The sequence below is a fragment of the Pantanalinema rosaneae CENA516 genome (assembly GCF_050753385.1).
GTDB classification, from domain to species: Bacteria; Cyanobacteriota; Cyanobacteriia; order Leptolyngbyales; family Leptolyngbyaceae; genus Pantanalinema; species Pantanalinema rosaneae.
Genome location: NZ_JBLZFZ010000011.1, coordinates 57,672 through 115,342 on the forward strand (window position 1 = coordinate 57,672; position 57,671 = coordinate 115,342).

The 57,671-nt window shown below is 47.0% G+C and carries 50 protein-coding genes and 1 pseudogene (1 of these 51 only partly in view); 33 read left to right on the plus strand and 18 right to left on the minus strand.

All coding sequences use genetic code 11. The features are described 5' to 3' along the window. The 3 genes from ACN4EK_RS08520 to ACN4EK_RS08530 all read right to left on the minus strand — a co-directional run. Nucleotides 1-2,947, minus strand: the 5' portion of a protein-coding gene (locus tag ACN4EK_RS08520; RefSeq protein ID WP_431657415.1) for a strawberry notch-like NTP hydrolase domain-containing protein. The gene continues 542 nt to the left of window position 1, outside the view; only the first 2,947 of its 3,489 coding nucleotides appear in the window; it begins with the start codon at nucleotides 2,945-2,947; its stop codon lies beyond the left edge, outside the window. Nucleotides 2,948-3,279: 332 nt separating this feature from the next. After that, nucleotides 3,280-3,903 (minus strand): DUF6876 family protein, encoded by a 624-nt coding sequence (locus ACN4EK_RS08525; RefSeq protein ID WP_431657416.1) that lies wholly within the window; start codon nucleotides 3,901-3,903, stop codon nucleotides 3,280-3,282. Nucleotides 3,904-3,986: 83 nt separating this feature from the next. Next, the gene (locus ACN4EK_RS08530) at nucleotides 3,987-4,310 is read right to left on the minus strand and encodes a hypothetical protein (RefSeq protein WP_431657417.1); all 324 of its coding nucleotides are present in this window, start codon (nucleotides 4,308-4,310) and stop codon (nucleotides 3,987-3,989) included. Between the two features lie 495 nt (nucleotides 4,311-4,805). Here ACN4EK_RS08530 and ACN4EK_RS08535 point away from each other — a divergent pair, with 495 nt between their 5' ends. Together ACN4EK_RS08535 and ACN4EK_RS08540 are read left to right on the plus strand one after the other, a co-directional pair. Next, the gene (locus ACN4EK_RS08535) at nucleotides 4,806-5,057 is read left to right on the plus strand and encodes a hypothetical protein (RefSeq protein ID WP_075600979.1); all 252 of its coding nucleotides are present in this window, start codon (nucleotides 4,806-4,808) and stop codon (nucleotides 5,055-5,057) included. Nucleotides 5,058-5,107: 50 nt separating this feature from the next. Next, nucleotides 5,108-7,312, plus strand: coding sequence for an AAA family ATPase (locus ACN4EK_RS08540; protein ID WP_431657418.1), 2,205 nt, complete (start codon nucleotides 5,108-5,110; stop codon nucleotides 7,310-7,312). A gap of 58 nt (nucleotides 7,313-7,370) precedes the next feature. Here the strand turns inward: ACN4EK_RS08540 and ACN4EK_RS08545 are convergent, their stop codons facing one another. The 3 genes from ACN4EK_RS08545 to ACN4EK_RS08555 all read right to left on the minus strand — a co-directional run bounded on the left by ACN4EK_RS08545 (nucleotide 7,371) and on the right by ACN4EK_RS08555 (nucleotide 11,111). Next, complete coding sequence (locus tag ACN4EK_RS08545) at nucleotides 7,371-8,465, minus strand: serine/threonine protein kinase (protein WP_075600981.1); 1,095 nt, start codon at nucleotides 8,463-8,465, stop codon at nucleotides 7,371-7,373. 251 nt (nucleotides 8,466-8,716) lie between these two features. Continuing rightward, complete coding sequence (locus ACN4EK_RS08550) at nucleotides 8,717-9,694, minus strand: hypothetical protein (protein WP_431657419.1); 978 nt, start codon at nucleotides 9,692-9,694, stop codon at nucleotides 8,717-8,719. A 163-nt stretch (nucleotides 9,695-9,857) separates the two neighbouring features. Beyond that, nucleotides 9,858-11,111 carry a protein kinase domain-containing protein gene (locus ACN4EK_RS08555; RefSeq protein WP_431657420.1) on the minus strand — a complete coding sequence of 418 codons (1,254 nt, stop codon included), beginning with the start codon at nucleotides 11,109-11,111 and terminating at the stop codon, nucleotides 9,858-9,860. A 426-nt stretch (nucleotides 11,112-11,537) separates the two neighbouring features. Here ACN4EK_RS08555 and ACN4EK_RS08560 point away from each other — a divergent pair, with 426 nt between their 5' ends. The 12 genes from ACN4EK_RS08560 (at nucleotide 11,538) to ACN4EK_RS08615 (ending at nucleotide 21,536) form a co-directional block, all read left to right on the plus strand. Continuing rightward, entirely contained in the window at nucleotides 11,538-12,209 is a 672-nt protein-coding gene (locus ACN4EK_RS08560) for an NYN domain-containing protein (RefSeq protein WP_431657421.1), read from the plus strand. A 59-nt stretch (nucleotides 12,210-12,268) separates the two neighbouring features. Then, entirely contained in the window at nucleotides 12,269-12,625 is a 357-nt protein-coding gene (xisR, locus tag ACN4EK_RS08565; RefSeq protein ID WP_143780470.1) for an excisionase family protein, read from the plus strand. A gap of 12 nt (nucleotides 12,626-12,637) precedes the next feature. Next, a complete protein-coding gene (locus ACN4EK_RS08570; RefSeq protein WP_431657422.1) occupies nucleotides 12,638-13,033 on the plus strand; it encodes a hypothetical protein in 396 nt (131 codons plus the stop codon). Between the two features lie 19 nt (nucleotides 13,034-13,052). Further along, complete coding sequence (locus ACN4EK_RS08575) at nucleotides 13,053-13,805, plus strand: hypothetical protein (protein ID WP_431657423.1); 753 nt, start codon at nucleotides 13,053-13,055, stop codon at nucleotides 13,803-13,805. After that, on the plus strand, nucleotides 13,792-14,283 hold the full coding sequence (locus ACN4EK_RS08580) for a DUF6753 family protein (RefSeq protein ID WP_075600986.1): 492 nt from the start codon (nucleotides 13,792-13,794) through the stop codon (nucleotides 14,281-14,283). The genes ACN4EK_RS08575 and ACN4EK_RS08580 overlap by 14 nt, the downstream gene beginning before the upstream one ends. A gap of 98 nt (nucleotides 14,284-14,381) precedes the next feature. After that, complete coding sequence (locus ACN4EK_RS08585) at nucleotides 14,382-14,861, plus strand: hypothetical protein (RefSeq protein WP_075600987.1); 480 nt, start codon at nucleotides 14,382-14,384, stop codon at nucleotides 14,859-14,861. Nucleotides 14,862-14,895: 34 nt separating this feature from the next. Beyond that, complete coding sequence (locus tag ACN4EK_RS08590) at nucleotides 14,896-15,420, plus strand: hypothetical protein (protein ID WP_431657424.1); 525 nt, start codon at nucleotides 14,896-14,898, stop codon at nucleotides 15,418-15,420. A 63-nt stretch (nucleotides 15,421-15,483) separates the two neighbouring features. Continuing rightward, nucleotides 15,484-17,031, plus strand: a complete 1,548-nt coding sequence (gene istA / locus ACN4EK_RS08595) for an IS21 family transposase (RefSeq protein WP_431656492.1) — start codon at nucleotides 15,484-15,486, stop codon at nucleotides 17,029-17,031. Between the two features lie 24 nt (nucleotides 17,032-17,055). Continuing rightward, a complete protein-coding gene (gene istB / locus ACN4EK_RS08600; RefSeq protein WP_431656493.1) occupies nucleotides 17,056-17,820 on the plus strand; it encodes an IS21-like element helper ATPase IstB in 765 nt (254 codons plus the stop codon). Between the two features lie 201 nt (nucleotides 17,821-18,021). Then, nucleotides 18,022-19,533, plus strand: coding sequence for a type IV secretory system conjugative DNA transfer family protein (locus tag ACN4EK_RS08605; RefSeq protein WP_431657483.1), 1,512 nt, complete (start codon nucleotides 18,022-18,024; stop codon nucleotides 19,531-19,533). 122 nt (nucleotides 19,534-19,655) lie between these two features. After that, nucleotides 19,656-20,909, plus strand: a complete 1,254-nt coding sequence (locus ACN4EK_RS08610; RefSeq protein ID WP_431657425.1) for a hypothetical protein — start codon at nucleotides 19,656-19,658, stop codon at nucleotides 20,907-20,909. Nucleotides 20,910-20,981: 72 nt separating this feature from the next. After that, nucleotides 20,982-21,536 carry a hypothetical protein gene (locus tag ACN4EK_RS08615; protein ID WP_431657426.1) on the plus strand — a complete coding sequence of 185 codons (555 nt, stop codon included), beginning with the start codon at nucleotides 20,982-20,984 and terminating at the stop codon, nucleotides 21,534-21,536. A 147-nt stretch (nucleotides 21,537-21,683) separates the two neighbouring features. Here ACN4EK_RS08615 and ACN4EK_RS08620 read toward each other — a convergent pair whose 3' ends face one another. Continuing rightward, nucleotides 21,684-22,838 carry a transposase gene (locus ACN4EK_RS08620; protein ID WP_431657427.1) on the minus strand — a complete coding sequence of 385 codons (1,155 nt, stop codon included), beginning with the start codon at nucleotides 22,836-22,838 and terminating at the stop codon, nucleotides 21,684-21,686. 144 nt (nucleotides 22,839-22,982) lie between these two features. Here ACN4EK_RS08620 and ACN4EK_RS08625 point away from each other — a divergent pair. From ACN4EK_RS08625 to ACN4EK_RS08670, 10 genes and pseudogenes are all read left to right on the plus strand, one after another. Further along, nucleotides 22,983-23,150 (plus strand): annotated as a pseudogene (locus tag ACN4EK_RS08625) (pentapeptide repeat-containing protein); the annotation flags it as partial. 3 nt (nucleotides 23,151-23,153) lie between these two features. Beyond that, nucleotides 23,154-23,696 (plus strand): pentapeptide repeat-containing protein, encoded by a 543-nt coding sequence (locus ACN4EK_RS08630; RefSeq protein WP_431657484.1) that lies wholly within the window; start codon nucleotides 23,154-23,156, stop codon nucleotides 23,694-23,696. Between the two features lie 232 nt (nucleotides 23,697-23,928). Further along, nucleotides 23,929-24,282: a hypothetical protein gene (locus tag ACN4EK_RS08635; RefSeq protein ID WP_143780473.1), complete on the plus strand. Its 354-nt coding sequence runs from the start codon at nucleotides 23,929-23,931 to the stop codon at nucleotides 24,280-24,282. Between the two features lie 418 nt (nucleotides 24,283-24,700). Continuing rightward, nucleotides 24,701-25,555 carry a RadC family protein gene (gene radC / locus ACN4EK_RS08640; protein ID WP_431657428.1) on the plus strand — a complete coding sequence of 285 codons (855 nt, stop codon included), beginning with the start codon at nucleotides 24,701-24,703 and terminating at the stop codon, nucleotides 25,553-25,555. Between the two features lie 172 nt (nucleotides 25,556-25,727). Further along, on the plus strand, nucleotides 25,728-26,114 hold the full coding sequence (locus tag ACN4EK_RS08645; RefSeq protein WP_431657429.1) for a patatin-like phospholipase family protein: 387 nt from the start codon (nucleotides 25,728-25,730) through the stop codon (nucleotides 26,112-26,114). A 58-nt stretch (nucleotides 26,115-26,172) separates the two neighbouring features. Further along, nucleotides 26,173-27,108 carry an IS5 family transposase gene (locus tag ACN4EK_RS08650; RefSeq protein WP_431655783.1) on the plus strand — a complete coding sequence of 312 codons (936 nt, stop codon included), beginning with the start codon at nucleotides 26,173-26,175 and terminating at the stop codon, nucleotides 27,106-27,108. Nucleotides 27,109-27,184: 76 nt separating this feature from the next. Further along, nucleotides 27,185-27,487: a patatin-like phospholipase family protein gene (locus tag ACN4EK_RS08655; RefSeq protein WP_431657485.1), complete on the plus strand. Its 303-nt coding sequence runs from the start codon at nucleotides 27,185-27,187 to the stop codon at nucleotides 27,485-27,487. A 53-nt stretch (nucleotides 27,488-27,540) separates the two neighbouring features. Then, entirely contained in the window at nucleotides 27,541-28,605 is a 1,065-nt protein-coding gene (locus tag ACN4EK_RS08660) for an IS4 family transposase (RefSeq protein WP_431656348.1), read from the plus strand. Between the two features lie 2 nt (nucleotides 28,606-28,607). Beyond that, entirely contained in the window at nucleotides 28,608-28,940 is a 333-nt protein-coding gene (locus ACN4EK_RS08665; RefSeq protein WP_431657430.1) for a hypothetical protein, read from the plus strand. Further along, nucleotides 28,937-30,370 (plus strand): SMODS domain-containing nucleotidyltransferase, encoded by a 1,434-nt coding sequence (locus ACN4EK_RS08670; RefSeq protein ID WP_431657431.1) that lies wholly within the window; start codon nucleotides 28,937-28,939, stop codon nucleotides 30,368-30,370. Before ACN4EK_RS08665 ends, ACN4EK_RS08670 begins: the two co-directional genes overlap by 4 nt. A 108-nt stretch (nucleotides 30,371-30,478) precedes the next feature. Here ACN4EK_RS08670 and ACN4EK_RS08675 read toward each other — a convergent pair whose 3' ends face one another. From ACN4EK_RS08675 to ACN4EK_RS08710, 8 genes are all read right to left on the minus strand, one after another. Then, the gene (locus ACN4EK_RS08675) at nucleotides 30,479-34,021 is read right to left on the minus strand and encodes a hypothetical protein (RefSeq protein ID WP_431657432.1); all 3,543 of its coding nucleotides are present in this window, start codon (nucleotides 34,019-34,021) and stop codon (nucleotides 30,479-30,481) included. A gap of 16 nt (nucleotides 34,022-34,037) precedes the next feature. Then, nucleotides 34,038-37,406: a Swt1 family HEPN domain-containing protein gene (locus ACN4EK_RS08680; protein WP_431657433.1), complete on the minus strand. Its 3,369-nt coding sequence runs from the start codon at nucleotides 37,404-37,406 to the stop codon at nucleotides 34,038-34,040. A 23-nt stretch (nucleotides 37,407-37,429) separates the two neighbouring features. Beyond that, on the minus strand, nucleotides 37,430-37,846 hold the full coding sequence (locus tag ACN4EK_RS08685; RefSeq protein WP_431657434.1) for a type II toxin-antitoxin system VapC family toxin: 417 nt from the start codon (nucleotides 37,844-37,846) through the stop codon (nucleotides 37,430-37,432). Then, the gene (locus tag ACN4EK_RS08690; protein WP_431657435.1) at nucleotides 37,843-38,058 is read right to left on the minus strand and encodes a hypothetical protein; all 216 of its coding nucleotides are present in this window, start codon (nucleotides 38,056-38,058) and stop codon (nucleotides 37,843-37,845) included. The genes ACN4EK_RS08685 and ACN4EK_RS08690 overlap by 4 nt, the downstream gene beginning before the upstream one ends. Nucleotides 38,059-38,090: 32 nt before the next feature. Further along, the gene (locus ACN4EK_RS08695; RefSeq protein WP_431657436.1) at nucleotides 38,091-41,048 is read right to left on the minus strand and encodes a DUF1156 domain-containing protein; all 2,958 of its coding nucleotides are present in this window, start codon (nucleotides 41,046-41,048) and stop codon (nucleotides 38,091-38,093) included. Beyond that, entirely contained in the window at nucleotides 41,048-44,620 is a 3,573-nt protein-coding gene (locus ACN4EK_RS08700; protein ID WP_431657437.1) for a helicase-related protein, read from the minus strand. The genes ACN4EK_RS08695 and ACN4EK_RS08700 overlap by 1 nt, the downstream gene beginning before the upstream one ends. Before the next feature lie 160 nt (nucleotides 44,621-44,780). Continuing rightward, nucleotides 44,781-45,305, minus strand: coding sequence for an ImmA/IrrE family metallo-endopeptidase (locus tag ACN4EK_RS08705; protein WP_075601495.1), 525 nt, complete (start codon nucleotides 45,303-45,305; stop codon nucleotides 44,781-44,783). A 10-nt stretch (nucleotides 45,306-45,315) separates the two neighbouring features. Further along, nucleotides 45,316-45,642 carry a helix-turn-helix transcriptional regulator gene (locus tag ACN4EK_RS08710; RefSeq protein WP_431657438.1) on the minus strand — a complete coding sequence of 109 codons (327 nt, stop codon included), beginning with the start codon at nucleotides 45,640-45,642 and terminating at the stop codon, nucleotides 45,316-45,318. Nucleotides 45,643-45,844: 202 nt separating this feature from the next. Between ACN4EK_RS08710 and ACN4EK_RS08715 the strand changes: the two genes are divergently transcribed. The 7 genes from ACN4EK_RS08715 to qatC are packed head-to-tail and all read left to right on the plus strand — an operon-like array spanning nucleotide 45,845 to nucleotide 52,719. Beyond that, entirely contained in the window at nucleotides 45,845-46,303 is a 459-nt protein-coding gene (locus tag ACN4EK_RS08715; RefSeq protein WP_075601497.1) for a multiubiquitin domain-containing protein, read from the plus strand. A gap of 3 nt (nucleotides 46,304-46,306) precedes the next feature. Further along, nucleotides 46,307-46,687, plus strand: coding sequence for an E2/UBC family protein (locus ACN4EK_RS08720; RefSeq protein ID WP_431657439.1), 381 nt, complete (start codon nucleotides 46,307-46,309; stop codon nucleotides 46,685-46,687). Next, nucleotides 46,684-48,099, plus strand: coding sequence for a ThiF family adenylyltransferase (locus tag ACN4EK_RS08725; RefSeq protein WP_431657440.1), 1,416 nt, complete (start codon nucleotides 46,684-46,686; stop codon nucleotides 48,097-48,099). The genes ACN4EK_RS08720 and ACN4EK_RS08725 overlap by 4 nt, the downstream gene beginning before the upstream one ends. 4 nt (nucleotides 48,100-48,103) lie before the next feature. Further along, nucleotides 48,104-48,475: a DUF6527 family protein gene (locus ACN4EK_RS08730; RefSeq protein WP_431657441.1), complete on the plus strand. Its 372-nt coding sequence runs from the start codon at nucleotides 48,104-48,106 to the stop codon at nucleotides 48,473-48,475. Nucleotides 48,476-48,534: 59 nt separating this feature from the next. After that, nucleotides 48,535-50,526, plus strand: a complete 1,992-nt coding sequence (locus ACN4EK_RS08735) for a KAP family P-loop NTPase fold protein (RefSeq protein WP_431657442.1) — start codon at nucleotides 48,535-48,537, stop codon at nucleotides 50,524-50,526. Between the two features lie 16 nt (nucleotides 50,527-50,542). Then, nucleotides 50,543-51,403 (plus strand): Qat anti-phage system associated protein QatB, encoded by an 861-nt coding sequence (qatB, locus tag ACN4EK_RS08740; RefSeq protein WP_431657443.1) that lies wholly within the window; start codon nucleotides 50,543-50,545, stop codon nucleotides 51,401-51,403. Then, the gene (gene qatC, locus ACN4EK_RS08745; protein WP_431657444.1) at nucleotides 51,400-52,719 is read left to right on the plus strand and encodes a Qat anti-phage system QueC-like protein QatC; all 1,320 of its coding nucleotides are present in this window, start codon (nucleotides 51,400-51,402) and stop codon (nucleotides 52,717-52,719) included. Before qatB ends, qatC begins: the two co-directional genes overlap by 4 nt. Nucleotides 52,720-52,721: 2 nt before the next feature. Here the strand turns inward: qatC and qatD are convergent, their stop codons facing one another. The 3 genes from qatD to ACN4EK_RS08760 all read right to left on the minus strand — a co-directional run bounded on the left by qatD (nucleotide 52,722) and on the right by ACN4EK_RS08760 (nucleotide 54,945). Then, entirely contained in the window at nucleotides 52,722-53,483 is a 762-nt protein-coding gene (qatD, locus tag ACN4EK_RS08750; protein ID WP_431657445.1) for a Qat anti-phage system TatD family nuclease QatD, read from the minus strand. 2 nt (nucleotides 53,484-53,485) lie between these two features. Beyond that, nucleotides 53,486-54,556 (minus strand): PDDEXK nuclease domain-containing protein, encoded by a 1,071-nt coding sequence (locus ACN4EK_RS08755; protein WP_431657446.1) that lies wholly within the window; start codon nucleotides 54,554-54,556, stop codon nucleotides 53,486-53,488. Between the two features lie 68 nt (nucleotides 54,557-54,624). Beyond that, nucleotides 54,625-54,945 carry a hypothetical protein gene (locus tag ACN4EK_RS08760; RefSeq protein ID WP_431657447.1) on the minus strand — a complete coding sequence of 107 codons (321 nt, stop codon included), beginning with the start codon at nucleotides 54,943-54,945 and terminating at the stop codon, nucleotides 54,625-54,627. Nucleotides 54,946-55,189: 244 nt separating this feature from the next. On the opposite strand from ACN4EK_RS08760, the gene ACN4EK_RS08765 reads away from it, so the two are divergent. Then, the gene (locus tag ACN4EK_RS08765) at nucleotides 55,190-56,173 is read left to right on the plus strand and encodes a tyrosine-type recombinase/integrase (protein WP_431657448.1); all 984 of its coding nucleotides are present in this window, start codon (nucleotides 55,190-55,192) and stop codon (nucleotides 56,171-56,173) included. A 114-nt stretch (nucleotides 56,174-56,287) separates the two neighbouring features. Continuing rightward, nucleotides 56,288-57,610, plus strand: a complete 1,323-nt coding sequence (locus ACN4EK_RS08770) for a hypothetical protein (protein WP_431657449.1) — start codon at nucleotides 56,288-56,290, stop codon at nucleotides 57,608-57,610. The last annotated feature ends 61 nt before the right edge of the window (nucleotides 57,611-57,671 follow it).

Here is a 57,671-nt window from a genome sequence, read left to right on the forward strand (position 1 = left end):
TGGCTGAGCCTGGGCGATTACTCACAAAGAGCCGTCCAGTTTCTCGCTCACAAAGAATGCGTTGCGATCGCCCTGTCACTTCTGCCACACGATCATGACCAAAGTGATGAATCAACTGATCCAATGCTCCTGGTAAAGGAGGCAGGCTTGCTAAGCGTTCAATGAGTGCATCTCGCTGGGCTACCGCTTCACGAGACAAAACCGGATTCCCATCAGCATCAACAACCGGACGAGACAAAACCTGTCCTTCCTCCGTGGTGTACTCCTCATAGAGATGTACCGGAAAGGCATGAACCAGATAGCTCATGACGTTCTCGCGGGGAGTGATGTCGATGTTCAGATCCTTCCATTCCTCTGTCGGGATCTCTGCTAAACGTCGCTTCATCAGCTCTTCGTTCGTGGAGACAACCTGGATGACCACTGCCATACCTGCTGCCAGATCCGATTCAATCGCTCGAATCAGGATGGGGCATTTGATCGATGTGATCAGATGATTGAAAAACCGTTGCTTGTGTGATTCAAACGCAGATTTCGCAGCCATCTTTGCAGCTCGATTGCGCGTGCTACCATCACGACCGACAATGTTGCAGATTTGGAGGGCTTGCTCTAGATGATTGTGGATGACGATAAACGCATCCGCGTAGGCATCGTAGATAGCAATCTGCTCAGCGGTCAGCGGAATGTCTAAAGCTTCATACTCCACCCCTTCAAAGCTGATGTTCCGAGCAAAGTAAAGCCCTAAGGCTTTCAGATCCCGACAAACCACTTCCATTGCAGCAACACCACCAGACTCGATCGCGGAGATAAACTCTGATCGGCTCGCAAAGGGAAAATCCCCTGTTTGCCAGAGTCCCAACCGTGATGCATAGGCCAGATTGCTCACTTTCGTTGCACCCGTGGCAGAGACATAAAGTACCCGTGCCCCTGGTAGTGCATGTTGTAAGCGCAGACCCGCTAAGCCTTGTTGGGAAGCTTGCTTGAGTCCACGACCCCCTAACTCTGCGATCGCATTACCCATCGCGTGAGCTTCATCAAAAGCGATCACCCCCTCAAAATCAGACCCAAGCCAATCAATGATTTGCTCTAGCCGTGACTTTTTACCCTGCCGACTGGTGCCGCGCAGCGTAGCGTAGGTTGTGAACAGAATGCCTTGAGCGAGAGAAATGTCGGTTCCTAAATTGAACTGTGACAGCGAGTAAACCTGGGCTTCATCACCTCCTAAAGCAGACCAATCCCGCCGAGCGTCTTCGATCAGTTTGTCTGACTTTGACACCCACAGTGCTTTGGTTCGCCCCTGCATCCAGTTGTCCAAAATAACACCAGCAACTTGGCGACCTTTGCCTGACCCCGTACCGTCTCCCAGAAACCATCCTCTGCGGAATCGCACCGCATCGGGATCGTCGCTGCTACAAACTTCAACCGAGTCAAACGATTTATCAACCTTGTAGGCTCCACTCAAAAATTGCGTATGAGCCTCACCCGCATAAACTACACTTTCCAGTTGCGCCTCTGATAACAGCCCCTCAATTACCTGTTTAGGTAGCCGAGGACGGTAGGTTGGTGCAGGTGGACGCACTGATGCCAGAGCAACGGACTCACACAATGTCGTTGGATGAGGTTTTGCCCCTTGAATCGCAATGCGTTGAGGATGATAAACCTCATAGAGCGTCGCTTCCAAGGATTTCTTCTCAGTCACCTTAATGAGGGTGTACTGGAGTTCAGTGACCTCATCCCAGATTGAGATAGGGGTTGCCGCAGGGGACTCCGAGAGTGGTGGTTCCGGCTCAGGCAGTACTTCCGTAACCGACGCAGACTCCTCAATTGGGCGAGTGCTTCGTTTCAGACAGATGTCGAGTTCTGGGACAGAAATCACCTCTGGGGCAGAGACCTCATTCACTGGCTGAACTTCACTTCGTGGGGGAAGCGACTTCAGCAAGTAAGCAACCTTAGCTATCTCTAGCGATCGCACTTTGGTTGGCTGCTGATTCACGGGCAGAATTATCCATTCCGTGCCGATGTCCAGGGTGACAGGTTCTCCCTCAGGTGCTTGCTTATCAATGATCGTCAATCGAGTTTCGATCGAAGTGCCATGTTTGGCATAGACCTCACCCGACAGCACGACTGTTGCTCGCACACACACCTGATCTTCCAGTCCAGCAAAAGCTGATTGCCAGAATGAGGAAGTAGGAGAAAACCAATGTCCGGTAATCAGTACCATACGTCCCCCTGGCGTGAGTCGAAGGAACGCTGAGCGCACATGTTTCCCTGTAGCCTGAGGATTCCGCCTGTCCTGTTTCGGGGAAGCCGAAAAGGGAGGGTTCATCAGTACAACCGACGGGCGGATTGTCTCAGGTAGAAAGTCATGAATCTGTTCCGCATTAAACGGGTAGATTGGACTTTTAGGAAACAAGAGCTTAAGAAGCTGTCGTCTGCGATCGCTTAATTCATTGAGAACGACTTCAGCTCCCCGTAATGAGCAGAACCGAGCCAGAATGCCAGTCCCGGCTGATGGTTCTAACACGAGGTCTTCTGCACGAATTCGCGCACAGTGCGAGGCAACATATGCTAATTGCAGCGGTGTTGAAAACTGCTGCATTGCGATCGCCTCTTCACTACGACGAGTATGTGTGAGACCTAAACTCTCCAAACGAGCAAACTGCTGAAGTACAGTCATAGCTGGGAGATTCCTCAGGTGCTCGATGTAATACGGCAACATGAACACCAGCGAAACTTCCTGGGCTTCGTAAGCATCCTTCCACTGCCATTTTCCTTCCGCATCTGAACCACCAAACTCCTTTTGCATCAGAATTTTGGCTTGGTTGTTTGGTAGTTTTTGATGTTTCCAGAAAATACGCGCCATCTGCCGCGCAACCTCTAGGACTTTAACCTCATAAGCGACTTCTACAGGTTCGATATCTGCGAGAGTCAACTGCGTTACATCTTCCATAACCGTTTCCTCTGTGTAGGACGAAAGGCTGGAGAACCTGAGGATCCCTTGCCTTTTCCTGTTCGCCTCTACCCATGACCTGGTTGTTGAGATGTCAGTATTAACTTGATCACAGTCTTGAGTTATGTCATTTTTCATATCGATTTCCATAAAAATGGGGATTTAACCAATTGGTTAAATCCCCGCATGTTGATGAGTTGCTGAAGTACCAGTTCAGCAACTCGATTTCTTGGCTGCATCGTTAACTACGGTGCAGCACCTTATTGTTTGTGGATCTGGCAGACCTCTTTTCTGGCTACCAGAGTGCTAGGTGCGCTAAGGATGATAATTCCTTAGATCTCTACAGGTAAGAGTGCAATGTGGGCTGTTGCTTCTGGTGTTTCTGCGAAACAGGTTGATTGCACCCATATTTCTAGGAAGTCATGAGGGCAGTTAGTAAAGCCCATACTTTCCTCATAAATAACTTTGTTGTTTTCATACTCACAAGTAAGAACGGACGGATTGCCAGAGCTTCCTTTCAGTCGCCATACTTGATGCTCGTTCCGTTTCGGATGATACTTGACGGTTGGGTAGTTTTGGAGCACAGCGATCTTCTCAAATAACCATTGAAGACCTCCATGATCAGCTACCGCTTTTGTTCCGTCGGAGAGTAGGAAATGAGGGAAGAGAAGTGAGAACCGATGATATCGTGTTATCCATCCAGAATGGCATAGATCACTCAAGAGCCATCCACGCCTCATGTGCTCTAGGAAATCATCAAAGCTTAATGACATAAGCACCTTGATGGCTTTCCCAATATAGTGCTGGCGCTCTCTTGGATTTAACCATGCATACTCGGCTCTATCCTCATGAAGGCAGATTTGAAGGCTTTGGATAGCTTCCAAGACCTCGGAACTGAGGGGTTTTCTTTTATAATGCTTATCTTGTTGAGCAAGGATTTGAGTTGTGTTATTCATATTTTTATTCCAATGAAAAGGGGGATTCAACCAATTGGCTGAATCCCTAGTTTTTGGGGTTACTGAAGTATCAGTTCAGAAACCTACTCAAGATCTGCACCGTTGACGTGCTTAGTAACGTGCTTCGGTGTGGCTTTTGTTTTTTGGCGTAGCTGCCTAGCACTGAACCGTTCAGAGATAACTCGTTCGAGTTTCTCGACCTGACCCGTGAGATCGGTCAGGGAGCTAGAGCTGGGCAATTTCTCCATATGAGTTGCAATGACATTGAGGGTCTCATGCACTGCTTGCAACTTCTTTCCTGGACGCAACCGCTCTAACCAGTCCGCTGCTCCATTCACTATGGAAGGGAAGTACACACCGATAGCGAAGCTACATACAGGCAATAGTCGTTCGTAGATGTTTTCCATCTTTTCTCCTTATTTTTTACGTTAATGTTTTCCAAAAACACATTCCAGTTTTGGAGTGTGTTCTTGTTGCCAGAATATGGCGCGACGAATTTCGCGATATATTCCGGTTGCTTTAGTTAGCAATTTGGTAGAGGCATACTTCTGCACAAGAATTCAGTGCTTTTTCTAGGAAAAGGTTTCGGCACGTTTCTTGTGATTTTTTGCGGAAAAACAGTACTGCTTTTTATCAGAGAACTGTTTAGGGATGACGAGGAGATGCTGCGTACTTTAGAGGATTTCCACAGACTATCTCGGAAATAATTCCTGGCAATATTTCCGCTAATAAATACCAGAAAAAAGAGCGAGAAACGTTCCGTTTTCTTATCCCGGTAATGCTTGACGGGAAACGTTTCGAGAGATGATTTCCTAAGGGGAAATCAGAAGAAAAAGCATTACACTAACGGTTTTATCTTAGCAGATACAATAGAATTTGAGTTGTTGAAAAAGGATTGATTTATGCTTGCAATTGCGAGAGTTAAATCTCCCCGCTACTACATTGATACAGCACAAAAACAGGATGAGTTTGATCCGACGACGAAGGGCGAGCCACCAGGTCGATGGCTTGAGACAGCAGGTGCCGTTTTTCTTGGGCTTGCTGGTCGAGTTAAACGTTCTGACTTCCTTAGTCTGACTCAAGACTTCTCGATAGGTGAGAAGACACTCATTCATCCTGCTAAGGAAATACGACGAGTACCAGGCTGGGACTGACCTTTTCTGCCCCCAAAAGTGTAAGCCTGCTCTGGATGGTGGCAGACGTAGTGACAAGACTAATCATTGAGCAGGCCCATGCTCAGGCGATTGCAAAAGCGATTGCGTATCTTGAGCAGGAAGCATTTGGCGGCGACAAAAGCCTCATTATTGCCTCTTTTCAGCAGGGGAGTAGCAGGGAAGGGACAAATTCCATTCCTGATCCGCTGTTGCATACCCATGCGATCGCCTTACCGATGGTTTATGAAAAAGCCAGTGGGAGGATCGAAAGCCTATACCCTTATGCCAAAGCACTTTACCGTCACAAGATGGCAGCGGGAGCCGTGTACCGGGCAGAGTTTGCAGCACAATTGCAACAGAGCTTAGGGATTTCTCTCCAACGTGAGAAGAGCTGGTTTGAGCTAAAAGGCTTCTCCCGTGAAGAAGGAGTCTATCAGGAACTGATGAATCATTTCTCCTCACGTCGTCGTCAGATTGAGGCAGCAAATCCGCAGGATGCGATCGAAGCCCAGAAAATTGCCTATGCAACCAGGCAACGAAAGGAAATAGCTATTGCTCGAAGTGAACTATTTGCTCAGTGGCAAGAGACCAGTGAGCAGTATGGATTTGGTCAGAAACAGGCACTTAAACTTCTCCATGCTCCACGAGAACGAACAACAGTCCGGCAGAAGTGGCAGGAGTGGCGAACACTGAGGGAAGCTGCAACCGCCGTTGTGCGTCATCAGAGCCACTTTACCCGACGCGATATAGTGCGGGCTATTGCTGAAGCGGCTCAAACCAGAGGATTGAATAGCTACGATGTGCTGAGACTCACCGATAAGTATCTTGCCTCTCGACAAGTAGTGGCGTTGGGTCTGATTGATCGGGATGAACGGTGGGCTAACAAACGGCTCTATAACTTGGAAAAGCAGATGCTTGCTCAGGTGCGAAAGTTGGAGCGAGATACTACGTTTCGGGTTTCGACTCGTTATGTGCGATCGACAGCAGAAAATCATCGTCTAACCCATGAGCAGACGCAGGCACTTGACGCGATTACGGCTAGAGGGCGAATTAAGGTGCTTTGTGGGCTTTCTGGAACAGGAAAAACTCATACCTTGGCTGCTGCCTATCAAATCTGGAAAAGCCAGGGGTATGAAGTGGTAGGAGTTTCCTTATCAGGTAGACAAGCCCAGCGGCTTACAGAGCAAACTGGTATCGGACAGCAGAGTTTTCTTTCCAAGGTTTTTGTGGGGGAGAAACAGCAAAGTGTGACGCTCTCGAAGTTGTTGTGGGATATCGAGAGGGCAGCAGAGAGTCAGCGCCGCTACGGTAGCCGTTCCGTTGTTGAGTCGCCTCTGTCTACAAAGACCGTGGTAGTCGTCGATAATGCTCAAGCGATCGGTGTTTCTCATATGAAGCAGTTAGTTGATGAGACACAAAGGGCAGGTGCCAAGCTGGTGCTTTCTGGAGACTTACAGCAACCCCAGGCGTATGAGCATAGCGGGGCACTAAAGGCGATCGCCCAGAACGTAGGGACCGTAGAACTTAAAAGGATTCACCGCCAGGAAGAGCCGTGGGCACAACAGGTGGTGCAGAAAGTAGGGGAAGGTCAGGCGAAAACAGCACTGGAGTTATTGGCTGACCGAGGGCTGCTCTCCATCGCTGAGACTAAAGAGGCTGCAATGTTGGCTGTGATTACTGCATGGTCAGAGCGGGGGATGAAGCGACCTCACGACCACCTCATCATTGCTGAGACTCAGGAGGATGTTCAGACTCTTAACCGTTTGGCTCAAGCCAGGTTAGTTGAGGCAGGGTATCTCGGAAACTCTGCCGTGCGGGTGGGTGCGGAACATATCCGGCGAGGAGAGCGGATTAGGTTCCAGGAAACATCCCGCACCTATGGCGTGATGAAGAACGGTATGGGAACCGTGAACCATATTGACCCGATTACTAAGGTTGCGCTGGTGCGACTAGATACCGGAAAAATGAAAGCGATTAATGTACGGCATTATTCCGGGATTGAGCTAGGGTATGCCGTAACGACGACTGATGCCAGGAATATGGAGGTGAGGCATTCCTATGTCCTTACCCAGGGCAAAGGACGGGATGCAGCCCTGGTACAGGTATCGCGAGCAAAGTCTGAGACGAGAGTGTTTACCTATTCTCTGGATAAAGAGGTGGAAGCATCCCTGAAGCTTGCACGGCAAATGAGCTGGGAAAAAGCAAATGAACTGGCAATTAAGCTTGAAGAACGAAGGCTGGAGCAAGAGAGGTAGCACCCCCGATTTCATATCTGATTATCTGTAATAATCAAAACTTAATCTGACGCTTCGATTACTCCTCATCCTCTAACCTTCTTGGTCGTATCATATGACGAAGCTCATCCACGTCATCAAGGAGGTCACGTTCTCGTTGATAACGCTTTTCAGGATCGATAGCTACGCAACGTTTAACTATTCTGTCTATCAGGTGCCACGCATTAACTGGAAGTCGGTTCTTGTCAATGTTAAGAATGCTGGCTGCATGACTTGGAGGTTGGAACCTTTTCTCCATACCTTCGATGTCTTTTTCGGTTAAGTTATCGAAGTATCCCCCATATCCTCCATAAGGATACGTGAGCGTTAAAAGTTCGTACCAAATGACACCAAAACTAAACTGATCACTGCGATCATCAGCAAAGCCTTGTTCGGACTTTCTCGATAGTAGTTCTGGTGCTCGGTACTTGGGATGAGTCCCATCTCCAGGATCTCGATTCATAGTGTGTTCTACAAGCCACGCACTTCCAAAATCGATCATCACGAGTCGGTTGGGGTTACGTTGAAGAATCAGATTGCTTGGATCAAGATCACCATGAACTATATTTAGTCGATGAAGTTGTCGTAGTCCATGGGCAAGACTGATCATTAACAGACAAACTTCATAGGCAGTCGGTCGAGGTTCACATTTTATCCCTGTTTCACGCTTCTCAGCGCATATCAGCTTTCTCTGAATACATTTATTTCCCTCACGTTCACAGCGATGGCCGTTTTGGACACGTTTTAAATAGCGTCCTAAGTCTTCACCGTCAGTCCATGAGGTAACGAGGTAAACTCGTTCATTGCCTATCCGGTAGTAGCTATAAATAACGGGAAGCCTGCCATCGTTTCCCGACAAGCGTTTCAGTTTCTCAATGAGTCCTGGCGGTCGATTCCTGTTTCTGGTATCTAGGTTTTTGCCATCAATACCTAAGATGCACCACATCTCGCCTCTGTTTTTACTCCATCGATCGAACGCCATATACTGTTCACGTTTCCTTGAAAGGTCTTTAACGATGTAATAGGTCTTCTTCCCAAGAGTTAGAGTATGGGTGACGTCATAGCTTTTTCCGTGCCAGCGGACTTCTTCTGGCTCATCAAGTTTTTTAAGATATTTCCTACCCCATTCATTCACAGTACATATCTCCCCGTGTAATTGCTGTATCGGGACATGGATCTAAAGAATTGTGCGTGGAGGAAGTTATTGGAGATACTTGTCTGATGCTTTTTCATGAGGGGGCAACCATTTGAAGCGATCGCCACATTCGCTGTGATAGGGGCGGCGATCAAGACCACTAATATGGAAATTCACTGGAGAGTTTAGCCTTCCGGTTCTTGCATTACTCTCGCCCTCTCGATAGGCAAAAGGCTTTCCTTTTGGACAGTTTAGACAATTTCGTTGATTTGGGGGGGAGAGGGGGTTTGTCCACCTTTGGCTGAGGATACAATGTGCCGAGCTTCCTTTAAACCTTTGTGAAATGCAGCACGCGATCCTGATCCTTCACGATTGGAGACAGTAATTCCTTCATACACTTCTCGCCCAAGCAGAATAATACCGTAGGGGCTACGTCCACCTTCGACCTTTTCAAGGAGATGGCAGTATGCAGCCATACGAGCATAGTGCTGTCCTTTCAGCTTCCGCGTTGACGCATTCTCATCTCTCCGTCTCCATACAGGTATACGTAAAGACCCTTTCTTAAGGACACGCCACGGTCTTCCTGCTACTCGATATTTGCGGTCTCGGAGCGGCTCTTGATAAGAAACTGATTCAAACCCAGCAGCGAGTAGATCCCACCAATTTACAGATTCATTATCAGTTAACTCATTAGGTTCTTTTGGCCTTGCCCTCAACGCGGCAGCTCGTCTTGCTTGTAGAATTTTTATATCTGATTCTAAAGAAGATATATTTGAATCCGAATAATACACTTTAGGGATACGAAAAAGAGCAAAAAGATAGGCGATACCAGCAATTAGAAGGTGTAACCATGAATTGAAGCCTAAGAAGTAAATAACAACTGTTGCGACAAAAGCTATGACTGAAGTTACAATTAATCTTGTCTTTCGTAGTTGCTGTTGCTGAAGTAGTGATTCGTCTCTCTTTGCTACGCGAATTCGCAGTTCATTTATAGACCAGTTTAGTCTTGTTGCTATTTCACTGGAGTTGTAACAGGGTAAGTACTGGAGGTTCGTTCGCTGCTCTTCGTAATACTCGTCATCGTCCTCCTGTCCTAACTCATACGCGATGAGACCAGCTCGTGGGCAGAACATAAATTCAGTCATGGCGTGAACCCCGATCCAAGGGGTATGCTCACGAGCTATCAACCCTTCACCTGGACTACTCTTGCCGCTAGATGAATACGTCATGTCCTACCCCTGGTTCCATCGTCCTCCTGTCCTAACTCATACGCGATGAGACCAGCTCGTGGGCAGAACATAAATTCAGTCATGGCGTGAACCCCGATCCAAGGGGTATGCTCACGAGCTATCAACCCTTCACCTGGACTACTCTTGCCGCTAGATGAATACGTCATGTCCTACCCCTGGTTCCTCCTAAACGCCAAAAAGATAGAGCTTTTGATATTTCCTTCGCTGAGTGAGGTCTTTCGTCAGGAAGAATACTTAGACAAGCCGCTACCTGCTGGTAGAGCTTTTTAGGGAGCACATTGATACAGTGAGGGAGATCGGCTCTTTGGGGTTGCAGGTTTTCGGTGGCGATCGCAACGAGGATCATTGCCCAACTGTAGAGATCGGCTTCCACGGTCGGGTTCTCATCCCCCTCTACAAGCTCTGGCGCTCGGAAGGGATTAGCTATTAGTCCTCGATTGGCCACCGATGATTTTCCAGTAATGATCTTTGCTAGCTCGAAGTCGAGGACAAATGGTTGCTTATCGGTTCTGATAACTATTGATCGTGTATGGAGGTCTCGCAGAATAATACCTGCGGTATGAAGCTCATGCAGTGTAGTTAAAAGACAACGAGCAAAGGGAAGGATATCTGTCCGAGAGAATTGTTTGTTCTTCACCAATGTTTCTACGGTGTCCCCTTCAATCCATTGATCAATAACCCACCACTCATAAGGTTCCTCTGGATTATCGAGGAGGGCAGTGCGGTTTACGGGAATACCCTTGACTTGTCGCTCGGTAAGCAGATCAACCACCTTCTTATGTCGGGAAAGTTTTGATTGAAGTGCCTTCTGTTCATCAGTACTGAGATACCTGATGTCATAACATTTTCCTCTATCAATACGATTAAGGTACTTTTCACGGAGACGAAAGACACGATATTGAAGACCATTTGAAGCGGTTATCCACGGAGTAATGCGGTCTTCAATAAGCCAATTATTGAAGCTTTTTTGTTTTGTGGTGGTGGATAGTTTTGCGGAAACTAAAGTGTCCAGTGGAGATTCTTGACTGGAATATGCGTCGATGTCATGAGGTTTCTCTCTAACAAAAAAGCCAGTTTCAGGGCTTGAATCGGAGTATCTCTGTGGAGGAGTTCGAGTAAGGTATTCTTCTTTGAGTTCTAGATTTAATGCAGAGAAAAGTAGTTGAATTGAATGCCTTTCAGCACGTTTTTTCTGTCCAAATATATTTGAGATAACTGTCCTGTTTTTATCTACGCCTCCATTACTTTCTGCAATCAAGTTTTGGAGGTATTCAAAGGACACATGATTTATTTCCTCCTGTGTGGCTAACTTTTCCCTCTGCTCTTCAAGGAGTTTTCTCGCCTCGTCAGTTATGAAAAAGCTATCACGGTTACGTTTTGGCTCATCAAGGTTCATGGATCAACATGTAGGGGATGCATATTTTCCCTATATACAGAGAATTGGTTTGACGATCCGGATAGTTTCATAAAAAAGTTTCGGTTATAGACATCTCACCACATTCGCTGTGCTTAAAGTCGCGGGGACTTTAAGCAAGGAGCACGAATTTAAATTTATGAGATATTTCAGTCAAAGAATGATGTTGATCGATTGCTACAAAGCTTTTCTAGAGATGATTCTAGCGAATTCATGGTTCAACGCTTAAAGTCCCATCCTTAAAGCCCCTATTCTCCCAGACAAACCATTGTGGATGTGCAATTCTGAATTATCGAGCAAATCAAAAAGCGATTGCTGAAAGAGGCAAAAAGAACTGCTGAATTCACAGTCATGAGACTCACATAGCCGCAACAAAACCAGTAACGTTCGCTGAGGAGAAACACAAACTTGTTTACTAGTCATGCTCAGATCGGGCAGATTGCTTTGAATGTATCAATTTTGGGGCTTGATGTATCGCTTACATGTGAACTGAAGATGGAAAGGTGTCCAGAGATATCTCTTCCTCCTACTCATTCACTAGATGTGCAACCTAGAAGTGCTAAGCCTAGATACCACGATCGCGCCGTACTCGTTGATTTAACGCACATCTATACAAGGGCACAACATGAAGGAATCTGGATTGACGATGTGCAACTTTACCACCAACTTACTAGAGATGGAGATAAACTATTGGGGGTCTTTGCCTATTTAGTGATTCGTCCAGATCAACAGGAGAAGGTGGAGAGTTTGCGACGAATTGGCTATCAGGTTAGCCCACGAGTTGTTCAGCCTCGATCAGATAATTCCGGAACCAGGAAGGATATTGATACATGGCTGATCTCAGATGCAAGTCTCTACGCGCCTTTCGTCAAGACACTTGTGGTTGTAAGCAGTGACTCGGACTATGCGTACCCGCTCAGGAAGCTTAAACAAGAGCTAAACAAGCGCATTGAGGTGATTTACTTCTCAGAGCAAAGCCTGAGTAGTGAACTGAGATTAGTTGCAGATAAGTGTACACCCATAACCTCCCTTCCTGGTGTTTGTAAACCACGTCTGCCTAGCAGAAAGCCTGAGAAATGAGTGTACATAAGCTACGTAGGGTGCAGATGCCATATCCATCTACTAGCGTTTGAATCATTATGCAAGCTAGAACAGCACAAACTGAAAATGAATCAATTGATCGCTCCCATGTTGCCGCTCTTGTTCAATCAATCGATGCTGCAAACCTACCTGCAACGCTTGTTGCGAAGCAAGGCATTATTGCTGCCATCTCGGTGAGTAATTCGACATTAAAGAATTACCGTAAACAATTCTGGATCGAAGGCATTCACTATTTCTATCTTGGTCCAAAGTTGGTGCGCTACAACTTAGAACTGATTGTTGACTGGGCTATTCACCGAGGCGATCCACAAGCACATCAGCGTGCTATTGAGGCTTTTCTCTTCAAATTGGAGAGCAATCAATCCACTAAGAAACGGCAACGACAATCTAAATAGAGAGGCTCAACTATGTCAATTCGTCCCAACATTGGAATTGGAGACGATGCAGAGAGAGAATCCGCTTTTCTGAAAGAACTTGAATCTCTGGAGGCTAAGCCTCGGCGACAACAGAGATCAACACTGCGAGACATTGTGGTCAAACATTACCTCATTCTTAAACATGCTCAGGAACGGGGCCAGACCTATGATGAACTCGCTTTGATCTTTGAGAAAAAGCTAGGCGTGAGTATTGCGTCAGGAACCCTACGAAAATACATGGCTTATGCAAAGAAATATGCGGCAAACTCCCCTCAAGCATTGCTCCAAGGTCAACCAAAGTCTACAAGTATGCCGCCAGAACGACGCGAGATGTTGTTACGCAACTCTCAATATGACGATATCGAGTCTGAATTTGAAAATCTTTGAATGATTGGAGGTAGTTTCAATGGATAAGCGACTAGCACGTACAGTTTCCATCAACCCGCAGCGAAAAATTTGCTCTGTTGGAGGGGACAAAGGAGGAGTAGGTAAATCGTTCTTTGCTCGCGTCCTTGTGGAATTCTGCTTGGCAGAGAAACTTCAGTTTATTTTAGCTGAGTGCGATCGCGTTAACCCAGATACGGCACGAATTTATCGCAATACCGTTGATGTTCTGTTTGCTTACTTCAGTGAAGACCCTAGAAGACGTACCAAAGCTGATGCCTTATTCAAGGCAGCTATTGATTCATCCTTAGTGATTTGTAATCTCCCTGCTCAGGTTCATCAACCTATGAAGGAATGGTTTTTGGAAGATGATCTTTATGAATTAGCGCAGGAACACAACATCACTTTTTATCATTGGTACGTCACGAATGGTGGATACGACTCTGTAAAGCTCTTCATCAAATCACTCAAAGAGCTAGGTCCCTACATGAAGCACAGCCTGGTTAGGAACTATGGGCTTTGTGACAGTTGGACTCATGTGGATGAAGATGATGAGGTACAAGCTGCGATAACGGAGTATGACATTCCAGTTATCGATTTGCCGAAGTTTCCCTATGCTGAGAGGAATCTGATTGAAGAGCATCAACTTACCTTTACACAGGCACTGCAACATCCCAAGTTTGATTTGGTATCACGGCAACGGGTGTACAAGTTCCTTCAGAAAAGTTTTGCCCAAATCGAAAGCACAGGAATATTGAGTAATGAAAAGCCCTAAACGACCTGGGGCTGGCGATCATGACTTGTTCAACGATGTGCTTGCAGGGGCTAGTCCAGAAGCAAGAGAGAAAATTCTCCGAATTCTTCACCATCATGGCATTGATAAGAGTGATCCGATGTTTTTGGCACTCGCGGCTCTCACCAATTGCCAGATGTCAGTTGAGCCAATTCCAGAAGAATTGGCTGGTTTGAGGGAAGGTATTAAAGCCGTCTTACTAGCCCTTCATGAAGAGGTCGAAATGAGTCTCCATCGACACGAGGAGTTGAATCACAGCTTCTATGTCACTGCTGAACGGCTAAGCACTATTTTGAATCAGAAATTATCTGAAATCGAGCGGCATCAGAACCGCCATAAGAGTGCAATCTCTCTTTCTCTCAAAACAGCTTTGCTCTGGTGCCTTGTCACTTCTGCGATCGGTGGTATTGCTGGAGCACTCTTGATAGCAACCATCATGATCGTTGCTGCCGCCCATTAACAAGAGGAAGTAACTCGTTGGTTCAATAAATTCCTGACACAACGAGTTCTTCCTATCCCGTGATTCTGAATTCCATCCCTTCATTCGCTCATAAGCCTATGATTACATTTCTTCGGCGATTAGCCTCAACTGTAGGGCTAATCGTACTCTGGGCACGCTTATATCCATTTATTCTCGCAATAATCAGCGTTCTGCCCTACAGAGATAACCTCGCATTCGGTTGGATTAGTCCTGAGTTGGTGCAAAGCATTTTCTTCAAGGTGATAACGCTTCTCTACCTCACATTTTGGTTTGGGATGTATCTCGATGGCTTCTTCAATGAGTGGTCTTTGTTGAGATTTCAGTCTCTCCAAATCATGGCTTGTGGGTGTCGTTGGCTGATTCAGTCGATTATCAGGCTGTTATTACCTTTCCTGGTCAGCATTGGTGAATATTGGGGGCTAGTTCACTTTACGACGACACCTCCGTTACTTCAGCGAACAACAGCCATTGTCTTTTTCATTATTTTGGCTCTTCTGGGTTGGTTCTATCCAAACACAAAAGTAGCTCAGATCCATTATTGGAAACAGTTTCAGTGACACATTCCTCTTCATCTGAAAAAGGACAGCGAATATGCGTAACAAACAAACCGTAGATCTTCGTACAAGGATGCTTCAGTCTGTACAAAAATTTCCTGCATGGGGTAGGGGGGTAGTAGCCAGCCTCTTTATCATCATCACCGCTCCATGCATTTATGCACTCGGTGCAGGAGTGACTGACCTCTTTCTGAATCTGTTTCAACTCTCATTCTTTAATCCTGGCAATGTTGTTGGTCATTTCGTTGGTTTATTGTGTTCAGCAGGGAGTTCCTACGTCATCTTCAAGGCCATTTCTGTATTGGTTACTCTCAAGAATTGGCAAGAAGGGCTAATCCCGTTGAATTTCTGGGGACTGTCAGTCTTTGCGGTGATTGGTGCTGGGTTTGGGACTCTAAGCCTTAGTCTTATTCTCCTTCCCAGTATCAGTCTTAAACTCGCTTTGGTGTTTGCTGTCTTTATTGCAAAATCGCACAAAGTTCGGCAGGTGATTCTCACTGAACTTCGGCGGGTGATTCTCACAAACCTCGGCACCCCATTCCCAACGAACTTCGGCAGGTAATTCTCACAAACTTCGGCACCCCCTTTACACTCGCTGTCAACGACAAGCGGAGGTAGCGGGGATATGAAACGGAAGCAACAAGGAGGATTACTGCCTGTGGCAAAATTTCGAGAGATCTTGCGACTTCACGATCTGGGCTATAGCCAGTGCCAGATCGCCCAAAGCTGTGCGGTGGCACGCTCAACCGTGCAAGATTACATTCGTCGCGCCACTGCCAAGAACCTGAGTTATACCGAGTTGACCCAGTTGAGTGACAGTGAGGCGCAAGCGGCGCTGGGCAAAGGAAGACAGAACCCCGAACAGCGGGCGGAACCGATTGACTTTAGTGCGGTAGATGCCCAATTACAGCATAAAGGCGTGACGCTAGCTCTGCTGTGGCAGGAGGGACTGGACAAAGGACAATGGAACTGTAGCTACGCCACTTTTTGCCGCTGGTACAACCAGTGGCGGGTGCGGCACCAGTTGTCGATGCGGCAGGTGTACAAGGGAGGTGACAAGCTATTTGTGGACTACTGCGGGCTGACGGTGCCCATGCAGGACAAGGAAACCGGACAAGTGATGGCAGCCCAAATCTTTGTCGCCTGTTTGGGAGCGAGCAACTACACCTACGCCGAAGCTACACCTACGCAGGAATTACCGCACTGGATTGGGTCGCACCAGCGGGCACTAGCGTTTTTCGGTGGTGTGCCGCAGTGCATTGTGCCGGATAACCTCAAGTCCGGGGTCACCGACCCTTGTCGGTATGAACCGGGCATTAATCCGAGTTACCAGGAGTTCGCCGAGCACTATGGGGTCGCCATTATTCCGGCTCGACCGTACAAACCGCGTGACAAAGCCAAGGTCGAAAAGGCAGTGCAGGAGGTAGAACGACAAGTGCTGGCACCGTTGCGGCACGAGCAATTCAGCACACTGAGCGACCTTAATGCTGCTATTGCCCAGAGGCTGAAGGCGTTAAATGAGCGGACGATGCCCGGTTATGGGGTGTCGCGACGGGTATTGTTTGAGCAAGTAGACCAACCTGCCCTCTCTCCTTTACCGGTTCAACCCTTCACGTTTGCCCACTGGAAGACAGCGAAGGTCAACCTGGACTATCACATTGAGGTCGAAAAGCACTATTACTCCGTCCCCTATTGGTTTGTGCAGCACGAAGTGCGAGTCAAGGTGTCTGAGCAAATGGTCGAAATCTTTCACGATGGCAAGCGGATTGCTGCCCACGAACGCTGCCGCCTGCCCCATCGCCACACGACGCTACCCGACCATATGCCGCCTGAACATTGGGCCTACAAACGCCAGTCGAAAGAACGCTTTTTAGCCTGGGCGCAACAGGTCGGACGCCACACGACAAGCCAGGTGGAGGCAATGTTTGAACGCAAAGACCATGAAGAGCAGGCGTTTCGTACCGTGCGAGGTTTGCAGTCTCTAGCAACGCAGTATGGCACGGCGCGGCTGGAAGCGGCTTGTCATCGGGCGAATGTGTTTGGCATTGTCAGTTTGCGTCGCATCCGCTCCATGCTGCAAACCCAGTTGGACAAAGAACCCTTGGCGGATGACAATCCAGTCGTTCCGGTTGTTGAACATGCAAACGTCCGGGGTGCTCAGTACTATTCCTAACTATTTCTCATTGGATCAATTCTCATGATGAATCCGTCTACGATTGAACAACTCAAAGCCTTGCGCCTGGTCGGGATGCTCGAAGCCTGGAGTGAGCAACAGACCAGCAGCACTTATCACGATCTCAGTTTCGATGAACGACTAGCACTGTTGGTGGAACGTGAGCACTGGCGACGTGCCCAGCAACGGTTGCAACGCCGCATCAAGCAAGCTCAACTGACGACCACTGCCAGTTTGAATGACATTGACTTTAACGTCGCTCGTGGCTTGAGCAAGGTGAAGTTTCTGGAGTTGGCACAGGGACAATGGTTACACCAACACCTTCAATTGATCCTTGTCGGACCCACAGGTGTGGGCAAAACCTTCCTGGCTTCGGTGTTGGCAGACGCCTTCTGTCAGCAGGGACACAGTGTGCGCTACTTCAGAACCGCAGACCTCTTGTTGGAATTAAAACTTGCCAAAGCAGATGGATCATTGCCTAAGTGGAAACGACAATTAGCCACCTTCAACCTGCTCATCCTCGATGACTGGTTGCGCGATCCTCTCTCCCAGGAACAGGCACGCGATCTACTCGATCTGTTGGACGAACGCTATCGCAAAGCGGCTTGTTTGTTTGCGACCCAACTCCCCGTTTCTCAGTGGCATCAACAAATCCAAGACCCCACCCTGGCTGATGCTATGCTCGACCGCATTGTTCACGATGCGCTGAGACTGTCTCTCAAAGGAGAGTCGATGCGAAAGTTAACCAGTTCGGTTCAACCCGATACGGCTGAATATGCCATCGCCTAATTCAGCCAGAGAGGGATCATGTTATCGTTTGGAGCAAAGGTGATCTCACATGCGATCTGATCTACAACAAATTGACCGGCCGAAGCAGACGAAATTAACCCTGCCGAAGTTGGGTGAGAATCCAGTGCCGAAGTCACTGAGTTGACCCTGCCGAAGTGATGAGAATATGCATTTATAGCAGGATTAGTAACAGCGGCATTGGTGGAATCGCAATGGGTTCTTTGGGATCGAGTGATACGAGGGAAAAAGCTTCGATACTCTGGCGATATCAGCAACCGTTTAACTGAAGTAGCAAATCATCCTCTGCCGTGGGGAAAGCTGTGGGTCAAAAAGATTCAGGAATCCTTAGGCTACTTCGTTTTAGGCGCACCTGGAATGGGGAAGAGTACTTGGCTAGAGGTGCTGATGACGATTGCCTTGTCAGGTATTGGCATTATCCCAAATCATCGTGGGTTGCTTTACGATGCAAAGCCCGATCAGACAGCAGGTTTGGTTCCGTTTCTAGAAGCACTAGGTATCCCCTATAAAATCCTTAACCCGCTCGATCGTCGTTGCACCGGATGGGCAATTGGTAAGGATATTCGAGGTGAAGCAAGTGCTGCGGAGTTTGCGGCGGTGCTGATTCCAGAGACTGAGAGCAATAATGACAATCAGTATTTTATCGATGCTCCTCGATTGCTGATCACAGCAGTAATTGTTGTTCTCATTAAAATATTTGGAACGAACTGGACGTTGCGTCATCTGATTCTGTTTTGTAGTGACAAAGTGCTCATGCAGAAATTGTTGGAGAAGCATCACCCACGCCATCAGGCATACATGGAGTTTTTTAAGGAGAAGAAGGGACAGAAAAACGAGGTGATCACAACAATTCAGTCAAATCTACTGCCCCTCGCTATTGTTGCTGCTCGTTGGGAACATGCTCAAGACATGATTTCAATTCGTGACTGGCTTAAGGGGGAATATGTCCTCATCATGGGCAGTGACTTTGAATTCCCAGAGACCCTCAAGCGAATTAACCAACTCATGTTCCGCTTCGTAACAAGTGGTCTTAAGGGGCTACCTGATGACTCGGATCGTCGTGTCTGGATGTTTATTGATGAATTAGCAGCAATGGGTGAATTGCCTCAACTGGAAGACATTTTGGCGTTAGGTCGTTCCAAATCAATCTGTACGTTCTTGTCTACTCAGAATGTCCCTGCATTACTAAGGATTTTAGGTCGAGAGAAGACATGCGAAATCCTCGGTCTTTGCCGATGGAAAGCAATTATGGGAGTCGATTCTGAATCCGCTAAGTTCTTAAGCGAGTACTTCTCTGACTACGAATATGTCGATACCAGCTACAGCACTTCAGTCTCATCTGGACCTCAAGGCAGCACCTTCACCTCAGGAACACAAGAGCGGATAGGCAATCGACGCACTGTCACAGCTCAACAATTTATGGATATGAACATTCCATCTCCTGGCCCAGAGAATGGATTGCATGGTTACTTTGTTGGACCTGGGGAAGGAATTCACTTTCACACATATGGGTGGGATGAAATTGAAAGGATGAGAGTCAAACGGGTGGACTATGTAACTGCCTACGATCGCATCAGTGACGATGACCCTACAACCTCACTGAATCCCTGGACGGATGAAGAGCGTGAAGCCTTAGGAATCCACAGCGATAGCGATTTTCAGGTCAGTAAGCCACGGAGAAACACTAAACAGTAGCTTCTCAATCTGCCAAACCGTGTGACTTATCCAATCGGTAACCGCTGTAAGAAATCTCACCGCTTTTTTGAGATTTAACTTCGCCTCATTTGTCATCTTCACATCTCAAGGAATAGAGAATTATGCCGTTATCTTCAAATGACTCAAAGCACAGCATCCTCGAAAACCAGGAGCAGCACCCTGAGCAGATCATTGACTATTTGAAGGGAGAACCAGTTTTAGCTCCCTTATGGGAAATTGCTGCTTCTAGAGGAGAACTGAAACTTCCGCAACCACCACTCTGGAAGAAACTGCTCAAACCACTGACAGATATTGCGTGGGCAGATGCAGAAACGCTGTATGGTCGCAGTTACGTCACCCCTGAGTTGGTTACTGAGGCAAAAACAACAGCAACGATCCTCAGCACTGCCAATCTCATCAACATTTTGACTACCTATCCCTATCTTTATTACGCTTTTGCGGGAATGGGCGGCAGCGGTACAGTCCTCGCAGTTGTGCTGGGAATCCTACTCAACAAAACGGGAAATGCTCTCGGAGAAGCTGCTTGTCGTAACCGCCATCCCAAAGGTGCGATCGCTGCTTTAGCGGGGACTATTCTGCTGAACGTTGTGCTCACGCTGACTGCGGGGCCAGGGACAGAACTCTTGCTCAACTCATCAGGGCTGGCTGAGCAACGTGGGCGGGAACTGATTCAGGAGAAGGTTCTCGACACTACCCTCCAAGAGCAAAATCTTGCTCAACGCCAAGAGTGGCTGAAAGCTGCTCAGGCAGACTGCCAAGGAGTGCTTGATGAGCTTCACGCTTTAGCACCGGATCACCCCAATCGAGACCTGTTGTATCAGCGAGCCTATGGAACCTGGAGTGAACGCGATCGCGACTGGAGCCAGGTGCCAACCACTAACCTACCTCTTTGCCGGAAAGCAGCTCAGCTAGAACAGGAGGTTCAGGCGTATGCCATCAAACTCCAAACGGAGCAGGAAGCGAAACAGGCTGAGATTCATCGGCATGGAACTGCTTTGCTCTATTTGAAAGCAGTTCACTCAGACATTTACCACACCTATTTTGATGAGTATGGTCAGATTCGTTCTGGACTTGAGGCAAGCCGATTGTCACTTCAGGGTTTTACTCAAAAGCTCAATACCGGAGACCTCGCTGATTTGGGCTTCCCCCTGTTCTACTTCGTGATCAGTCTCGTAACTAGCGGTGTAGCGATCGCCAAGGTCGCTACCTTTGCTAGACGGAAGGATGTGTTGCGGAGTTGGGATCCGGCAGTTTACCAATTGCGGGAAGAGCTTTTTTATCGAGCAGGCAAGGGGCTTCAGCAGCGGGAATACCAGGATGTTGCAACCTTACCCAATGGCAAAGTTCCTTATTGAAGCCCTTGGTACTCAGGGTGCGATCGCACACGAAAGTCTCCCAAGTATTTTGATGTCTCCTTATTCACCACAATGAACAGCAATCATTTCATCACTTCAGCACAGGAACGCACGTCTCAACAACGGTTTTTGGCTCTCTGCCTCGAAGCAATTCGCCAAACGGGGCAATGCTCCTATCCACCGCTGCTACGGCTGATTGAGCTGTCTGAGAAGAATGTATCAATGGAATCGGTTCCTCGTAAGCAGAACTATCCTGAGGGACTGAAGCAGCAGGTAACAGCAAGTCACCAGACCATCGTCACTGCGGTTCAAACACTGCAAGCCCAATCAACCTGGAACTCCTCATCAGAAATTGAACAAGCTATCCAGGTAATCGCTCAAGAAACTACAGCCCTGGAGATGCTTCTCCAACCGATTTATCCAGCAGGCTCTCAAGGAGCATCAGTTCTCAGCAGACTGAATTACCTGCGGGAGTATCTATTCAAGAAATTGACCGATACCCATTTCCTCTCTCCTCAGGGCTTACGGGCTGAACAACCGATGGTGTTTCTCCAGCAGCATCAACGAGTCTACCGCTACCTCAGCCAACTTCAATCTGTAACGCAAGAACTAATCGAGATGCTTTGAAATTCCAGTTTCTAATGAACAGGTAATTGGTATGAAGAACGTAACCGAGATGAATCCGTTCCATAAACGCGCCCTTATTCACCAGGAATTTGAACAGGACTATTACCAAGACCAGCTTAGTGGTGCAGAAAACTCAGGGCAGTCTCATCATGAGAATTTGACCACTTTGGAGAATTCAATTCGACAATCTAAGACATCTCGTTTACGGAGAGACGCGCAGCCAGAACGTGGGTTTGTGTTGGGTAATGCTACGAGTTTGGGCAGAGACAATCGCTCGTAGCAAAGCCGAGATAGCTCCCGTAGACCAAGTTGCAGAAAACTCAAACCCCGCTCTCCATGCCAGTCCAGGCGTGAGCGCTCCCCAGCTTGCACCAGCATCATGCCCAACATCAAAGCAATCAGAGAGGCACAATCCAGCAGCATGAATAAGCAGGTCAGGGCTTGAGCCGTCCGTAAGCCCGATTGCAACACGTTAAAAGCGGCTGACTTGTAGTCCTTGAAGTGCGGTTCAATTCCACCAAATCGCTTGCCATAGAGGGCAAACGTTTGCAGGGAAGGTGACTGGTCAGACAACACTGCCCAGGTGTCTTTGGTATCGGGCACCTTAGCCGTGGCAAGATGACAGGCAATGCCATCGAGAACTTTCACATTCTCAAACAGGTACGCCTGTGCTTCAGGTGGCAATAGCTGTTCAACGGATTGAGTGCAACCGTTCGAGAGCGTTATCTTCAAGTCTGACTTCACCCGAATCGCCCATGACCAATTCTGTTGCCCCAACCAATGAATCAAGTTGCCATGTTCAAAGCCACGATCGGCCAATAAGGTGACCTGAGAGCCGTGAGGCAAGACCCGTTTGGCACCCTGAAGCACACTCTGATACTGGTCAAAGCCTACCGTAGCACTGCCATGTTCAATGACAACTTGAGCCAATGTGAAGGAACGCCCGCCCCAGACAAAGCAGATTTCAATCAGACAGAATTGATCCCATAACATACTGGTATCAAGGGTTAGCAATACAGGTTCTCCAGCAAACGCAGCCAGAACATGGCGCAGTATTGGTTCATAAAACTGCTCAGCACTGATCTGTTGATTGTGGAGGAAGTAGCTTAACCGTTCTAGGTGAGCACGGGCTTGGCATCCCCGATGACTGAGATAGGGAATCCATTTTCCCAAACAGGCACTGCCGGATTGCAAGATAGCCGCGACAATTTCAGCGAACCCTTGGAGGTGCCGTTGGTCTTTGGGCGTGACCCATTGACGCAATTGGTCTTGCAGTTGACGATACAAGAGGGGTGTTTCCATGAGATTTGCTCTGAGTTGGGGAACTTAAGCGTCTCATGAAACGCCCCGTCTCAGCTATCCCCGTCTCATTTAAGACTCTCGCTACAGCAAGCCTTTCAGGACTTCTCTGCACCACTAAGCCAAGACCAGCGGGATTTTAGGCGTACCCGTCTGATTGGCGTTGACCTACAAGGGATTGAGCTGGCTTCGCTGAACCTTCAAGGTGCTGATCTGAGGCTTGCGATTAACCTGCATCGTGCAGTTTGGCAGGGTGCGAATCTGAGTCAGGTAGACTTGCGTGGTGTTGATCTAACAGAGCTAAATCTGAGCCAGGTGGTGTTCTGGAAAGCCAAACTTCAGGCGACCAACCTCACCCATGCACTGCTGACGGGAAGCAACTTAACCCGTGCGAACCTAAACGGTGCCAACCTAAGTGGAGCGTTGATTGATCATGCCAACCTCGCTTATGTCAGATTTCAGGGTGCTAACCTCAGCAAGGCTGTTCTCACGGGCAGCAACTTGAGCTTTGCCCGGATGGAGCAGGCGAATTGTGCCCAAGCCTGTTTTACGGATACCAACCTGGAGCAAACAAAACTCATCGGGGTCAATTTCAGTGATGCGCTCCTCGATCGCAGTAATCTGAATCGTGCTGATCTAGCCTGGGCAAATCTAACCAGAGCTGACCTATCAGGGGCTTCGTTAGCCCAAGCAAAGCTCTGGCAGAACAATCTCTACGATACTGACTTCCAGAATGCCAACCTCTCTCAAGCAGATAGACATGGGGCGAGTGAACGAGGGGTGAGTGCCAACCTGAGTCTGAAAGAGATATTTATGGGGAACTATTCAAGCCAAAATGCTCAGCAACAAACACAGGGATAGATAACGGAATCCTCTGGAATTAGCCAGGGAAACGAATTTTCAGAAGGGGGGAATAAATGGTGGAATGTCCTAACGGACGGTTCGGACACCTGAAATACCCCCGTCGTGTGTCAGCAGACGGAAGCCTTGGTGTGCCTGGGTTTGGGGCTGCATACAGATTGTCAGCGATTGCACTTTGAGAGTGCGTACACTTCTTGCTGTGAATGGGGTCAGCAGTGCTGGCTTAGGTTTCATGAAAAAGCAGCTTTCTACAAAAACGGTTAGTTTTCGGATCGATGGTCAGTTAGCGGCAAAACTCAATCGACAAGCCTTAGATCAACGATTGAGTCTCCATGAGTATATCCGTGAACTTTTCCTGGATGCTCTCAGCCAACAGCCATTACGGGATGAGGTGATTGAGTTGCACAGTGAGTTGAGAAACATTAGTGCAGAAATTGATGACCTGCGGCATGACTTGTCTGTCATCTTGCAAAAGTTCCTGATGGAGCTAGCGGATATGGACGAGGATGAGGCACGAAGCTGGATGATCAGCAGATTGTCTTCTCAGGGGTTTCAGGTGGCAGATGAGGATAACGCTCTGGATTAGGGCATGAGCGGATAGCGGTAGCTACCGCGTCAGTTGGAATAAAGTTACCCACGCTTGAGCTGGGGTGAAGGGCAAAAGGACGACCCGGAACCACAGCGAAGGGGTGGATAACTTGCGAAGTTGGTCATGGGTTTTGCATAGGGGCTGAATGCCACCTGTGTAAAACCTGTGAGCAAATGAGCGCGATTTCCCTAGCAGTTCTGAAAGCACCAGGGAGTTATGCCGCTCGGAACAATTCCATGCCGGGTGCCTTGTTACGGGTGAATGTTAAGAATTTTCATAATGTACCTGTCATTCCCCTATCCCTGCTTCGCAGGCTACGAGGAATGACAGGTTCGATATCGAGAAGCCAGAAAAATATTGACAGAAGAAAATCCTTATCCAAACTCCTAAACAAATAACGTGACTCAGGAGGAGGATGTCGTCACTGAACAGCCATAGAGAAGAGGACGAGTTTGAGCAGCTCTCCTTGGACATACAGCTAGAGGTTTCGCCCTCTGAGCAAAATTGGTCAGGTCATTGCTACGAATCGCCCCTAGCTCAACATTCATTTGGGGTGTCACTGAATGATCTACCGCCAGGGGAACACCCTCGCGATCGCCTCGTCGATGCTGGCCCCTCGGCATTATCTACGGCTGAATTACTCTCGATTGTGGTTGGCACAGGACAACGGATTGGAAAATTTTCGGCGTTAGCTCTGGGACAACACCTTCTCCAAATTCTAGGAGCTGGTGGCATTGATCCTTTGAGACGGTTGCGGGGAATTACCGTGGAGGAACTTACTACGGTGCTGGGGATTGGGCCAGCGAAGGCAGCAACCCTGGTGGCAGCGATCGAGCTGGGGAAGCGGGTATTTTTGCCTAAGCCAGAGAAACGAGTCGTGATTGATGATCCGGGGGTGGCTGTCGAGGCACTGTCACAAGACCTGATGTGGCGGAGCCAGGAGTGCTTTGCGCTTGTTCTGCTGGACGTTAAGCACCGATTGCTGGGTACCCAAGTGGTGACAATTGGGACTGCAACAGAGACACTTGCCCATCCAAGGGAGGTGTTTCGAGCGGCAATTCATCGTGGAGCCACCCGAATCATTGTGGCGCACAACCATCCAAGTGGCTCAGTCGAACCTAGCCCCGAAGATATAGCCTTGACGAAGCAACTGCTTCAGGCAGGATTAGTAGTGGGGATCCCAGTGCTGGATCATTTGATTTTGGGGGGTGGGCAGTATTGCAGTTTGCGGCAGACGACGGATTTGTGGCGAGAGAATCCTCAAGAGTAAAAGCTATCAGAATTAAATTCGTTTGGGATGCTCGGCGGTTCTCAGACACACCAAAAACAGTCCCCCTCACTCAATACATGTGAACTATAATAGACAGCAAAATATTCTTTTCTAAGAAAATGCTCTTTTGAAGGGGCACACCACAATGATCTCAAGGGATGAGGAGATGAACTTGCCTAATAAACGCAGGATTTTATCGATCGACGGTGGAGGCATCTTAGGCACGTTCCCTGCTGCATTCCTTGCTGGTATCGAACAGCAATTGGACAGACCCATAGGGGAATATTTCGATCTGATCAGTGGCACGTCTACTGGAGGAATCATTGCTCTTGGTTTGGGGGCAGGGTTAAGCGCGTCTGAAATTTTGCGAATGTATGAAGAACGTGGCCCAGAGATCTTTGGACAACATGGGAATCTGCTTCAGATCTTTCTGGTAAATAAGATCAGATCAATTCGATGGCTTTACCGTCGTAAGTATAGTTCTGAACGGTTGCGCTCCACGCTGGTTGGTCTTTTAGGTGATGGAAGAATTGGCGATGCTAAGGGCGTTGTTGCATGAAGAGGAGTTGCGGAGGGCGAGGCATGGTAAGTTTTAATCACCACAACCAAAACAAGCCATGAAACCTCAATACCGCATCCGCAACTGGTCTGAGTATAACGCTGGACTGAAGCAACGGGGAAGCCTCACCTTCTGGATTGAGGAATCGGTTCTGGAGCAGTGGGTGGTCGAAGATTTGAGCGGCAAACCAGGTGCGTCTGTCCTCTATAGTGACCTTGCGATTCAAACGATGGCGACTGTCAAAGCGGTCTATCGCCTGGCTGGACGACAGTGTCAAGGATTTCTCGAATCAATTTTTGAGTTGATGGAAATTGACTTGCCTGTGCCTGACCACAGTACACTATCACGGCGAATTGGGAACCTGAGCATTGACTTACCGATTGTGCCGAAACCGGGTGCTCGTCATGTGGTGGTCGATTCGACTGGGGTAAAAGTCTATGGTGAAGGGGAATGGAAAACCCGTCAGCATGGGGTGAGCAAGCGTCGGACTTGGCGCAAACTGCATCTAGGGGTTGATGAAGCTACGGGCGAGATTGTGGCAATGGTCGTGACAACCAATAATGTGGCGGATGGAGAAGTGCTAGAAGACCTCCTGGAACAGATTGAAGGGGAAATTGAACAGGTTTCAACCGATGGTGCTTATGACCATCGCCATTGCTATGACGAAATTGATGCCAAAGGAGCCAAAGCCGTGATTCCACCGCGCAAAGATGCCAAAATCTGGCAGCATGGTAATCGCAAAGGCAAGCCCCATGCGAGAGATGAAAATCTGCGTCACATCCGCAAACATGGACGCAAACGCTGGAAGCAGGATTCTGGCTATCATCGCCGCTCCATTGCCGAAACCACCATGTTTCGCTTTAAGACAATTTTTGGTGGCAATCTCAGCGCGCGTCAATTTGACAATCAAGCGGTGGAACTGTTCATCAAATGTGCTGCGCTCAACCGGATGATCCAGATCGCTAAACCTGATAGCTACAAAGTTGCAGCTTAATACCAGGACGACCTTAAGGCAGGTCTGGTCGTTTTTCTAATCATGCAACAAAGCCGATGCTAAGCATCGATTAGTAATTCCAGCCTGGAACCCTACAACGCGGTCTGTTTATATCTACAAAACGCCTCATCACCCACGATTTAGAACTGACTATAAATCTCGACTTGTTGATGCTGCATTGGCAACATCTGCTGCTCCAACCTACTTCCAACAGCACATGACTGAGGATAGTGTAGGACTGATTGATGGTGGTATTTGGGCAAATAATCCAATTGCGGTTGCTGTGACTGAAGCAATAGGAATTCTTAAGTGGCCTGCTGATCAAATATACGTGTTGAGTTTAGGCTGTTTGGATCTAAGTACAGGACAAAAAGCTTGAAAGATTGAGCAGGGTAGGGTTTCATCAGAATTACGACACTCATCAGAAACCCTATGAGCCAATATAGCGAATTAAGGCGAGTCCTCCAAGCCCAATTGAACTGGCATGGAGCCAGGATTTCATTTCTGGCTTTGTTTTTGTTAGCCTTGCTGAAAGTCAAAACGGTAAATTTAAGCGAACTATGTTTAGGCTTTGGCGGCAAGGCTTTGCCCGAATCGAGCTACAAGCGGTTGCAGCGCTTTTTTCGAGAGTTTGACCTGGATTACACCGAACTGGCGACCCTGTTGGTGAGTTGGATGCAAATTCCACCAGGGTGGGTGTTGAGCCTGGATCGCACGACCTGGAAATTCGGGAGTCATTGGCACAACATTTTGACCTTAGGCATTGTGCATGAAGGGGTTGCCTTCCCGATTCTGTGGTGGCTGTTGGATAAAAAAGGGAACTCCAACAGCGACGAGCGGATGCGGTTTATGGAAACCTTTGCCAAACGATTTCCCACCGCTCGGGTGAACTGCTTGTGTGCGGATCGCGAGTTCGTTGGCCAAGCCTGGGTGCGCTATCTCCTGCTCGAACCGGCTTTAGCCTTTCGCTTACGGATTCGGGACACCGACCAGATTGAGCACGATGGCAAGGTCCTGGCGGCGCGGGTCGTCTTTGCCCATCTGCAAGTCGGTCAATCTCAAAGACTCACTGGCACTTGCCGGGTCTGGGGTTATCCGGTTGCTGTGGAAGCCCTGCGACTTGAGGATGGGGAGTTACTCGTGGTCATTGCGCCCGTCCACACCCAGAATTTGGTTCAAGATTACGCCAAACGTTGGTCGATTGAAACCTTGTTTGGCATTTTCAAAACGCGGGGTTTCTGTCTGGAATCCACTCACTTCACCGATGCCGAGCGGTTGAGCAAGTTGTTCGCCTTGTTGACCTTAGCTTTATGTTGGGCCATGAAAACAGGCGTATGGTTGCATCAATGGCAGCCGATTGAGATGAAAAAACACGGTCGTCGTGCCAAAAGTTTGTTTCGCTTAGGATTCGATTATTTGCGCCATTTGGTGCTCAATCCATCTGCGTCTAATGGGTCCGACTTTTTGCAATCTCTACAACTTTTGTCCCGTACTTAGGTTTGGATGAAGCGTATGTCTTGCCGAAAGCGGCAGGAGTCGGGCCATTAGCAACTAAATTGGTCTCACTCTTCATGAATGGACAAGCGCATGGAGCAATGGGAATTGCGAAGTTACTGACCGGACACGAACATGAAAGAAACGCTATATTTAGAGTGAACCATACTGTTCCGTCGGGAAAATACTCTATGGATGGAGTCTCTGAGATTCAAGATCTAAAGGGTCTTGGTTTTTCCTATGCACGAGAACGATTTCCTGGTCTGGAGCCAATCTTTTTTGACACCACTGCTGAATCATTTGAACCACTCTACAAGTTTGCTGAAAAACAGCCATGAAGTTATCTGAGCATTTCGATACGTTTCTAACAGATGTTGTCAATCTCAATCAAGGTCGAATAGATCGACTTGAAGGTCACGTTAAGGCAATTCAAGACTTTCTGAATAGTAGTGGTTATAGTGCTGAGATTATTCGGTTCTCGCCGCAAGGTTCATGGGCACATGGAACGATCATCAAGCCACTTTCTAACAAAGAGTTTGATGCTGATCTTGTTATGTTTGTCGATCGCTTCCAAGAGTGGTCGCCCCAGGAATATGTAAATAATCTCTATTCTATCTTCAGGAACTCCGATCGCTACAAGGATAAAGTATCACGAGGTACACGATGCGTTGTCCTGAACTATGCTGGTGACTTTCACCTTGATGTTGTTCCTTGTGTCGTCGATGGTTACTATGGCATGACTTTTCATGTCTGTAACCGGAATACTGATGAATTTGAGTCAACGGCACCTGAAGCATATTCAGCTTGGTTATCAGAGCGAAACAAGTGGACTGGAAAGGATATGCTTCAGCACTCAGTTCGATTGCTTAAGTACCTACGAGATATCAAGACAAGATTCTCGGTTAAATCTATTCTTCTCACTACCCTAGTTGGTAATTGTGTTAATTCTTTGGATCAGTTTCTTCAAGAGCAATATTTTACTGACCTTCCTACATCACTGAAGACCTTAGTAGGAAGGCTTGATGACTATCTTCAGGCTAACTCAGATATGCCTGTGGTGAGGAATCCTGTTTTGTCATCAGAGACCTTTAATCGTCACTGGGATCAGGATAAGTATGAGAACTTTCGGGAATGCATTCATCGGTATCGAGGGTGGATCGATGATGCCTACGATGAGCCTGAGCGAAGTGAAAGCATAAGTAAGTGGCGGCGAGTCTTTGGAGATGATTTTGCAAAGAGCGAGGTGATTGAGAGTGCGACATTCTCTGAGGCATTTCTAGCAAGAGCAATCCATCATCGTGATATTGTGACTGCGGTAATTTTGCAAGGAAGTGCTTTTCTCGAAAGATTGATTTCACCCAAATTGCCTCATGTTGAGCGATTGCCGTGGCGATTCGAGCGGAACAATCTTTCTATTATTGTGAAAGCCGCTGAATTTACAGAGAAGCTTAGTCCTTTTATTCAGAGACGATTATCGTCCGGTGATGTGATTAAGAAGGATCGATGGATTCGTTTTGAGGCTACGCAGGGGAATGGATTCCCATTTAGTCCAAATGACTTTGAAGTGAAGTGGCAGATTGTGAATACGGACAGAGAAGCGGTTGATGCAAATGCGCTCCGAGGCGACTTTTATTCATCAGATGAACCTGGTGTGAGGTGGGAATCTACTAGTTACCGGGGAGCACACTGGGTAGAAGCATTTGTCATTTCTCGCCGAACAAGAACTTGTTGGGGGAGGAGCGGAAGGTTTTTTGTTGTTGTTGAATAGGGGTAGTACACTACCTGATCGTGAAGTGGTGTACACTTCATAAATCTTGGAAGCTACCTATGTGTAACTTATGATTAAGTCAGTAAGATCAAAATATTCTTGAAAGTCTTACTCTTCCTCTATGTGCTCGTCAGCGATACGTCTTGCATCCCTTTCGTAAGAATGCGCTAATTCTCTAAGGGTGACTGCAAACCTTTGATATCCAGCATTCTCTAAATCCTCCGCCTTCTTATTGAATGCATCAGCAAGAGCTTTCTCTGCTGCCCCAGTTGGATCTACCCAATGTACTCCACGAGAATTAAATGTTGCGGTGCGAAATCCTCTTCTCATTACATCGGCATCTTTAGCGTTAAGAGCTTGAGCTACGTCACGGTTGATCCAGAGTCCGTCATTGTCAGGTTTACTATGAGTAAGCACTTGTCCAACATGAACAAGTGCTACTTCAAGATGTCCAGACTCTTTGCAGGAAATTTTCACTGCCTTTAACCACATATGAAAAGCTTCACCTGAGAAAGTTCCATCAGGCTGAGTGCCTGGTGGAATCTTCCATTCCTTAAGCAAATGGTAGCCATTCTGGGCTATCTTCCTAGTTCTCTCAGTAGTTTCTTTTTGTGGAGACGAAGTACCTTTCGCCTTGTAAACGAGACGAATGATTTCACAGAAAAATTCTGGATCACTAGAGAGCCTGTCTTCTAAAGCTCTAGGGCGAACTGAGCGATGGTTGTAAAGTAGGGGGAGATATGCCCATTCAATATGAAATAAATCATTGGGGTCAGTTTCAGGATCGTTCTGGAGAGCTGCTATAAGTTCTTCAATGTGATATGGATCCATTTGAGATACTGGTTCTACCGAGGAAGCAGCAGCCAGTAGAGCTTTAACAGTGCGGTCTTGATCCAGTGGCTCTTTATTGCTTAGGCACGTATAGAGGCAATCGATAGCTCTATAAGGTCTTCCATGCTCAATTAATTTATCCACGGCTGTTTCGAGGTCACCCTCCACCTGAAAAGGTCTTACATCTACTCGTTTCCAATATTCGCTTTCGTTAGAACCAAGTAACGTAAAAACACGCAACCAGGTTTCTGGGGTAAAGGGTAGATAAGCAAAAAACTGAGCTACTTGAGAAGGAGTCCAATTTTGCAAATCAACATTATCAACCCAATTCCAACCCTTAAACTCATAGCAACCTACAACATAACCAAGAGTAAAGCTCACTATGCTTCGATTTTCTGCCGCTAGGAGAGTAGGAAGAACAGCTATTTGAATCTGCTGACTGTCAATCTCGCTTAAAGCATAGCCAACATAGTTAGGACGTTCTACTTCTTCAGCAAATTGCAGGACAGCAGTAATTCCTCCATAGTCAAATATCTCTTTAATTGCCTCTTTACGTCTTTTATTGAGCTGATGTCGTTGCTCATCCCAATGCCCTTGCTTCTCGAAAAGATCCAATTCCCGATTTGCAAATAAGCGTCGGTAGAGGTAAAGCAGATTTGTCGGTGCAAGTTTCTTTGAGACAGACTCAAGTTTAGAGACAAGATCAGTAGGCAAGGCCCAATCAGCATCAGCATATCGCCTATGCTTCGTCGTTAGCTCAACTAGAGAAGTCCATAAATTTTGACGCTCTTCTTCCGTTAAACCTGTAACTTTGTCGGAGGCTAAATAGTCTATAACATTCTCAAAAACAGGATTGACCAAGTTGTCGATATAGTGGATGAGTTCCATCAACTTATCTGTATCATTTTGTGCCATTTGAAAGGCTTGGTCGCAGTAAAAAGAAACTTGGTTCCAATAATCTTGTCCTATAACTTTCTCATTCCAATCTTCTGGAATTGACCTTCGCCAAATTGGTTTATGGGTTCCGGTAGAAGATTGATGTTGATTTGGTAATAGGCTAATCAAAAGTTTCCATGCAACCTCAGGCACCTCATTAGTAAGTGTTTTCACAGCAACCTGACGTTTTTCAATTGGTGCTGTTGTTTGAGGTAACCAAGGTAAAAAAATCATTGTGAGGGAGGATTGCGGTCGGTTCGCCCAATTACCTCCAGGATCTCGTTCTGCAAGCTCTCCTAAAATAACTGTGGTGCGAACTAGATAATCGGCTTCCCACGCAAGACTCTCTAAAGCCCAAAGAAGTCCAGTCAAATAATTACCACCAGTAATTCCATTGCCCTCTTGTGAAAACAATTTATGGAATGGACAGTTTTGAGCCTGTAAAGCAGCCTCAATCGCATGGAGAAAAGTATCCGGTGACGCTTCAGAAATAAGGGGCAATAGATTGTTCAAACTTCCCCACAAAACCCAATCTATCTCGTTCAATATTTCTCTTACTGCCAAACTGGCAACAGCTTCGGGTTTATCAGCAGAGCAATTTGACAACGCATTTGGGTATGTTCCGAGAATTGCAAAGGTTTCAGCTAGACCTTTTCGCAGAACATTTGAGTGAGCCAACTTTTTACCATAAATATGTGCAGCAAATCTGTCCTCAGGTGCCAACTCAAATTGAGGATCAGGCTCTTTAAGAACATTTACTGCACAAACTTTTAGGTTATCTAAATCCCCGTCAAATATGCGTTGTCCAAGAGACTGCCATAGGAGTAGTCGATCGCTAACCTTCCAAATCCCATTCTTCAGTATCAGTGGGCTATTCTCTTCATGTAAGACCTCTCTTATAGGCAAGATCCATTCAGAATAATCGCATCGAGCAAGCGAGCTTATAATTGCACGATCGGCTTCTGATTGTTCATCCCAGGAACCAATTAGATTGGCAACGGTAAGAGCAGAGGCGTGTTGGCTACTGTTCCAGTCTTGAACTGAATTAGGAGGTGTTCTTTTAGAGAGTTCTTGAGGAATTGTTTCATAGATACGAGTTTGAAAAGCCTTGCGTATCTCATCAGAAACCGTCTCTCGCGTTACTATTCCTGCATTTTTGTTAGCAGTCTGTACCTCGTCGATGAGCTGAGTCCATAGCCCATGTGCCTCTTCCTGAGAATACTGACCAATCAAAGAATGTAACAGAGATAAGGCAACCCCAGATTTGATATCAAGATCATAACCAATCAGGTGAAAATGGCGGAGAAAATAGAATAAGTCTTCAGGCGGTAAACTTTCATTTCCCGAAATCTTCAACAGATGATGACGAAAAACATCAAGCTTTTCACGTTTCTTTTGGTGACTAAAATTCGCTAGTTCGACTTTCTTGAAGAAGTCTTCAGAATCTTCGGAATGTCGAGACCATTCAAGAATTGTCCGAACATGATCAGTATCAGTAGAACTCAGTGGACCAGTAATAAGAGCGATACAATCTCTTCCTTTAGTAAAGATATCTGAGTTGTTAAAGTCGATCCAAGCGGCTTGTAATACCTCAGCAAGCACCTTACTATTTTTTGTAATACTGATTGAATGCTTGATCTGTGCAAGCATTTTGACAGTGTTGCTCCTATCAAAGCTTTCAGCAAAGACAATCAAATCATCCGTTGCGTAGCCATCATATTTGCCTTGGAGCTTAATTCTATTAATCGGCCAACGAGGTAAACATGGAGAAAATCCTCCAGCTAACATTAGTACAACGAATGAAGCTTGGATGTGAGCTTCAAAAACACCGCCGCCGCCCCCGGTTGAAAATGGATTACTGAGTTGCTTTTCGTCTTCGTTCATACTCAGCTTCCTCGGCTTAATCCTGCTCAAAAGATTGACTGTTGAACTTGAGCGTCCGGCAATTCTCCATGACAGTACGCGCTACATCATCGGGTACTCCCTCAGGAATTTCAGCTTCAATCTCCAAAGTAATTTTGACCGTTGCGCCATTCAAAGCGGTTAGATGTTGAATGACCTCGTTCGCGATCGCCGAAGCATCTCGGTTAATTCGCATCGCATCAATTTCCACATTTCCATAAAACCTACGGAGGATAGGTGCTTGAGTTCCTCCTGACCCGTCCTGTTCACCATCCTTTGTAGCATTGTCACCAGAACCATCAGATGGTGTGCTGCCACCAGTTGTCCCTCCTACGGGAACGGTTGTAGTACTGCCCGTGGTAATTGTGATTGCCTGAGCTGCTTCAGTATCGAATTGCTGCTGAGCAACATCTGGCTTAACCAGAAGGCTTTGAGGGCTAATACTGGGACTGATGCCCGTTGCAGCACGCAGACCCAGGTACTTTCCTTTTACGTCATCAAAGCCTTCTGCATAGGCGAAGTTATCGGCCCACACCGTTGAGGTGACTCCATCTCGAACGGCTTCCAGAAGAACGGATTGATTCTTCAAGCGAGGGAGATAGAGGTACTGGGTGAGATATTCCCAAAGCCGTTTTAGATCGATGTGATTCGTGTCTCGCCAGAGAAACTTATCCAGTGCCTCGAGTCGCAGGTTGGTAGCTGCATAAGTGGCAAGCAGGTCGCCTTCATAGACTGCTTTGCGACTGGCACGAATGATGGGTGAATCCTGCCCTTGCAGTCGGGTTTCCTTCCACTCAATACCGCCCTGAGCATCGGGTTGAGTTGGTATCAGCAGCCACTGATACGTATCACAGAGGATATTATCAACGTCTTTGTTGCTGCCATCCCGTTTCGTTTCAGCCTGACTTCGTTGAAAATTATCGAGGTTAAGCGTTTTCTTCTTATCGTCAGCCAGAACAGATTCCCACGCTAGGTATTGGGCGACATTTCGTTCTAGGTTTTCAATTTTGGCTTTATCTGCGGTCAGGAAAAGCAGGGTATTCTTGTGGTATCGCGGCCCACTACCTTTGTGGTTGAGAGCACCATCAATCCACTTGCGAGCTGGGCTGTCATCACTCAAACGAGTGTGAGGGTGCTGTGGATCAAGCACCACCAGCCTTACCCCTAAGGAGGGGTCGTCTGGAATATCTGCGGTGGATTCAGGAGCAACGTGGACAGCACTAAATTCTCCTCGATCGCTAGGCTTTTTGTTGAATGCTTCTAAACGATTCGTGATTTCCTTCCAGACTTGGTAGCGATCGCTCAAAAACTGATCGGCGCGTTCTTGAGCGGTGCGGTTGACATTGGGCTGAGTGGAAACCCAATAGCGATTGCCGTCGATATACAGATAGGTTGCCTGATCCGTGAGCCGTCGCAGGGCATCACCAAAGGTGGCAACACTTTCCCCTGGTTGAACACAGCCCAGCTTCACTCTGCGATCTTCTAACCCACGATTGGCAGCTCGCAAGGTGGGAGCAGATCCCATGTAGACGGTGCGGGTGACGCGGCGACAGGCAGAGTAACGACCCAGATTCGGATTATTGCGATCGAGGGAGAGGGGGAGGGAATTGGCTCCATCCACATCCTTATCGATCACGGGAATCCAGTTGTCCTCCAGATAACGAGTGAGTTCAGACTGCACTTGCGGATCATCCATTGGAACATGGGCTGGCATGATCATGAGGCTCTGGTCATTTCGCTCCCAAAGGGAATGGATGACTTTTGCCATGAGACGCAGCACACCACGAGTTCGCTGGAATTTGTCGAGGGTAGACCAGTCAGAATAAAGGCGATCGAACAATTCGGGATGGATGGGGTAGGCATCTCGCATTCGCCGCTCGTAGTCAGCTTCCTTACATTCGCCAGGGAACTCCTGTCCCTGAGTGCGATACATATCTGAGAAGGCTTTCACCACAGCGTCCCGTTGCACAAATAGGCTGGGGTCAGCGGTCGTTTGGAACAAGCGCCGCCGCACAATTTCAAAACTCTCTTCCGCACTGGCGGGTCGCCAGGGAGACTCCACGCGACCGATCGCATTTTTGAGTCTGTCTAGGGCTTCCTTGCCGCGATCGCCCCCAATCTCAATATCGGATGACGGAATACTAACCACCAGCAGGGTTTCTTTGGCATTCTTTGCCGATTCGCTGAGAGTCTGGGCAAAGGTGAAGTGAGTATCAAAGTTTCCGGCTGGCAGATCGCTCTTATCATGAAGCTGACGGGCATAGGCAACCCACTCATCGACCAGGATGAGAACGGGCGCATATTTATTGAACAGATCTTTGAGAGCATCTCCTGGATTGGTTGCGCTTTCGTCGGCTTGGCGCATCATCTCGTAGCCTTCTTTGCCACCGAGTTGCCAGCCAATTTCACCCCAAAGTGTTCGCACTTGAGTGCCGTCTGACTTTTGATGAATCTGTCCGGGGGAAATTTTGTTACCGACCAAAACGACGGTGTTGACGTTCTGGGGCGGTTCATTCACATCCGCTTCCTGGAAAAGGGGTTCCATTCCCGGTAGGTCTTTGGCAGCTACCCCGAAACAGAGGTGATAGAGAGCAAGCATGGCGTGGGTTTTACCACCACCGAAGTTGGTTTGAAGTTCAATCACGGGATCGCCACCCTTGCCACTGAGTCGCAGCAGTGCGCCCGTGAGAAGTTGCTTCAGTCCATCCGTCAAATAGGTACGCCGAAAGAACTCGGTTGGCAGACGATATTCGTCAGAACCTTCATCCAGGTAGACCTGCCAAAGGTCAGCGGCGAATTCTGCTTGCTGGTAGCGACCGGAGGCGACATCCGGGTGAGGGGTTACAATTTCGCGCCACGGCTTGAGTCCAGACATGGGCTGGCCTTCGGTGGGAGCCACCGCCGCACGCCGAGTTTCCCGTCGAGCCTGGTCTTCAAAACGCACCCGCAGCAGTTCTTGTTTCTGTTTTTCGACTTGATCGGCTTCTGGTGCAGAAATGGCAGTGAGGAGACGTGCCATGCTATCGAGGGCGCGATAAGCGTCATCCGTTGAGAAGGTGGACGTGTGTGCCCAGTCGTTTCGGGTATCTCGCAACTCACTGACGATACTTCGTTCAGTACGCCCTAACGTATTACGGAAGACGTTATTCCACTGCTCCCACATCACCATGAGCAGGGCAGAAACATCTTCTTTGAGGACATCTTGGACTTCACGACGAGCCACGTAGTGATCGGGCAGACTAGAGGAAGCAGGAATCAACCACCGATCGCCATGTATGGTCTTCATCTCCCGCTCAATATAGGGGTAAAGCCCATCGCGGAGTAGATTCAAGGCTCTGCCGACTCGTTCGTGGTTGCTAATCGCCATAGAATGTTCTCTAATTTCGTCAATTACTTGGGTTGAGGATTCCAGAAGTCCAAAGCCTGGAAGATGCCAAAATCACGGAAGTTGTATGTCCAAATCGGGCAACGGTATCGCAGGGCTGTCAGTACAACGGTGGCATCTTCGAGAGAACCTTGCCATTGAGGAAGTTGCACAACCATTCCCTGTAATTCATCAAAGTCGGTTTGCTCTAAGGGTAAGGAATACAGGCTGTTTTGTATAACCTTCAAAGTGTTTTGGGCAATTTCTGGACGGGTACGTTGGAGCAACCATTTATAAACCTCAAAAATAATGGGGATGGGGGTTAACAAAATTGTTTTCTGTTGAGCTAGTTGCTGAAATCCCCTGACACAATCCGTGTGATAGGTGTCTTTGGCATAGAACAAGCCAATCAATGGACCCGCGTCAAGGACGATCTGTTTCAATTTTCAAAATCCTCCGCGTGTTCGGCGGCTCCGCGAGGCGCATCTGTAACAATGCCTGCAAGCTCTAGCAGTTTGGAGCTATCTTTTGGGAGCAACTTGATCTTGAGGGCTTCATGAATCAGCCCAACGAGCGTTTCTTCTGGATGGGTTTGCAGATAGGTATTCAGTTGTTCGGCGAGTTGATCCGGTAGTTCAATGGTGAGTTGAGTCATTAATCAATCCTCCAAAATCGACAATCCGAAACCTAAAATCCCAAATCTCCCTGCACAGGCTGAGACTGTGTAAACTCGCTTGCCAAACGAGTGATTTCTGGCCAGGAGATGACTAGGCTGTTGTAAGCAATGCCCTCCTGTGCCCACCCCTTTCTGTCGCACAAGCTATAAAGCCGATAGGCAAGATCTCGTGCGATTTCTCCTCGGTTGCCCAGTTTAGCCAGCAGTTCTGCGGCACCCATTTCACCCTTTTGATCAAGTTCATGGATGAGATACTGAGCAATTTCCCAGTCGGGCATTCGGCTGTCGCTGCTAGGATTCCAGTCTGACTTCAGTTCGCTGCGTTTGAGCAAGCGTACCTTGCCGCCCTTTGCTTCTAGGATTCCCGCATCTACCATGCCTTGTACACTGGTATTTTTTGCTTTGCTGAGGGTTTCGGCATCGCCGTACTGTCCAGGCTCAAACTGATACTGTTCAAACCAGGTGAGTGCCCAACGGGTATCGCCGTCGAATTCACCTTCCTGCTCGGTGAGGAATTCGTCGAGAATCTGATTGATCAGTTGCAGGGCAGTCCGCACCCGCATGGGGGAGCCATCGTTTTCCAGAACAGCGGCATATTGCGAGAAGACAGCCATGCCGGGGCCAATGCTGGCTTGGGCGAGGTCTACCGGAGCAACGTTGCCTTGCTGGAGCGTTTTGAGTGCTCTAGGGAGTTCGCGTTTGAGTTCGGTGAGGAATTGACGACGGGTAATTTTGAGCGCGTCGATGGGGCGGGGACGACAAACGAGTACGATAGATGAGGCAAGAGCATTCGAGCCAATATCACGTAAGCGACCTGGTTTTTCAGTTCTCATAGGCCACGTTCCAGTTATGGCGAAGCCTGATTCAATTAATCCTCCAAGCATTGTTTCCCAACCAGTCGAAGCTACAGCGGCATTGCTATTCTTGTCTGATTCACTATCTGTTTCAGCTTGTTTGAAAGCATAATAAACAGTGAAAGGATAATCAGAACTTGAAGACGTTCTTACTTTTGAAAAAACCTTGTGTAATCCTGTCTCAAAGAACCTTTGAGCTTTTTCTTGTCCTCCATGTCTAAATGGTTCAGCAACAAGCTCTTCTTGTTTTGGGACGAGCAGAGTAGAGAATAATTTTGGAAAAACATTACTTAGTGAATGACGTAACCATACATAGAAAAAGTCTGACAAGTCAGCATAGGGTACTGCATCATAGTAAGGAGGATCGGTAGAGACTAGACAAGCACGGCTCAACTCAATGCCAATAGTAGCGTCCCTCTGTATGGCAGCATTCTTTGCTGTAGCTTGCCAGCCAACAGGAAGTGATTGAAGTGCCCGAATCATAGATGATATTGAGACTTCGATGTCACCTGCTGATTGTGAAAAAGGGTTTGCTTCTGCAAAATCCCATACCATCGGTAGTGCTTGCCTACCAAATGTATGTACTAACTGATCTCTTCCTTGGCTCCAAACAACTAAAGAGGAATTATTATCTGCTAATCGGCTAACAGCCATACCAAGATACGTTGCGACAGCATCTGCATAAGCCAACTTTCCTCTTCCTGCATTTTCCAATGACCTTTCATCTTCAGGAAAACTAATGTTAGATATGTCTTTCAGAATTTGTTTCCTTGCTTCTGGAACTAACTCTGAGAACGTGCTTAAAGCTAAACATTGACGATCTGTAAACAGTTCAGAATGACTGCTAATTCCGTATCGTTGCACACGAAAACCAAGTGCTTGCTCGGGTAGATCAGTATTTGGTTTCCATTGTGAATGTGCTTCGTATGCATACTGTTCATCATTCTTTGTAGGAGAAATGTACACTCTTCCAAGTTGACTATCAGCAACGGTTGCTAAAAGCTGCTGTCTCATTTTTCCAGCTTTGCCCTCAGCACGAATGTGCTCGAATGGAACCGGAGAATTACATGATGGACAAGAGGCACCTTTGCGATCAACCGTACCGGATTCTGCTAGGGTTTTTCCCTGCTTAACTTCAAAGTGGATCTTTGGAGGCATTTGACTTTTATCAACTTTCAAATCAGCAAAAGCTTCTTTCCCAGCTTTTGTAGAAAGTTGCAGTGTTTTGAGAAGGGGCATATCACAGCCACAAGCTGGGTTGGGACACTTTACTGTTCTAGCCCATAACCAAGCAATCACTGTTCCCTCACCCCCGCCGTATTCTTTTGGCAGGGCTACCTTCGGATATAAATGTCCAATTCGCTTGAATGCCTCATCTCGTATCCATTTACCGTAATAGCGAACATCTGCTGCTAACCCCTGTGCTCCTTTCCAAGAAGACATTCCTTTTTTTTGGCGATCTTCAGGGTTTGCTGGTGGCTGATCCTTAAACTTAGGTGGAATCTCAATTAGTGCTTTGTTAATTAACACTGCTACAGGATTCAGGTCACTACCATGTGCTTCTAGCCCTAGCCGTTGCGCTTCTAAGGGAATGGAACCACCACCTGCGAATGGGTCATAGACTGGTGGGGCATATTTGGCTATGTATTCTCTCACTAAGTCTAGTTTTGTGGGTGGTTCTTCACCTCTGTTCCATGCCAAACAACGAGCAATTTCCTTCTGAGCTTCCTCTAGTGCTTTTGACTTTGGATCATTCGCTTCATTCCAGGAAACTAGACCTTGCACAACCTGCTTCTGATTACCTTTCTTGTCTACTTCAATGATGATGCGTCCCAAGATATCAAATAGCCGCTGTCGCTCCTTCTTCTGATCCTCTTCGGTAGGAAACTTATCTGGCCAGCTTGAGGGATCATCAACCAACGAAGCCCACAACACTGCTCGACAGGCTGCTAACGGTCGCCGTGCCCACCACAAATGCAGCGTGGAGGGATGCCCATGACGAATCGACTTTTCACGAGCCGATTCCATATTGATGGCTTCCAGAGGCAGGGCAACTTCGATTAGCTTTTTCTTCATCTGTAAAATTAATTCCTGTGCGTTAGCAGCAATATTCATTAAATAGAGCGTGGGTCAATCCCATCATTCCAGAGGTCTTTCCAGGGGTAGTTCACACTACACGATCGAAAATCTGGCTGTTGGAACGGTTCCTTAACATAGCGCAAGATACAGCCCTTGCCTTGAACCTGATAGTCCCCACCAGACTCGCGCACCGCAAACGCATCTCCTTCTGGGAAATTCTGATCCGCAGGAACCTGCACCAACGCCAAGATAAAATTATCTGGTTTATTGAGCGCCGCCAGGATTTCATTTTTAGTGACTGTGACCGTTTCAGCCCCCTCTATCCTGCCCTTCACCTCGATAAATCGTAACTGCCCAGTCCCCGGCTCCACCGATTCGATGTCATAACCACACTTCTGATCGCTGACATCCCGTGGTTCATACCCCAACGCCCGTTCTGCTGCCATGACTGCTTCCATTGCGGCTAGCTCAACCCGCTTTGTTTCTCTAGCAAAGGTGCTGGTCGTCGATTCCCGTTTTCCTTGTAGCCGTTGTAATAGACCGATCGGCACCACCAACGCCCCACCAATAACGACAGGTGGCATGGGCGAAAACTTTCGTTCCTGCTCCAACTCAGACAGGCGTTTTTGCAGCCGTGCAGCTAACTCATCCGCCCGTTGTTGGGCTTTGGTAGAGTTAAGCTTGGCATTCGGCTTGCCTGCTTGCTCCTGTAAGCGCAGATCTGCTGCCCGTTGATCCCAGTAGTTGATTTCCTTCGTCAGTCGATCCTTTACTGCCCGAACCGTCTTTTCAATCAGTTCTTCCTTCCGTTCCCGCACCTCCTGAAGATGGTTCGACACCAGGTGAGCAATGGCATAGCTGGTCGCTTTGCTTTCAATATCATCGCGAAGACCCAAATGATTCAGCGCCGATTCCGCCAAAGGCTTTTCTGCTTCTTCTAATGGTCGATAGTCGAGATAGGGGGCATAACCAGCGCCAACGGTCTGACCTGTGCTGTCAATTTCGACATACTGCATCCGACGCGAGACGACCCGCCGCCGTCCATCTCGTTCGGTGCGAGCATCCTGAATGGAATGCTCCAAATACACCAAAGCACGGACTTCTTCCCCCGGATCGTTTTCGTCTACCAGAATGGCACCTTGCCGAAGCAGATCCCGATGACGCTCTAACGTCAAATCGATGGTGGCATCGAGAAGGGGATGGCTAGGGCAGACAAAATCAGCTAAAGGTTTTCCAGGAACACTGATGAGTTCCTTTTCAAAACAGATGCGCTCATACCGTTTTAAGATGGCTTCCCCCACTCCAATGAGACGATCGCGATTGCGGATCACCGCTGGAACATGGGTAATTTCATAGCGTTTGGTTTCCCGCTGCCGAATCGTACCGCCCAATCGTTGGAAGGCTTCCAAGAAAAAGGATGCAATGAAATGGGGCTGGAGTTTTCGGGCCTCCGCTCGCTCCATATCCTTGCGAATCTGCTGCACCTTGGTCGCATCCATTGAGTCTCGTGCCAGGGCGCGTTCCTCTAGCAACTCTCGCAACCGACTTTGGTCGAGGCGATCGGCAACCACCTGGTCAAGCTTCGCTTTTACGTCTGGGCGATCGCCGTAGCGAATCGCTTCAATCAGGAGTTCTCGCAGTTCCTTGCCTGCGATCGCTTTCCCCAACACATCAAAAACCTTGCCACCGAGCGCCTTTTGCTCAATCTCCAGCTTCTTGAGCAGCGAGAGATACACATCCCCCTCGCGGGTTTCCTCCGCCACCAGATTCCAAAGATGGCAGACTTCGGTCTGACCAATCCGGTGAATCCGTCCAAACCGCTGCTCCAGTCGATTTGGGTTCCAGGGCAGATCGTAGTTCACCATTAAATGTGCCCGTTGCAGGTTAATCCCTTCTCCAGCAGCATCCGTGGCGATTAAAACTTGCACCGTGACATCTTGCTTAAAGGCTTCCTCTGCCTTCTTGCGCTCTTCCCGTCCCATACCACCGTGGATCGTGACCACTGCCTCAGGTCGCCCGATGAGGGTCGTAATTTGATTGATCAGATAGTTCAGGGTGTCCCGATGCTCGGTAAAGATTACCAGTTTGCGCCGATGCCCCCCGGCATCAAACATCTCAGCGCTATTCTGTAATAGCTTAGATAGCTCGTCCCACTTGCGATCCTTGCCACTGCGTCGAACCCGCAAGGCTAAATTTTCGAGTTCACCGAGCTGGTGAATCTCGGCTTGTAGTTCGGAGATCGTGCGAGCTGCCGTGGCCTGGTCAACCACCTCTTCTTCCCTAGCCTCGCGCTCATCACTAGAGGAATCCTCGAAATCATCGTCCCAATCATCCGGGTCGATGGTGGGGCCAAAGTCGATCTCCGCTGATAACCCTCGTTTCAAGAGTTCTTCCTCCCGAAGCCGCTTCTGTAGCCGTTCCCGCCGTCGTCGAAGGGACTGGTAGATGGCTTCTGGAGAAGAGGCAAGGCGACGTTGCAAAATCGTCAAGGCAAAGCCAACGGTTCCTTTGCGGCCATCATTAGCTAAGGCTTCGGCTCGGTTAAATTCTTCCCTGACGTAATCGGTAACTTGCTTGTAAAGAACAGCTTCCAGATCAGACAGGACATACTTTACCGTGTGTGCCCGACGTTCAGGAAAGAGCGGTTTGCCATCAAACTTCAGCAGATCTTCCTTGACCAGGCGACGAATGATATCCGACGTGTCGCAGACATGTACCCCGTCTCGGAATCGCCCCTCAAAGCGATCGCCATCCAGCAGCGCCAGGAAAAGCTGAAAGTCTTCCTCTTTCCCGTTGTGGGGAGTTGCCGTCATCAACAGAAAATGGCGGGTCAGCGTTGACAGCAGCTTACCGAGCTTATAACGCTTGGTTTCCTTGATTTCGCCCCCAAAAAATGAGGCAGACAGTTTGTGAGCCTCATCCACCACAACCAGATCCCAATCGGTTTGCCCTAGCTTGGCTTGCAGGTCTTCATTGCGACTGAGCTTGTCCAGTCGAACGATGACCAGTGGCATTTCTGCGAAGGCGTTCCCAGTGCGAGCCGCCTCGATCCGGTCATTGGTCAGAATCTCAAAGGGCAGATGAAACTTTTGAAACAGCTCATCCTGCCACTGCACAGCCAAACTGCCAGGGCAAACAATCATGCACCGTTGTAAGTCTCCCCGAATCAGCAATTCACGGATAAACAGTCCAGCCATGATGGTTTTTCCGGCTCCCGGATCATCCGCCAGAAGGAACCGAAGCGGTTGACGGGTCAGCATCTCGCTATACACCGCCGTGATCTGGTGGGGCAGGGGTTCCACCAACGAGGTATGCACCGCTAGCAGCGGATCAAATAAGTGAGCCAGTCGAATGCGATGGGCTTCGGAAATCAACCGCAGCAACGCACCATCCCCATCGAAGCTCCACGGTCGTCCTTCGGTGACAATTTCTAAGGTTGGCTCGCGATCGCGAAACAGGATCTCAGTGTGAGGTTGACCGTTCGCATCTTTATAGGTCAGCTCAACCACGTCACTCCCATGCCACTTCGCATCAATGACGGTAACGTTATGAGTCGGCAGGATGCCTTTGACAGTAGTACCACGGGTGAGATCTTCGAGTTGAGCCATAGCTTAAGAAAAGGAATTTCTATCCATCATTCATTTCTAACCAAATTTTTCTGCATACAGCAGATATATTTCAGATTACTCACCCGATGAAAACACTCTTACTGGTAGATTCCTAATTCCTTAAACAGCAAAACTCATCAGTATAAAAATTAGAAATTCATCATACTAAACCAGTAATGAGTCCTAATCGAGTTAAGCGAATCGTGAGAGCTTGAACACTAACCTCAAGTTCAGCCGCCAATTTGACTAATGCTGATTCATCTGACTCATCAAATGCATCGAGAGGTTGCTCTATAATTCGCTCTTTTAGAACTGATTCAGGCATTAAAAGTTCCGCTGCAAAGGTGTTCGCTTCAATCTCTTGATATTTTTTGCCTTCTGATGCCTCCTTATCTCTAAAGAAAACTAGTGACTCATCAAAGAAAACGTTAGCTAGTTGTCTATGCAGTAGATAATGCCCAAATTCATGTGCGATAGTGAATCGTTGCCTGTTGGGATGATGCTTTGAATTCACACCAATCACAGCGTGATCATTTTTAATGACTAACATCCCGGACACGATATCTTCCAATTCTTCCTTACGAATTAAAACCCCCTCTGAACGAACAATAGATTCAATATCAACAGGAATACTGTCACCGTAGTTTTTAAGTATTTTTAAGGCTTCTTTTTTAGCTTTAGACATTAGTATCCAGCTATTCTTTTAATAACTGTTGAATGAGTTCAGCACTCTTGGGTGGAACTGTTTTTACACGCCCACCAATTTCGATCGACATCTCACTTTTCTGAACAACATCTGTTCTGGATGGCAGAATTTCTGCCACCTCTGCACCTAAGACGGTACAAAGTTCATACAAAACGTGAAGGGGAGCTTTTTGCCGCCCAGCTTCAATATTGGTAATCGAGGTACGCAGAACACCGACCGCTTCCGCTAGCTGCCCTTGGGTCAGCTTTGCCTTAGAGCGGCATTCTCGAATACGTTCACCAATTTGTTGGTAGAGAAGGTCTTCATTAACTCGCATGACTATAGAGTATGTGCTGACGTGAACCAATGTCAATGACATAAACATGTCAATATAGATGACATTCAAAATAGATTGCGTAGTTGACATTCACTTTAGGTCTTTGTTAAGGTACGGGAAGATTGGCTACGGACGTAAAACGCTTAATGCAGCGTTTATAAGGTCTTAGCTGTCTACATATAGTGTTTTTGGAGAAGGAAAAATGACCAAGATGCACGAGATATACCGTGTTCAGGTTGACGGGCAAGCGCATACTGTAAATGACCCAATGATTACTGGAGCACAGCTTTTAGACGTTGTTGTAAAGCGTCCCCCCGATGAGTTTCTTGTTTTTCAGGTTCTTCGTAGTGGTCAGATGGAAGAGATTCGTCCAGATGAAACTGTAGATCTGCGTGAGCCGGGGATTGAAAAATTTATCACCTTCAAAAGCGATCGCTCGTTCCGCTTTGTAATTGACGGTCGCCGTTTTGAGTGGGGCGCACCTCTCATCACAGGGCTGAAGCTTAAACAGCTCGCAGGGGTTGACCCTCAAACGTATGGAGTCTGGCTAGAAGTCAGAGGAGGGGAAGACCGTCCGGTAGAAAATACCGAGACAGTTGACCTTACAGCTCCAGGGGTCGAGCGATTCTTCACTGGTAAGAAAACCACGACGGAGGGGTAGACCATGCCTTTTTTGCCTTCCCGCGATCGGGAATATTTGGAAAGCAAGGGGTTTGTCTACCAAGAAATTGTGGATGGAAGCCAGAAGGGGCTTATTTTCCCTGCCTTTAGGCTTCCAGCCAACAAGTACGACGTGCTTCAAGCTGATGTGTTGATCCTGCTCCCAGCAGGTTACCCAGACACACCACCGGATATGTTCTACCTGCAACCTTGGGTTAAGCTCACGGCTCAGAGTCGGTATCCAAAAGCCGCTGACCAGCGCTTTGAGTTCAATGGAGCATCATGGCAGCGTTGGTCACGTCATAACAATGAGTGGCGAGCTGGAGTTGACGGTATCTGGACAATGCTAAAGCGCGTGGAGCATGCATTGGAGGTGGCTGCATGACCAACTCCGTAACTTTGACGTTGCAGGAACGCCACCTTCAAGAGCTAAAAGCCCAACTTTTTCGTGACGATGGCCGAGAGCGAGCTGCTTATCTACTCTGCGGTGAAGGCTTCATCGAGTCTGATCCGTGGACTAACCTGCCTCGCCAAAAGTACCTGTCCTATGATGTGTTGCCTATTCCAGACGAGGAGATTGTTTCCCACTCGTCACAGCACATCACCTGGAAAACAGATTCCTTTGTTCGTGCCTTAAAGCTTGCTCAGACCAAAGGGATGACTGTTGCGATCGTCCACAGTCATCCTGGTGGATTAGAAGCCTTTTCTGATCAGGATGATCGCAATGAACCCGATCTGGTGCAGTTAGCTCACAACCGAAACGGAGAAAAGACGAGGCTTTTGAGCCTCGTTTTGACGTTAGAGGGGAATGTGCTTGGGCGCTGCTGGATGAATCCCAAAGAGTATGAGCCGTTGAATTTCATCTCTTCTATTGGCGATCGAATTCAGCTCCATTATCCAGGGCGCGGGGATGGGGTATCATCACCTGTCTTCCACCGACAATCACTTGCTTTCGGCAAAGCCCTGACCCAAGACTTGTCCGTGTTGCGGGTAGGTGTTGTTGGGTGTGGTGGCACGGGCAGCGCGGTAGCCATGCTGCTACCAAAACTAGGAGTTCAGCAAATTGTCCTGTTTGACAAAGATGTAGTTGAGGAAACAAACCTGAATCGGCTGCATGGTGCAACGTGGGCTGATGCTCAGGAGCAGTGCCCAAAAGTTGAAGTTGTTGCGCGATCGCTAGCAGCTTTGGGCATTGGTGTTGAGGTAAGAACCTACCAGACCTGGATAGGTGATCCAGTGTGCCGAGATGCCCTGAAATCTTGTGATGTTGTGTTTAGCTGCACGGATGATCATGCTGGTCGCTTATTCTTAAACCGTTTTGCCTACTACTACCTCACCCCCGTCTTTGATATGGGATTAGCGATCGAGGTTTCTAACTCAGAACCTCCAGAGATACAGGCTTTAGATGGCAGAGTTACAACGCTTGTTCCCGGTTACACCTGCTTACTCTGCCGTGAAGTGATCGATCCAATCATCGCCCGTGATGAGGCACTCAAACGGGAACAGCCCGAAGAATACGAAAGGCGGAAGGCGGAAGCGTATGTCTTTGGTGAAGGCAACCCAAGTCCAGCCGTGGTTCTTTTCACAACTGATGTAGCAATCATGGCACTGGAGGAATTAGTTCACCGCATTCAAGGATTTCGCGGTGATGATGGAACCGTAGCTCAAAGAGTCAGGAAATATCACCTTCTGACTGATCGAAAACAAGGAGCGCGATCAAAGGAACATTGCCCTGTATGCAACAACAGTGAGTGTTGGGGAAGGGGAGATATCGAGCCATTTCTTGATTTGGTATAGCATTATGCGTGCGCATTCAATAATCCGATATTTTCTTGTTTCACTTCGGTTAATTCCAAAGCCTGATTTTGTAAGTCGGGTAGTACCTTCTCATCCCAGCCCTGAAGAAATAGCCCTTGGTGAGATCGTAATTGTGGGAGACAGAAAATATCGGAAATGGGCTTGTTTCCGTTGCCCAGATAACTGTGGGGAGATTGTTCTCTTATGCCTTAACACATCCCGACATCCATCTTGGCGTGTTACTGTCGATTGGCTCAGTCGTCCAACCCTGCATCCATCAGTACAACAGCTTACTGGTTGCAAATGTCATTTTTGGGTACGAGAAGGACGGATTGATTGGTGCGAAGATTCGGGGCAAACCTCATTAAATGCCTAACAGAATACAAAAAAGCATTGTAAAGGCTCCTTTATTCAATTAATTAGAGCGAGGATATTATGTGGTCTGATAATGAATCTGATGTTGATCTTCTAGGTTTTGACTATCTTGTCACTGCCATCACCTCAATCATTGGTAATGAGTCTCTGTTGCCAGCCACGATTGGCGTATATGGAGACTGGGGTAGCGGCAAATCAAGCCTTTTAAGGCGCACTCAGGCTGAACTAGAAAAGGATAAGGATGTGTTAGTTCTTTCTTTTACAGGTTGGCTTTTTGAAGGATATGAAGATGCAAAAACCGCCCTCATGGGAACTATTCTAGATGAGATTATAGCCAAGCGAACACTTGGTTCAAAGGCGAAACATCTCGTGTTTGACTTACTCAATCGCATCAATGTGATGCAATTATTGGGGTCAGTTACTAAACTTGGTGTAAAAGGAACATTAGCCTATGCAACTGGTGGATTACCAGGGCTAGGTCTGAGTAGTGCAATAGATATGACGGAGGTTGCAGGGAAGCTTGTAGAAAAGGTTAAGGATATTGATGTAGATGAGGTCGAAGTTGATAAATTTATTAAGGAAGACCCTAGCCAGAATTTACGACGAGGGATTCGTGAATTTCGCAAAGACTTCGAGAAGCTATTAAATGAAACAGGAATTAAGACATTAGTCGTTATTATTGACGACCTAGATCGTTGTAATCCAGATACGATAATTGAAACGCTAGAGGCGATAAAGCTATTTCTCTTTGTGCCACATACTGCATTTATCCTTGGAGCGGATGAACGCCTTGTAAAGTATGCTGTTCGACGACGTTTCCCCGAATTGCCAGGTGAACGCGCTGAAGTTGGACGAGACTACTTAGAGAAGTTGATTCAGTTTGATATTCGTATTCCATCCCTTGGAAGATCAGAACTTGAAACTTATATCAACTTACTCTTCTTTGAGAAAACAAATAATCGGCATTCGCAACCTTTCAAAAAAGCCCAGGAGTATATCAGTAATGGGAACAATCATTCACTCGTGGATGTTCGATTTAACTACGGAATTGCCCAAACAATTCTTGAAGGTAGAATTCCTGACGAGCTTGCAGAGGACTTAATTATAGCCCAACGCATTGCACCAATATTAGTGGTTGGATTAAACGGTAATCCTCGGCAGTGTAAGCGTTTTCTGAACAAACTGATGATGCGTGTAGAGATGGCTAAAGCTAAGAAGGTTGATCTGAAGCAGCGTGTGCTTGCTAAGTTGATGCTTTTGGAATACTTTAGCCCACAGTTTTTCAAACAACTTGCTGATCTTCAAGCAAATCAGCAGGGAAATCCGAACGAAATATCTCTAGCCGAAAAGCATGTAAATCCTTCAAAGACTATTGAAGCTGATGATGAAGTGGTATCTGATGATGGTCATGTTTCAGATGCTTCCGAGTCAAAGACAAAGAAACCCTCTTCAGGAAAAATAAAAGTGCCAGGTAATGGAGTCACAGCAGAATTAGATCAATCTATTTCAGCATGGGTCTCTGATAATTGGATGAAAGATTGGCTGAAGAGTGAACCCTTCTTGGCTGATGAAGACCTTCAACCTTACTTCTTCTTTTCTCGTGACACTCTTCAGGGCGTACTGAATACGGCCTTACAACGAATGACACCTCAGGCACAGGAAATGCTCAACGGGTTATTTCAAGGAAGTGTAGCGGTGCGAAATAATACTTTGAAGAAAGCAGGTGAATTAAGCCTTGGAGATGCTGCTGCTGTATTTCAAGCTCTTACTGAGAGAGTAAGAGAAGAGGAAGATTGGGGGGAAGAAACATCTGCTCTAAATCGTCTTCATGATTGGGTAACAAATCGTCCTGAACTTATAAATCAATATCTTGCGTTTATTAGAGGACTTCCAGAAAGTAATTTGCCAATAGCTGTTGTTCCTCGGTTAGTGGGAATGGCTAAGAAACATGGGGTAACAGAACTTGTAAGAGAACTATTTCAGAAATGGATAAATAGTGATGGCTCTTCTCAAGTGAAAACAGCAGCAACAAATAGGATCAACAGCCTTTAGAGGACAGGAGTAAGGCGTGGGAACATCAAAGTCTTACGATGGGCCAAAAGATAGAACACCTTTGCTACCACCCTGGGCATTTCCAGAGGCGGATGATGGGGAGCAACCTTTACCCGCATTACCTGATGACTCTAAGCCTAACCAACCAGCAGGTGAACAACCTTCACCAGAACCATCTCAGCTATCGCCGGGTAGTAGCTGGAGAACAGCAAAGGTCAGTTTAGGGAAGGCGATATCAGGAGGGAGTGGAGTTAGGGGATCCTTTGCAGCACCTGGGCGTAAATATGTTGGTGCTTTAGGTGGTGCAAGAAATGCTGCTCGGACTTCTCGTGCAGGCAAGGCTTCTACTGCTCGATTGGGCCAATTCTTATCGAGCGTCAGCTCGCGTGGACTTAATGAAACGCTAGAACGCTTGGGATTGTCGTCTGTTATCGGCAAGGATGCTGAAACAGTTTTTGCGGCCATTTCAAACGCCCTTGCTCCGACAGGATCTTCACGAGAAGAAGCAATTGCGCGTAGTGCAGTGAACGAGGCATTAGAGCTTTTATATGAACAATTGCTTCTTGCGGATGGTGATCTTACTAAGCTTGATCAAATGGGAACTCAAGAAGTTACCCAAGCCATTCAGGCAGCAGTTAGTAGCTATATTTTTTGCCGTTGGTTAGCGGAGTTAGAAATTGTTCTTGAGAAGAAAGCAATGTCTGCGAAGGAAGCAGTTCGTCATGAGCGAGATATGCGAGCTTATATTCGAGAGAGTGTGCAATTGGATATGCAAGGTATTGATGTATTAAATATGGATTGGAATGGTGCAGATGGAAAACAATTTATCGACAAAATTTTTACTGATGCTTATAGCATTTTGGAGGAAGGGCAATGAGCTGGCACCTTATTGTAAAAATCGGAACTGCCGATACCTATAGTCCAGTAATTTCTTCAAATGAACCAAGACTAAGTGTCTCAATTAATGTCCCTGGTGATCCTTTTGCAATCAAAAATAACCTATTCAAAGAAACTTCAGGAAGAACACTATTAAATCCCTCTTCTCTAGCAATCGATCTGCTCAATTTAGCCCTTGGTGTTTACACTGCTGACTTAAAGATTGCCCGTAATCTAAGTAAGGATCGATGGACTCGTGATCTGGTGATTCACCTACCAGTTGTCAACTTAGAGATCTGGCTGACTAACCGTGAACTAGTCCAGAATATGCTGAGTTTTTTGACTGGTGATCGCTGGAAGATTCAATTTAGGCAACACGAGTGTGATGAGAAGTGGTATATAGCTGATTCAGACGCTCCTAAGCTTGATACTGTTTGCCTCTTCTCTGGTGGACTTGATTCACTAGTTGGAGCGATTGACATTTTAGAAGAAGGGAAGAATGTTGCTCTTATCAGTCATCATGGAGCTGGTATGACGCAATCATTTCAGCAAAAAGTTTTGCGTGGATTAGAGGCAGAATACGGCAATTTCATCACATCTTATAGTTTCTATGTTCAGCCACCAAAGAGACGAACTGGCCCAGGTGAACCATCAATGCGTTCACGCTCAATTCTCTTTCTTGCAATGGGTACGTTTGTTGCGAGCCTCTTTTCTGAAGCTGTACCTCTTGTGGTAGCTGAGAATGGTTTGATTTCTCTTAATGTGTGCCTTACCAGTGCGCGTTTAGGTAGTTTAAGTACTCGGACAACTCATCCTCATTTCATTTCTCTTTATCAAGAATTGCTTGACTCCATTGGACTAAAGAATCCCGTTGAACTGCCATATCAGTTTCAAACTAAAGGGGAAATGTTTAAGCAAGTTGCAAACTATGATCTGCTGAGTAAATTAGTAGATATAACTATGTCTTGCTCACATCCTGAAAGTGGACGTTATCTTGGAAAAGCTCCAGGAAACCACTGCGGGTATTGTGTTCCTTGTATCATTCGTCGTGCCTCTTTAGCGGCTGTTGGGCTAGATAAGGGAATTTATAATATTGATATTCTCAAGAATGAACCTTCCTATGAAAATGACCGAGGGAGAGACTACCGAGCTTTTCAGATGGCTGTTGAACGTTACAGAACATCCGGCTCAAAAGTATCACCCTTTGATGTGTTAAAATCGGGACCTCTTCCACCAGAATCTATTAAGGAATACATGGAAATGTATTCGCGAGGCATGGATGAGGTACTTCAATTCCTCGAAAACACTCTCATCTAGTTTTATACATTGGGCATTCTACTAAGCAGAGCCTTCAGATTATTTCTGATAATCAAAGCGGCTGAATCTACATCAGTTGTCCATAAAGGTGCAAGTTTCTCTACAACTTTTTTAATGTCTTTCGGGTACATTAAAGACTTTCCTACCTTAATAAAAGGTCCGTCTGATTCTGTCAGAATTCTGTCTTGAGGTAGTCGCTCGATCAACTTGATTTTCTGGGGAGAGGTAAGCATCTTGATATTGACTGAAAAGTAACAACCAGCCTCAACAGCTACTAATGCTTCTTTGATGGTGCCTGTAAACCAATGAAGAACGGTACCTCCTTTACTAGAAGGAAAATGGTTGCCAATCAGATCAATAACCTCACGGGATGCGCGACGGCTGTGAACAGTTAAAATTTTCCCCCCTGATTGAGCACAGAGATTGAGGATTGTACGAAATACTTGCCGTTGAGTTTCTAAGGTATTTGCATACTCTGGGGCACCATCAAGTCCAACTTCACCAACATATCTTGTATCCGGCAAATATTTCTCAAAAAGATTTAATTCATTAGCATATGCATGTGCTAGCTGGGGATGTAATCCTAGAGCAACTCTTACATGCTGACAATCTTTAGCAAATAGTTGGTTTTGTGCCCATACTCTTGGAGCATTGGTTACTGTAAGAGTTTTGATACCAAGATTTTCACACTCTCTTAGTATTTCCAAATGATTTGGAAACAGGTCGAGATGGCAATGAAAATCAACTAGTTTAGTAGTTTCCAAAATTACTCTTCCTCTTCACTCTCTGTGTTGCCTTCAACATTCTCCACCGCAGAAGCGAGTTCCATTTCTAGCTGCTCAACTGTAGGGAGATTGTTTTGTAACTGAGGAGGGAGTTGCGATTGAAGCTGATAGGTTGAAACGCCGATCGGCTGCTGGCTTCCCTGAAGTGCAAATTCCACAGTTGTCTTATCTTTTGACTTGCACAGAATAATACCGATGGTGGGATCATCGCGATCGCGTCGAAGTAGGTTATCTACAGCCGCTACGTAGAAGCTCATCTGTCCTGAGTGCTGTGGCTCAAACTCACCCATCTTAAGGTCAATGACGATGTAGCAATGCAGATGAACATGGTAGAACAAGAGGTCGAGACGATATTCCTTACCACTGACTACTAGTGGGTATTGACTACCTAGGAATGCGAAGCCCAACCCCAACTCCATTAAGAAGTCACGGATATGATGAATTAGAGCACTTTCTAGTTCCCGTTCCTGTGCATTTTCAGTCAACATCAGGAAATCGAAGTTATACGGATCCTTAATGAGCTGCTGAGCTAGGTCAGACTGTGGAACAGGGAGCGATCGCGCAAAGTTGGTAATCGCGCCTCCTTGACGATCAAAAAGATTGGTTTCAATCTGCATCACCAAGATGTCCCGACTCCAGCCATTTTCAATGGCTTTTTGGGCATACCAGAAGCGAGCTTCTCGTTCTTTCAGCTTTGTGAAGAGGACAATATTGTGTCGCCAAGGTAATTGGTCAACGCTGCGTTGACTAATCTCTTCCTCACTGTATGCCTCAGCAAAGCTTCGCATGTATTTCAGGTTGGTTTGAGAAAACCCAGCCATATCAGAGAATTCCCGCTTGAGGTCTTTAGCCAGACGCTCAATCACCTTGCCGCCCCAACCTTGTTCTTGCTGCCGGATCAGAATCTCGTGACCAATTTGCCAATAGAGTCGAATTAGTTCCTGGTTAATGGCTAGAGATGCCTTAACTTGAGCTGATCGGATACGTTGCTTTAGCCCATTCAGAAAATCGGCGTAATTGCTGTCAGAAAATAGGGATGTCTGGTTTGGCATGATGATGACTATAGCAGCATGGCGATCAGGAGACTATCAGGTAGTGCCCTTGAAATGGAGTGCGGGAATTAAGGCCACCACGGATCTCGAAGCCATGCCTGAAAAGCGTTTCGATGGGTATCATCCCACACCGAGAAGGCTTCAATAAAATCAAATGGTCCACATTTCCAAGGACAGTTCTTCATTGTGGTGTGTCCCCATACGGAAAGCACAAATTGAGCAGTACAGCGTTCCCCGTGGGAGATGGCAGTAGTTGCCCATGCATCAAGTTTGTGCTGATTCCAAGGAGATGCTCCTGGAGCATTTTGCAGAGACGGAAAACTCAATGCCAACTTGCTCATTTTTGTGAGCTTGATTTTTTCGGGGATGATATCGGGTGTCGTAATCATGCATTTTTCCTGGCACTGCTAAGCAAAATTCAAGAGACACAGCGACAACTATATCAATGGTCGTGGTGAGTGCAAGATAACGACGATAATCAGTCAGATCCTTAGTGAGGGAAGCACCCCAACCAATTAATAAAAGCCTAAATAAATCCCCTATCCTCTGAGTTTTTATCTTACATAACTCCTCTTTATGTCATATAGTGCAGAAGCAAAAAACTAAGCCGATTTCGGCGTTTCTTTGTATGTCATGAGCCTTATTGGAATATCACAAAAAGGTTTAACCACACCTTCACCTACTCAAGGCTCAGGTCTTTCATTACCAGTTCTAATTACAAATGCTGGGCAAGAAACTGCTCGTCGTTTTGTAGAGTTTTTCATTGTTAGTATCCGCAATCAAAATACCAGAGAAGCTTATGCTCGTGCTATCAAGCAGTTCCTTGATTGGTGTAACGAATACGGCTTAGAGTTCTCTGACATCAACTCACTGGTGATCGCCGCTTACATTGAGCGTCACCCTGGTTCAGCCCCAACGATTAACCAGCATCTCGCAGCGATTCGCATCATGTTCAGATGGATGGTGACAGGTGGGATTCTCAAGGAAAGTCCAGCGACAGAGGTGAAGGGACCGAAGTATCGAATCAAGCAAGGAAAAACCCCAGTGCTCACTGACGATGAAATGCGGGAGCTACTCGACTCCATCGATGTATCCCACATCGTTGGGCTACGCGATCGGGCGCTGATCGCTACCATGTTTTTTAGCTTTGCCCGGATCGGTGCCGTGTTGGGGATGCAGGTAGAAGATTACTTTCAAAAGGGCAAACGATATTGGCTTCGACTTCATGAGAAAGGCGGTAAGTACCATGAGGTGCCAACCCACCACAAAGCTGAAGAGTATCTCGATCAGTACCTAGACGAAGCTGATCTCTGGAATGAGAAAGGTACTCCCCTCTTCCGCACAACGATTGGGAAAACACGAAAGCTTACTGAGCGGGGACTTCAGCGACAGGAAGCCTGGGCAATGATTAAACGACGAGCACTGGCAGCGGGAGTCAACACTGATGCCTGCAATCACACTTTCCGAGCTTCAGGAATCACGAATTACCTGAGGAATGGCGGCAGCAGGGACAACGCTCAGAAAATTGCAGCGCATGAAAATAGCAAAACTACGGCGCTGTATGACCGAAGGGAGGATACGATTAGCTTGGATGAAATAGAGAGGATACGACTATAGAAATTTTGGTTAGAGGTGATAATATCTATGCTTTTTAGAGCTTATAAAAATCAAGCATTAATCATCACTTTTCTGATTTGAATAGCAGGAATAAGACTTTTTGAAATCAAAAATATGAAGTATGAGCCGCTAATCTATGCGAGAAAATTTTCTGAGAAGTTGAGATGTTTTTGGGATAGTACCAGTACCAGACCTAAAGTTCTTCTGATTTGTTGCCTGACAATCCTTGTATTCTTTTTGAGAAGATCAGATCAATTCCTAGATCCCCAAGTTTGGGTGGAAGATGGAATTTATTACCTGCCATCGTTTTTAGAATATGGCTTTAGATCTCTTCTGGAACCAGTTCCCCCAGTAGGTGGATATCTTACCGTTATCCCAAAATTAATTTCTGGCATATCGCTTTGGTTGGTAGGACTGCACTATTATCCGATTATAAGCACGGTATTCTCAACACTATTTTCTGGATTGGTGATGTCACTTATAGCCCTTTCACCAATATCTTTGAAGGGGCGGTTTCTTCTGGTCATTTTTGCTCTGTTTATTCCAACTGATGTGGAGTGCTTTGTATTGCCATCATATACTTTTTGGTTTGCTGGTCTTGCACTCTTTCTACTACCATTCTGGAATGCTGACGATTCCAAATCTCAAAAAATCTTAAGGACGATTACTCTTTGGTTTTGTGGACTCTCATCACCTGCGATTGTCCCTGTGTCCACTGTATTGCTTGTAAAAGCTTTGATTAGCAAGAGGCTGTTTGAAGCATTTTTTACTCTACAAGCTCTTTTGATAGCAGGTATTCAAATCTATATTTATTCTAGGAATCTACAATCTAGCGATCAATCTGCTAGCTTAATGAATTTGAATAAAATTTCAATTGACCACTTGGACAAAATCATCTCGAAGTTATTTGGCTATTACTCGTTTTACTCTTTTGGTAATGATGAGGCTAATCTGTATGTTGGCTTAGTCATGGTTACTATTATTGCTTCGGCAATCTTACTCATAGCTAAAAAGAAAAAAACAGCTTTTGAAAATCCTCTAATATCTCTTAGCTTTCTCTTGTTTTTGAACATTGGACTTGTTGCCTTTCGGGTATCTGTTTCTAGTATTCATCCCTATCTTGCAGGCCCTCGGTACTTTTTTTATCCATTTATTTTGCTCAGTTGGATTCTTGTCCAAATATCGCACCAGAAAAGTAATGCTTTGCGTATTCCTGCTATTATCTGCTTAGCACTTGCAGTACTAAATGCATTGCCAAAGTTCCAAAGACATCATGAATCCCTCCAATGGAACCAGGCTGTCAATAGACTTGTTCAGAGAGGAGAAGCAACTCTTCCTATTCATTTTGACGGAGTAGCTGCTAGAAAATGGACAGTTACTCTCCGTGCTTGTGGAGATTCTTTTTGCCTAGTTCGCACATCTGTATGGGTGCCATAAATCAGCAAATCATGCAGGGCAAAGGAACCTATACTCCCCTATCCTGCATGGCTGTAATCAA

Bases quoted from the DNA above. Each gene is read 5' to 3' on its own strand.
- ACN4EK_RS08525 (WP_431657416.1), bottom strand. From the start codon at position 3,903: ATGAATAACACAACTCAAATCCTTGCTCAACAAGATAAGCATTATAAA.
- ACN4EK_RS08530 (WP_431657417.1), bottom strand. From the start codon at position 4,310: ATGGAAAACATCTACGAACGACTATTGCCTGTATGTAGCTTCGCTATC.
- ACN4EK_RS08535 (WP_075600979.1), top strand. From the start codon at position 4,806: ATGCTTGCAATTGCGAGAGTTAAATCTCCCCGCTACTACATTGATACA.
- ACN4EK_RS08550 (WP_431657419.1), bottom strand. From the start codon at position 9,694: ATGACGTATTCATCTAGCGGCAAGAGTAGTCCAGGTGAAGGGTTGATA.
- ACN4EK_RS08555 (WP_431657420.1), bottom strand. From the start codon at position 11,111: ATGAACCTTGATGAGCCAAAACGTAACCGTGATAGCTTTTTCATAACT.
- xisR (WP_143780470.1), top strand. From the start codon at position 12,269: ATGCAAGCTAGAACAGCACAAACTGAAAATGAATCAATTGATCGCTCC.
- ACN4EK_RS08570 (WP_431657422.1), top strand. From the start codon at position 12,638: ATGTCAATTCGTCCCAACATTGGAATTGGAGACGATGCAGAGAGAGAA.
- ACN4EK_RS08575 (WP_431657423.1), top strand. From the start codon at position 13,053: ATGGATAAGCGACTAGCACGTACAGTTTCCATCAACCCGCAGCGAAAA.
- ACN4EK_RS08580 (WP_075600986.1), top strand. From the start codon at position 13,792: ATGAAAAGCCCTAAACGACCTGGGGCTGGCGATCATGACTTGTTCAAC.
- ACN4EK_RS08585 (WP_075600987.1), top strand. From the start codon at position 14,382: ATGATTACATTTCTTCGGCGATTAGCCTCAACTGTAGGGCTAATCGTA.
- ACN4EK_RS08590 (WP_431657424.1), top strand. From the start codon at position 14,896: ATGCGTAACAAACAAACCGTAGATCTTCGTACAAGGATGCTTCAGTCT.
- istA (WP_431656492.1), top strand. From the start codon at position 15,484: ATGAAACGGAAGCAACAAGGAGGATTACTGCCTGTGGCAAAATTTCGA.
- istB (WP_431656493.1), top strand. From the start codon at position 17,056: ATGATGAATCCGTCTACGATTGAACAACTCAAAGCCTTGCGCCTGGTC.
- ACN4EK_RS08610 (WP_431657425.1), top strand. From the start codon at position 19,656: ATGCCGTTATCTTCAAATGACTCAAAGCACAGCATCCTCGAAAACCAG.
- ACN4EK_RS08615 (WP_431657426.1), top strand. From the start codon at position 20,982: ATGAACAGCAATCATTTCATCACTTCAGCACAGGAACGCACGTCTCAA.
- ACN4EK_RS08620 (WP_431657427.1), bottom strand. From the start codon at position 22,838: ATGGAAACACCCCTCTTGTATCGTCAACTGCAAGACCAATTGCGTCAA.
- ACN4EK_RS08635 (WP_143780473.1), top strand. From the start codon at position 23,929: ATGAAAAAGCAGCTTTCTACAAAAACGGTTAGTTTTCGGATCGATGGT.
- radC (WP_431657428.1), top strand. From the start codon at position 24,701: ATGTCGTCACTGAACAGCCATAGAGAAGAGGACGAGTTTGAGCAGCTC.
- ACN4EK_RS08650 (WP_431655783.1), top strand. From the start codon at position 26,173: ATGAAACCTCAATACCGCATCCGCAACTGGTCTGAGTATAACGCTGGA.
- ACN4EK_RS08660 (WP_431656348.1), top strand. From the start codon at position 27,541: ATGAGCCAATATAGCGAATTAAGGCGAGTCCTCCAAGCCCAATTGAAC.
- ACN4EK_RS08670 (WP_431657431.1), top strand. From the start codon at position 28,937: ATGAAGTTATCTGAGCATTTCGATACGTTTCTAACAGATGTTGTCAAT.
- ACN4EK_RS08675 (WP_431657432.1), bottom strand. From the start codon at position 34,021: ATGAACGAAGACGAAAAGCAACTCAGTAATCCATTTTCAACCGGGGGC.
- ACN4EK_RS08680 (WP_431657433.1), bottom strand. From the start codon at position 37,406: ATGGCGATTAGCAACCACGAACGAGTCGGCAGAGCCTTGAATCTACTC.
- ACN4EK_RS08690 (WP_431657435.1), bottom strand. From the start codon at position 38,058: ATGACTCAACTCACCATTGAACTACCGGATCAACTCGCCGAACAACTG.
- ACN4EK_RS08695 (WP_431657436.1), bottom strand. From the start codon at position 41,048: ATGAATATTGCTGCTAACGCACAGGAATTAATTTTACAGATGAAGAAA.
- ACN4EK_RS08700 (WP_431657437.1), bottom strand. From the start codon at position 44,620: ATGGCTCAACTCGAAGATCTCACCCGTGGTACTACTGTCAAAGGCATC.
- ACN4EK_RS08705 (WP_075601495.1), bottom strand. From the start codon at position 45,305: ATGTCTAAAGCTAAAAAAGAAGCCTTAAAAATACTTAAAAACTACGGT.
- ACN4EK_RS08710 (WP_431657438.1), bottom strand. From the start codon at position 45,642: ATGCGAGTTAATGAAGACCTTCTCTACCAACAAATTGGTGAACGTATT.
- ACN4EK_RS08715 (WP_075601497.1), top strand. From the start codon at position 45,845: ATGACCAAGATGCACGAGATATACCGTGTTCAGGTTGACGGGCAAGCG.
- ACN4EK_RS08720 (WP_431657439.1), top strand. From the start codon at position 46,307: ATGCCTTTTTTGCCTTCCCGCGATCGGGAATATTTGGAAAGCAAGGGG.
- ACN4EK_RS08725 (WP_431657440.1), top strand. From the start codon at position 46,684: ATGACCAACTCCGTAACTTTGACGTTGCAGGAACGCCACCTTCAAGAG.
- ACN4EK_RS08730 (WP_431657441.1), top strand. From the start codon at position 48,104: ATGCGTGCGCATTCAATAATCCGATATTTTCTTGTTTCACTTCGGTTA.
- ACN4EK_RS08735 (WP_431657442.1), top strand. From the start codon at position 48,535: ATGTGGTCTGATAATGAATCTGATGTTGATCTTCTAGGTTTTGACTAT.
- qatC (WP_431657444.1), top strand. From the start codon at position 51,400: ATGAGCTGGCACCTTATTGTAAAAATCGGAACTGCCGATACCTATAGT.
- ACN4EK_RS08755 (WP_431657446.1), bottom strand. From the start codon at position 54,556: ATGCCAAACCAGACATCCCTATTTTCTGACAGCAATTACGCCGATTTT.
- ACN4EK_RS08760 (WP_431657447.1), bottom strand. From the start codon at position 54,945: ATGATTACGACACCCGATATCATCCCCGAAAAAATCAAGCTCACAAAA.
- ACN4EK_RS08765 (WP_431657448.1), top strand. From the start codon at position 55,190: ATGAGCCTTATTGGAATATCACAAAAAGGTTTAACCACACCTTCACCT.
- ACN4EK_RS08770 (WP_431657449.1), top strand. From the start codon at position 56,288: ATGAAGTATGAGCCGCTAATCTATGCGAGAAAATTTTCTGAGAAGTTG.